At 69.4% G+C, this 55,953-nt stretch carries 52 protein-coding genes (1 of these 52 only partly in view); 22 read left to right on the top strand and 30 right to left on the bottom strand.

Features of this window, described 5'->3' with window-relative positions; all coding sequences use genetic code 11:
• Both WS95_RS11745 and WS95_RS11740 read right to left on the bottom strand, forming a co-directional pair.
• Positions 1-104, bottom strand: the beginning of a protein-coding gene (locus WS95_RS11745) for an MFS transporter (RefSeq protein WP_034205378.1). Its footprint begins 1,207 nt before the window's first position; the window shows 104 of its 1,311 coding nt (coding positions 1-104); it begins with the start codon at positions 102-104; its stop codon lies off the left edge, out of view.
• Positions 105-237: 133 nt separating this feature from the next.
• Positions 238-1,320: a tartrate dehydrogenase gene (locus WS95_RS11740; RefSeq protein ID WP_059823941.1), complete on the bottom strand. Its 1,083-nt coding sequence runs from the start codon at positions 1,318-1,320 to the stop codon at positions 238-240.
• Positions 1,321-1,428: 108 nt separating this feature from the next.
• Between WS95_RS11740 and WS95_RS11735 the strand changes: the two genes are divergently transcribed.
• Positions 1,429-2,349, top strand: a complete 921-nt coding sequence (locus tag WS95_RS11735; RefSeq protein ID WP_059823939.1) for a LysR substrate-binding domain-containing protein — start codon at positions 1,429-1,431, stop codon at positions 2,347-2,349.
• A 234-nt stretch (positions 2,350-2,583) separates the two neighbouring features.
• On the opposite strand, the gene WS95_RS11730 is transcribed toward WS95_RS11735, so the two are convergent.
• From WS95_RS11730 to WS95_RS11720, 3 genes are all read right to left on the bottom strand, one after another.
• Positions 2,584-3,585 carry a LysR family transcriptional regulator gene (locus WS95_RS11730; RefSeq protein ID WP_059823937.1) on the bottom strand — a complete coding sequence of 334 codons (1,002 nt, stop codon included), beginning with the start codon at positions 3,583-3,585 and terminating at the stop codon, positions 2,584-2,586.
• Between the two features lie 102 nt (positions 3,586-3,687).
• Positions 3,688-4,107, bottom strand: a complete 420-nt coding sequence (locus WS95_RS11725; RefSeq protein WP_059823998.1) for a hypothetical protein — start codon at positions 4,105-4,107, stop codon at positions 3,688-3,690.
• Positions 4,108-4,227: 120 nt separating this feature from the next.
• Entirely contained in the window at positions 4,228-5,028 is an 801-nt protein-coding gene (locus tag WS95_RS11720) for an AraC family transcriptional regulator (RefSeq protein WP_034205382.1), read from the bottom strand.
• A 165-nt stretch (positions 5,029-5,193) separates the two neighbouring features.
• Between WS95_RS11720 and WS95_RS11715 the strand changes: the two genes are divergently transcribed.
• The 3 genes from WS95_RS11715 to WS95_RS11705 all read left to right on the top strand — a co-directional run bounded on the left by WS95_RS11715 (position 5,194) and on the right by WS95_RS11705 (position 8,066).
• Entirely contained in the window at positions 5,194-5,820 is a 627-nt protein-coding gene (locus WS95_RS11715) for a LysE family translocator (RefSeq protein ID WP_059823936.1), read from the top strand.
• Between the two features lie 13 nt (positions 5,821-5,833).
• Positions 5,834-6,586 (top strand): class I SAM-dependent methyltransferase, encoded by a 753-nt coding sequence (locus WS95_RS11710; RefSeq protein ID WP_059823934.1) that lies wholly within the window; start codon positions 5,834-5,836, stop codon positions 6,584-6,586.
• Positions 6,587-6,911: 325 nt separating this feature from the next.
• Complete coding sequence (locus tag WS95_RS11705; RefSeq protein ID WP_179950189.1) at positions 6,912-8,066, top strand: DUF1176 domain-containing protein; 1,155 nt, start codon at positions 6,912-6,914, stop codon at positions 8,064-8,066.
• Between the two features lie 9 nt (positions 8,067-8,075).
• On the opposite strand, the gene WS95_RS11700 is transcribed toward WS95_RS11705, so the two are convergent.
• The gene (locus WS95_RS11700; RefSeq protein ID WP_034205386.1) at positions 8,076-8,747 is read right to left on the bottom strand and encodes an O-methyltransferase; all 672 of its coding nucleotides are present in this window, start codon (positions 8,745-8,747) and stop codon (positions 8,076-8,078) included.
• A 147-nt stretch (positions 8,748-8,894) separates the two neighbouring features.
• On the opposite strand from WS95_RS11700, the gene WS95_RS11695 reads away from it, so the two are divergent.
• Together WS95_RS11695 and WS95_RS11690 are read left to right on the top strand one after the other, a co-directional pair.
• Positions 8,895-10,190 (top strand): O-acetylhomoserine aminocarboxypropyltransferase/cysteine synthase family protein, encoded by a 1,296-nt coding sequence (locus WS95_RS11695; protein WP_059823931.1) that lies wholly within the window; start codon positions 8,895-8,897, stop codon positions 10,188-10,190.
• Positions 10,191-10,351: 161 nt separating this feature from the next.
• Positions 10,352-11,074, top strand: coding sequence for a ZIP family metal transporter (locus WS95_RS11690; RefSeq protein WP_059823929.1), 723 nt, complete (start codon positions 10,352-10,354; stop codon positions 11,072-11,074).
• A gap of 25 nt (positions 11,075-11,099) precedes the next feature.
• On the opposite strand, the gene WS95_RS11685 is transcribed toward WS95_RS11690, so the two are convergent.
• The 3 genes from WS95_RS11685 to WS95_RS11675 all read right to left on the bottom strand — a co-directional run bounded on the left by WS95_RS11685 (position 11,100) and on the right by WS95_RS11675 (position 12,597).
• Entirely contained in the window at positions 11,100-11,603 is a 504-nt protein-coding gene (locus WS95_RS11685; protein ID WP_059823927.1) for a hypothetical protein, read from the bottom strand.
• Positions 11,604-11,630: 27 nt separating this feature from the next.
• A complete protein-coding gene (locus WS95_RS11680) occupies positions 11,631-11,912 on the bottom strand; it encodes a hypothetical protein (RefSeq protein ID WP_034205390.1) in 282 nt (93 codons plus the stop codon).
• Positions 11,913-12,198: 286 nt separating this feature from the next.
• Complete coding sequence (locus WS95_RS11675; protein ID WP_257139723.1) at positions 12,199-12,597, bottom strand: hypothetical protein; 399 nt, start codon at positions 12,595-12,597, stop codon at positions 12,199-12,201.
• Positions 12,598-12,738: 141 nt separating this feature from the next.
• On the opposite strand from WS95_RS11675, the gene WS95_RS11670 reads away from it, so the two are divergent.
• Positions 12,739-13,026, top strand: a complete 288-nt coding sequence (locus WS95_RS11670; protein ID WP_059823926.1) for a DUF4148 domain-containing protein — start codon at positions 12,739-12,741, stop codon at positions 13,024-13,026.
• Positions 13,027-13,105: 79 nt separating this feature from the next.
• On the opposite strand, the gene WS95_RS11665 is transcribed toward WS95_RS11670, so the two are convergent.
• The 10 genes from WS95_RS11665 to WS95_RS11620 all read right to left on the bottom strand — a co-directional run bounded on the left by WS95_RS11665 (position 13,106) and on the right by WS95_RS11620 (position 29,253).
• Positions 13,106-14,512 carry a heavy metal sensor histidine kinase gene (locus WS95_RS11665; protein WP_059823924.1) on the bottom strand — a complete coding sequence of 469 codons (1,407 nt, stop codon included), beginning with the start codon at positions 14,510-14,512 and terminating at the stop codon, positions 13,106-13,108.
• Positions 14,509-15,192, bottom strand: coding sequence for a heavy metal response regulator transcription factor IrlR (irlR, locus tag WS95_RS11660; RefSeq protein WP_034205392.1), 684 nt, complete (start codon positions 15,190-15,192; stop codon positions 14,509-14,511). Before irlR ends, WS95_RS11665 begins: the two co-directional genes overlap by 4 nt.
• The gene (locus tag WS95_RS11655) at positions 15,192-18,404 is read right to left on the bottom strand and encodes an efflux RND transporter permease subunit (protein WP_059823921.1); all 3,213 of its coding nucleotides are present in this window, start codon (positions 18,402-18,404) and stop codon (positions 15,192-15,194) included. Before WS95_RS11655 ends, irlR begins: the two co-directional genes overlap by 1 nt.
• A gap of 128 nt (positions 18,405-18,532) precedes the next feature.
• Positions 18,533-20,002, bottom strand: coding sequence for an efflux RND transporter periplasmic adaptor subunit (locus WS95_RS11650; protein ID WP_059823919.1), 1,470 nt, complete (start codon positions 20,000-20,002; stop codon positions 18,533-18,535).
• Between the two features lie 26 nt (positions 20,003-20,028).
• The gene (locus tag WS95_RS11645; protein WP_059823917.1) at positions 20,029-21,342 is read right to left on the bottom strand and encodes a TolC family protein; all 1,314 of its coding nucleotides are present in this window, start codon (positions 21,340-21,342) and stop codon (positions 20,029-20,031) included.
• Positions 21,343-21,593: 251 nt separating this feature from the next.
• Entirely contained in the window at positions 21,594-22,784 is a 1,191-nt protein-coding gene (locus WS95_RS11640; protein ID WP_059823915.1) for a phosphotransferase enzyme family protein, read from the bottom strand.
• Positions 22,785-22,820: 36 nt separating this feature from the next.
• A complete protein-coding gene (gene pnuC, locus WS95_RS11635) occupies positions 22,821-23,465 on the bottom strand; it encodes a nicotinamide riboside transporter PnuC (RefSeq protein WP_059823914.1) in 645 nt (214 codons plus the stop codon).
• Positions 23,466-23,524: 59 nt separating this feature from the next.
• Positions 23,525-25,756 carry a TonB-dependent siderophore receptor gene (locus tag WS95_RS11630; protein WP_059823912.1) on the bottom strand — a complete coding sequence of 744 codons (2,232 nt, stop codon included), beginning with the start codon at positions 25,754-25,756 and terminating at the stop codon, positions 23,525-23,527.
• A gap of 755 nt (positions 25,757-26,511) precedes the next feature.
• Positions 26,512-28,575, bottom strand: coding sequence for a pyridoxamine 5'-phosphate oxidase family protein (locus WS95_RS11625; RefSeq protein ID WP_059823910.1), 2,064 nt, complete (start codon positions 28,573-28,575; stop codon positions 26,512-26,514).
• Between the two features lie 33 nt (positions 28,576-28,608).
• Positions 28,609-29,253 carry a glutathione S-transferase family protein gene (locus tag WS95_RS11620; protein ID WP_059823909.1) on the bottom strand — a complete coding sequence of 215 codons (645 nt, stop codon included), beginning with the start codon at positions 29,251-29,253 and terminating at the stop codon, positions 28,609-28,611.
• 126 nt (positions 29,254-29,379) lie between these two features.
• Between WS95_RS11620 and WS95_RS11615 the strand changes: the two genes are divergently transcribed.
• Positions 29,380-30,321 (top strand): LysR family transcriptional regulator, encoded by a 942-nt coding sequence (locus WS95_RS11615; protein WP_059823907.1) that lies wholly within the window; start codon positions 29,380-29,382, stop codon positions 30,319-30,321.
• 31 nt (positions 30,322-30,352) lie between these two features.
• Here the strand turns inward: WS95_RS11615 and WS95_RS11610 are convergent, their stop codons facing one another.
• The 3 genes from WS95_RS11610 to WS95_RS11600 all read right to left on the bottom strand — a co-directional run bounded on the left by WS95_RS11610 (position 30,353) and on the right by WS95_RS11600 (position 31,689).
• On the bottom strand, positions 30,353-30,682 hold the full coding sequence (locus WS95_RS11610) for a type II toxin-antitoxin system RelE/ParE family toxin (RefSeq protein ID WP_059823906.1): 330 nt from the start codon (positions 30,680-30,682) through the stop codon (positions 30,353-30,355).
• Positions 30,679-30,951, bottom strand: a complete 273-nt coding sequence (locus tag WS95_RS11605) for a type II toxin-antitoxin system Phd/YefM family antitoxin (RefSeq protein WP_059784400.1) — start codon at positions 30,949-30,951, stop codon at positions 30,679-30,681. The genes WS95_RS11610 and WS95_RS11605 overlap by 4 nt, the downstream gene beginning before the upstream one ends.
• A gap of 93 nt (positions 30,952-31,044) precedes the next feature.
• Complete coding sequence (locus WS95_RS11600; RefSeq protein WP_236872750.1) at positions 31,045-31,689, bottom strand: TetR/AcrR family transcriptional regulator; 645 nt, start codon at positions 31,687-31,689, stop codon at positions 31,045-31,047.
• 103 nt (positions 31,690-31,792) lie between these two features.
• Between WS95_RS11600 and WS95_RS11595 the strand changes: the two genes are divergently transcribed.
• From WS95_RS11595 to WS95_RS11585, 3 genes are read left to right on the top strand one after another with little or no spacing between them, the layout of a single operon-like run.
• Positions 31,793-32,701, top strand: a complete 909-nt coding sequence (locus WS95_RS11595) for an SDR family NAD(P)-dependent oxidoreductase (RefSeq protein WP_059823904.1) — start codon at positions 31,793-31,795, stop codon at positions 32,699-32,701.
• Complete coding sequence (locus tag WS95_RS11590) at positions 32,698-34,281, top strand: flavin-containing monooxygenase (RefSeq protein ID WP_059823903.1); 1,584 nt, start codon at positions 32,698-32,700, stop codon at positions 34,279-34,281. The genes WS95_RS11595 and WS95_RS11590 overlap by 4 nt, the downstream gene beginning before the upstream one ends.
• A gap of 7 nt (positions 34,282-34,288) precedes the next feature.
• The gene (locus tag WS95_RS11585) at positions 34,289-35,272 is read left to right on the top strand and encodes an alpha/beta fold hydrolase (protein ID WP_059823901.1); all 984 of its coding nucleotides are present in this window, start codon (positions 34,289-34,291) and stop codon (positions 35,270-35,272) included.
• Between the two features lie 57 nt (positions 35,273-35,329).
• On the opposite strand, the gene WS95_RS11580 is transcribed toward WS95_RS11585, so the two are convergent.
• The gene (locus WS95_RS11580; RefSeq protein ID WP_027782376.1) at positions 35,330-35,728 is read right to left on the bottom strand and encodes a carboxymuconolactone decarboxylase family protein; all 399 of its coding nucleotides are present in this window, start codon (positions 35,726-35,728) and stop codon (positions 35,330-35,332) included.
• A gap of 362 nt (positions 35,729-36,090) precedes the next feature.
• On the opposite strand from WS95_RS11580, the gene WS95_RS35725 reads away from it, so the two are divergent.
• From WS95_RS35725 to WS95_RS11560, 4 genes are all read left to right on the top strand, one after another.
• On the top strand, positions 36,091-38,310 hold the full coding sequence (locus WS95_RS35725; protein WP_156444474.1) for a collagen-like triple helix repeat-containing protein: 2,220 nt from the start codon (positions 36,091-36,093) through the stop codon (positions 38,308-38,310).
• 129 nt (positions 38,311-38,439) lie between these two features.
• On the top strand, positions 38,440-39,723 hold the full coding sequence (locus WS95_RS11565) for an isoprenylcysteine carboxylmethyltransferase family protein (protein WP_034205409.1): 1,284 nt from the start codon (positions 38,440-38,442) through the stop codon (positions 39,721-39,723).
• Positions 39,724-39,972: 249 nt separating this feature from the next.
• Positions 39,973-40,197 carry a hypothetical protein gene (locus WS95_RS34770; RefSeq protein WP_156444473.1) on the top strand — a complete coding sequence of 75 codons (225 nt, stop codon included), beginning with the start codon at positions 39,973-39,975 and terminating at the stop codon, positions 40,195-40,197.
• A 105-nt stretch (positions 40,198-40,302) separates the two neighbouring features.
• Positions 40,303-40,932: a hypothetical protein gene (locus WS95_RS11560; protein WP_059823897.1), complete on the top strand. Its 630-nt coding sequence runs from the start codon at positions 40,303-40,305 to the stop codon at positions 40,930-40,932.
• Positions 40,933-41,049: 117 nt separating this feature from the next.
• Here the strand turns inward: WS95_RS11560 and WS95_RS11555 are convergent, their stop codons facing one another.
• Positions 41,050-41,574, bottom strand: coding sequence for a hypothetical protein (locus tag WS95_RS11555; RefSeq protein WP_034205410.1), 525 nt, complete (start codon positions 41,572-41,574; stop codon positions 41,050-41,052).
• Positions 41,575-41,719: 145 nt separating this feature from the next.
• Between WS95_RS11555 and WS95_RS11550 the strand changes: the two genes are divergently transcribed.
• Positions 41,720-42,280: an NADPH-dependent FMN reductase gene (locus WS95_RS11550; protein WP_059823895.1), complete on the top strand. Its 561-nt coding sequence runs from the start codon at positions 41,720-41,722 to the stop codon at positions 42,278-42,280.
• A 33-nt stretch (positions 42,281-42,313) separates the two neighbouring features.
• Here the strand turns inward: WS95_RS11550 and WS95_RS11545 are convergent, their stop codons facing one another.
• From WS95_RS11545 to WS95_RS11525, 5 genes are all read right to left on the bottom strand, one after another.
• On the bottom strand, positions 42,314-42,940 hold the full coding sequence (locus WS95_RS11545; RefSeq protein ID WP_059823893.1) for a DUF2894 domain-containing protein: 627 nt from the start codon (positions 42,938-42,940) through the stop codon (positions 42,314-42,316).
• The gene (locus WS95_RS11540) at positions 42,937-43,581 is read right to left on the bottom strand and encodes an OmpA family protein (protein WP_059784423.1); all 645 of its coding nucleotides are present in this window, start codon (positions 43,579-43,581) and stop codon (positions 42,937-42,939) included. The genes WS95_RS11545 and WS95_RS11540 overlap by 4 nt, the downstream gene beginning before the upstream one ends.
• Before the next feature lie 3 nt (positions 43,582-43,584).
• Positions 43,585-46,632: a DUF802 domain-containing protein gene (locus WS95_RS11535; protein WP_059823892.1), complete on the bottom strand. Its 3,048-nt coding sequence runs from the start codon at positions 46,630-46,632 to the stop codon at positions 43,585-43,587.
• 10 nt (positions 46,633-46,642) lie between these two features.
• Positions 46,643-47,437 (bottom strand): DUF3348 domain-containing protein, encoded by a 795-nt coding sequence (locus WS95_RS11530; protein ID WP_059823890.1) that lies wholly within the window; start codon positions 47,435-47,437, stop codon positions 46,643-46,645.
• A 331-nt stretch (positions 47,438-47,768) separates the two neighbouring features.
• Entirely contained in the window at positions 47,769-48,407 is a 639-nt protein-coding gene (locus WS95_RS11525; RefSeq protein WP_059823889.1) for a LysE family translocator, read from the bottom strand.
• A gap of 275 nt (positions 48,408-48,682) precedes the next feature.
• Here WS95_RS11525 and WS95_RS11520 point away from each other — a divergent pair, with 275 nt between their 5' ends.
• From WS95_RS11520 to WS95_RS11500, 5 genes are all read left to right on the top strand, one after another.
• Positions 48,683-49,552 (top strand): hypothetical protein, encoded by an 870-nt coding sequence (locus tag WS95_RS11520; RefSeq protein ID WP_059784435.1) that lies wholly within the window; start codon positions 48,683-48,685, stop codon positions 49,550-49,552.
• A gap of 50 nt (positions 49,553-49,602) precedes the next feature.
• Complete coding sequence (locus tag WS95_RS11515) at positions 49,603-50,181, top strand: hypothetical protein (protein ID WP_059823887.1); 579 nt, start codon at positions 49,603-49,605, stop codon at positions 50,179-50,181.
• 182 nt (positions 50,182-50,363) lie between these two features.
• Positions 50,364-51,743, top strand: coding sequence for an FAD-containing oxidoreductase (locus WS95_RS11510; protein ID WP_059823885.1), 1,380 nt, complete (start codon positions 50,364-50,366; stop codon positions 51,741-51,743).
• 79 nt (positions 51,744-51,822) lie between these two features.
• The gene (locus tag WS95_RS11505) at positions 51,823-52,725 is read left to right on the top strand and encodes a LysR family transcriptional regulator (protein WP_034205420.1); all 903 of its coding nucleotides are present in this window, start codon (positions 51,823-51,825) and stop codon (positions 52,723-52,725) included.
• A 123-nt stretch (positions 52,726-52,848) separates the two neighbouring features.
• On the top strand, positions 52,849-53,838 hold the full coding sequence (locus WS95_RS11500; RefSeq protein WP_034205421.1) for a zinc-dependent alcohol dehydrogenase family protein: 990 nt from the start codon (positions 52,849-52,851) through the stop codon (positions 53,836-53,838).
• Positions 53,839-53,871: 33 nt separating this feature from the next.
• Here WS95_RS11500 and WS95_RS11495 read toward each other — a convergent pair whose 3' ends face one another.
• Positions 53,872-54,765, bottom strand: a complete 894-nt coding sequence (locus WS95_RS11495; protein WP_034205422.1) for an SDR family oxidoreductase — start codon at positions 54,763-54,765, stop codon at positions 53,872-53,874.
• A gap of 95 nt (positions 54,766-54,860) precedes the next feature.
• Between WS95_RS11495 and WS95_RS11490 the strand changes: the two genes are divergently transcribed.
• Complete coding sequence (locus WS95_RS11490; RefSeq protein ID WP_034205423.1) at positions 54,861-55,721, top strand: helix-turn-helix transcriptional regulator; 861 nt, start codon at positions 54,861-54,863, stop codon at positions 55,719-55,721.
• Positions 55,722-55,953: the final 232 nt, after the last annotated feature.

The raw sequence follows: 55,953 nt of genomic DNA, 5'->3' as shown, positions 1-55,953 counted from the left end.
ACGTTGACGCGATCGAGAAAGCTGACGAAGTAAAGCAGCATCACGAACGGAATGATGCGCCACATCAGTTTCCGCGCGACGCGGGTTTCCAGATCCGCTTGCATGTGTCTCCTCCTTCGAGGTCGGGCCGTGCGCCGTCGGTCGGTGGACCATCGGCGCCGGCCGCCGCCCGGCTCGCGTCGGATGCGCGAGTCGCGGACAGAAAAAATGCGCGAGTGAAGCGAACGGGCGGCGCCGTCAGGCCGCGACCGCCGCGTTGGCGACGCGCTCGCAGACGGCCGCCGTCACCTGCACAGTCGTCGCGCTGCCGCCGAGGTCGCGCGTATGCAGCGACGGGTCGGCCGTCACGGTCTCGATCGCCTGCATCACACGCGCGGCCGCTTCCGTCTCGCCGAGGTGATCGAGCAGCATCACGACCGACCAGAACGTGCCGACCGGATTCGCGAGCCCCTTGCCCATGATGTCGAACGCGGAGCCGTGGATCGGCTCGAACATCGACGGATAGCGGCGCTCGGGATCGATGTTGCCGGTCGGCGCGATGCCGAGGCTGCCCGCGAGCGCGGCGGCGAGATCGCTGAGAATGTCCGCGTGCAGGTTAGTCGCAACGATCGTGTCGAGCGACGCCGGCCGGTTGACCATGCGCGCGGTCGCCGCATCGACGAGCTCCTTGTCCCATGTCACGTCGGGAAACTCCTGCGCGATCTGCTTCGCGATCTCGTCCCACATCACCATCGCGTGCCGCTGTGCGTTGCTCTTCGTGATCACGGTCAGCAGCTTGCGCGGCCGCGACTGCGCGAGCCGGAACGCGAAACGCATGATGCGTTCGACGCCGGCGCGCGTGAGGATCGACACGTCGGTCGCAGCCTCGATCGGATGGCCTTGGTGCACGCGCCCGCCGACGCCCGCGTACTCGCCTTCCGAGTTCTCGCGGACGATCACCCAGTTCAGGTCGTCCGGCCCGCAGCGCTTCAGCGGCGCGTCGATGCCCGGCAGGATGCGTGTCGGGCGCACGTTCGCGTACTGGTCGAAGCCCTGGCAGATCTTCAGGCGCAGCCCCCAGAGCGTCACGTGGTCGGGCACGTCCGGGTCGCCTGTGGAGCCGAACAGGATCGCGTCCTTGCCGCGCAGCGCGTCGAGACCGTCGGCCGGCATCATCGCACCGTGCTGGCGGTAGTAGTCGGCGCCCCAGTCGAAATCCTCGAACTCGAACGCGAAGCGGTCGCTGCCGCGGGCGAGCGCTGCCAGCACCTGCTTGGCCGCAGGCACCACTTCCTTGCCGATGCCGTCGCCGGGAATCGTTGCGATACGGTAGGTCTTCATGCGGACATCCTCGATTGATCGTAAGCGTGAACGCACTTTACCGAACCAGTAGTGCAGAAACCGGGGCTATACTCAAAGCATCTTTAACTTCAATTCATAAATCCCGTCATGGCGGATACCGTCCAGCCGGCCGATCTCGGCTTCTTCTCGACGCTGGCCGCTTCGGGCAGCCTGAGCGCGGCCGCGCGCGAGCTCGGGCTGACCGCGGCGGCCGTCAGCAAGCGGCTCACGCAGATGGAGCGGCGTGCGGGCGTGACGCTCGTCAATCGCACGACGCGGCGGATGATGCTGACACCCGAAGGCGATGTGTACTTGGAATACGCGCGCCGGATCCTCGACCAGATGGACGAACTCGGCGAATTGCTCGGCAGCGCAAAGCAGCGGCCGAAGGGCCTGCTACGCGTGAATGCGACGCTCGGCTTCGGGCGCAGCCACGTCGGCCCGGCGATCTCGCGCTTCGTCGCGCGCTATCCGGAAGTGTCAGTGCAGCTGCAGCTGTCGGTGATGCCGCCGCCGCTCACCGACGATGCGTTCGACGTGTGCGTCCGCTTCGGCGAACCGCCCGACACGCGCGTCGTCGCGCGGCGGCTCGCGCCGAACCGCCGGCTACTGTGCGCGGCGCCCGCGTATCTCGCGCGGCACGGGACGCCCGGCACGCCGCACGACCTGACGCGGCACAACTGCATCGGCATCCGGCAGGGCGACGAAGGTTACGGCGTGTGGCGCTTGACGAGCGGGCGCGGCGCGGCCCGCCGCACGGAAGCCGTGCGGATCAACGGCAACCTGACGACGAACGACGGCGAAATCGCGGTGAAGTGGGCGCTCGACGGGCACGGGATCCTGATGCGCGCGGAATGGGATCTGCGCGACTATCTCGCCGACGGGCGGCTGGTGGTCGTGCTGCCGGATCATGAAACGCCGAGCGCCGATATCTACGCGGTATATGCGCAGCGTCACCAGATGTCGGCGCGAATTCGCGCGTTCGTCGATTTTCTGGCGGAAGAATTGGGGCGATTCAGGGTGGTGTAACGCGCAGGCTCCACACGCCGTGCGGGACGGCCTGTCGGTGCGCGATGCTGCGGGCACCCGCACGCCTCCGGCTCGCCGTGTGCGGCTGCACGGCTGACCGTGCGGCATACGAGGAAAATATTTTGGCCGATTTCGCATTGCATCGCCAAAATATTGACATTCTTCGATCCGTACCGGATGGCCCGTGCATTCCGCCTCGCAACCGCTTGACGGCTTGCCGGCCACATACCGCCGTCAGGCCGCCGCTACCAGTCCGCTATAACGGTCGCACGCAGCGACGACTTCCTGCGCCGGCCGCCACCCCGTCGCCCCCACCGGCGCCAGCCCCATGTGTTCCTTCACGGCCTGCACGAAACGCTCGGCGATCCAGTCGACGAACGCGCGCACGCCGGGCGATACATGCGGGCGCTTCACGTAGACGGCCGACACGGCGAGCGCATCGGGTTGCCAGCGCGGCAGCACCTCCCGCAATCGCCCGGCCTCGATCAGCGGCCGCGCGGCGACGCGCGTCGGCTGGATCAGCCCGAGGCCGTGCACGCCGCAGGCGAGATACGCCTGCTCGTCGTCCACGCCGACGATGCCGTCGAGCCGCACCTTGCGCACCGCGTCGTCCACCACGAACTCGAGCTCGGCCGGACGCTGGCCGGATACGTGCGACGCGCCTACCGCGCGATGCGCGCCCAGCTCGTCGGGCGTGCGCGGCACGCCGAAGCGGTCGAGATACGCGGGGCTCGCGCACGTCACGCGCTCGAGCGCGCCGAGCCGGCGCGCGACGAGCGACGAATCGGGCAGCGCACCGAGCCGGATGCTGCAGTCGATCGCGTCGCCGATACGATCGACCGAGCGCCCGGCCATGGCGAGCATCAGTTCGAGATCGGGATGCCGTGCGTTGAATTCGCCGAGCGCCGGCAACACGATCGCCCCCGCCACCGACGCCGGCAACTCGACGCGCAGCGGCCCGCTCGGATGCAGCGCGGCGCCGCGGATGCTGGCTTCGAGCTCGTCGACGTCCGCCGTGATGCTGACGCAGCGCCGGTAGTATGCGTCGCCTTCGGGCGTCGCCCGCAACGCGCGCGTCGTGCGCACCAGCAACGGCATGCCGAGCGCCGCTTCGAGCTCCTGCACGGTGCGCGTCGCGGTGGCGCGCGAAATGCCGAGCGCCTGCGCCGCGCGCGTAAAGCTGTTCATTTCGACGATGCGCGTGAAGATGCGCATCGCGCGGATCGGATTGTCCACCCCAACACCTCTGCGTGGTTGCGATATGCCGCAGCGCGCGTTCGCGCACTGCGCCTCCGTGCCGATGTCGACGCAAGCCGCGCGGCCCGCGCGGCCGTCGGATCAGGCGTTCCCCGCCGCGATGCTGCGCGCCGGTTCGGCGAGCAGCCGTTGCGCGAGCGCCAGCGCGTCGTCGCGGCTCGCGGCCGCATTCAGCGGATACCCCCAGACCTTCTCGAAGGCGCCCGAAAAGGCATCGAGCGCCATGCGCCGCGCGGCATCGGGCTCGATCGCGATCATCCCCGGGATCCATTCGCGCGACAGCGCGCGGTTGGCCTTGCTCCATTTCGCGAGCTGCTTGCGTATCTCGTGATCGTTGTCGGCGCGATCGTCGCCGGACGGCGCATCGTCGGTCAGCAGAACGAAACGTTCGCGGCGCGCGAGCAACGCATCGAGTTCGGCGATCAGGCGGGCGGGATCGGTGGGGGGCGAGCCGCTGTAACGCAGCCAGACAAACGGGAATTCAGTCGTGACGATTTGCATGTCGACCTCCAAACGAGAACGATTCTCATTCTATGGAGCGAGGTCTCATGCGTCATTTCTCATTCCGGCCAACTGCTTTCTCGATCCGGCCAAACGTGCGCGGATGCGGAGTCCGGCCGTTCAGCGTTGCCGGTCGGTCAGGAATTGTGTCGGCGACTTGCCGGTCGCCTTGCGGAACATCGTGACGAAGCTGCTCGCGCTCTCGTAGCCGAGATCGATCGCGATCTGATGCACGCGGCGGCCGGTCGTCAGCATCCGCAGCGACAGCGCGACGTGCAGCCGCCGACGCCAGTCGCCGAGGCTCATCCCGAGCTCCTTCGTCGCGAGCCGCGTGAGGCTGCGCTCGCTGATGCCCGCGCGCCGCGCGAGTTCGGGCAGCGGCGACTTGTCGGCCGGATCGTCGAGCAGATGGTCGATCAGCTTGCGCAGCCGGCGATCGGCCGGCATCGGCAGGTACAAGTCCTCGACCGGCGCCGCGACGAGTTCGTCGAGCAGCGTCGCCACCAGCCGCCCTTGCGGCCCGTCGACGTCGTACAGGTTCGGGAAGCTGGCCGCCTTCAGCAGCAGCTCGCGCAACAGCGGCGACACGGCCAGCGTGCAGCAGCGCGTGGGCAGGTCGAGCGCCGCGTCGGGTTCGACCAGGACCGCGTAGAAGGTCGCGCCGGCCGAGCCGCGCGCCGCATGCGGGACGTCGCCCGGAATCCAGACCGTGCATTGCGGCGGCGCGCTCCACACGCCGCCGTCGATCTCGCAATAGACGACGCCGCTCAGCGTGTAGAGCAGTTGCGCCTGACGGTGGCTGTGCCGCTCCAGCCGCCATTCGGGCTCGACGACCGACCCGCCGAACACCACGAGCGGACGTGGCACGCGATGGACGTCGGCGTCCGCGGCGGGATCGGTCATCGGTGGAAGGTCGCGCATGGAACGACAGGCTGTGGAAAAGGCCGGACGCCGACGCGTCCTTTCGTGCTTATACCAGAAATGCGCCGGCGCAGCCGTGCGGTTCGACGCGGCGTCTGCGGGCGCGCGACGAACCGAATACAATGCGGCGATCCCCCGTCGCTGCGCCAACCTGCCGGAGCCGCCATGTTCGACCTGACCACGCTGACCACCTTCACGGCCGTCGTCCTGGGCCTGTTCCTGATCCCCGGCCCCGCCGTGCTGCTCGTGCTGAGCCGCACCGTACAGGGCGGCCGCAAGACCGGCATCCTGACCGGCCTCGGCGTCGCGAGCGGCGACTTCGTGCACACGCTGTTCGCGGCCGTCGGGTTGTCCGCACTGCTGATGACGTCGGCGCTCGCGTTCAACGTCGTGAAGCTGGCCGGCGCCGCGTACCTGATCTATCTCGGCGTGCGCGCGCTGCTGGAGAAGACCGCCGATCCGTCGCTGCCGCAGGTGTCGCCCGTCACGCCGTTCAAGGCGTACCTGCAGGCGATTCCCGCCGAAGTGCTGAATCCGAAAACCGCGCTGTTCTTTCTCGCGTTCATGCCGCAGTTCGTGCATCCGGAGCGCGGCTCGACGTTCGTGCAGTTCGCGGTGCTCGGGCTGATCTTCGTCGTGCTCAGCTCGCTCTATACGACGTTGATCGCGTGCTCGATCCGACCGCTCGGCCGCATCGTGAAGCGGCTCACGTGGCTCACGCGCTGGCAGGGCAAGATCATCGGTTCGATCTTCATCGCGCTCGGGCTGCGCGTGGCCGTGCAGCAGCGCTGATGCGCGCGAGCGTATGACGCCCGCCGGCACGGACCTGCTCTACACCGACCCGCGCCTCGTCGCGGTATACGACCTGTTCAACGCCGGCGATCGGGACTTCGCGTTCTACGCCGCCGAGATCGGCGCCGCCCCGCAACGCATCCTCGATCTCGGCTGCGGCACCGGCACGTTCGCCCGACGGCTCGCGGCGGCCGGGCATGACGTCGTCGCGATCGATCCCGCTTCGGCGATGATCGATTACGCGCGACGCCAGCCGGGCGCCGACGCCGTGCGCTGGTTCGCGTGCGCGCTCGACGGCCTGCCGCCCGGTGCGCCGTTCGATGCGGTCGTGATGACCGGGCACGCGTTCCAGTGCCTGCTGACCGACGACGCCATCGACGCGACGCTGCGCGGCGTGCGGCGCGTGCTCGCCGACGGCGGCCGCTTCCTGTTCGACACCCGCAACCCGCGCACCGAACCGTGGCGGGCATGGGCGCCCGCGCAGTCGGCACGCAGCGTCGAATCGCGCGCATTCGGCATCGTCGATCTCCATCACGCGGTGCGGGCGATCGACGGCGCGATCGTGACGTTCGACACGCACTACCGCTTCCGCCGCGACGACACGGTGCTGACGAATACGAGCCGGCTGCGCTTCATCGCGCACGCCGAATTGCAAGCGCGCGTGGCGGCCGCCGGTTTCGCGTCGGCCGACTGGCGCGGCGACTGGGACCACGCTCCGTTCGACGAAGCGGCCAGCGCGGAGATCATCGCGATCTGCCGCGCGTGAGCGCGGGTGCGCGGGTACGTCGATTGCGCCGGCGGCGGGCAGCGTGCTCACCGCATACGCATCCCGGATCGTGCGGCGCGACCGTCCGACACGGCGCGGCCGGCAGTCGATGAAACGAACGGCGCGGTGCCTGCCGGCATCGCGCCGCTTGCGCGTCGATCGGCCACGTGCGTGCCCGCGCACCGTTTCGTCACATCGTTCCTCCGCGTTGCAGCGGTATACTGGATGCCGTTCGCGCCACTGCACTCGACCTGCACCGCTTGCTGACGATGCGCTTGCAGTCCGGCATCCTCCGCCCGCCTCCTCCCAGTCGATTCGAACCGCCATGTCGCACCGTTTTTCGCTCGCCGTCGCCGCCCTCCTCGCCGCTTCCCCGATCGTCACGCACGCCCGTCCGCTGTCGCGGCCGCCAGTCGAACGCGAGTTCAAGAGCTGGTCGGTCGTCTGCGACAACGGCAATCGCTGTATCGCGGAAAGTCACGCCGACGATATCGACGATGCACGCGCCGGCCTGATCCTGCGCGTGACGCGCGACGCCGGCCCGGACGCGCAACCGTCGCTCGACCTTTACGCATCGGCGCCGATCGACTTGCGCACGGCCCGCGTCGACGGCCGACCGTTCGATGCGATGCCGGCGCAATGGCATACGTTCGGCGACAAGACCGACGACGAAGCCCGCCCGTTCCGGCTCCGGACCGACGATCCGGCCACGGTGGCCGCATGGCTGGCCGCGGCGCGCAATGCCCAATGGCTGAGCTTCGGCGATCCGGCATCGGCGGCGCCCGCCGCGCGTACGCCGTTGTCGGGATTGAACGCCGCGTTGCTACTGATCGACGATACGCAGGGCCGCGTCGGCACGGTCACGGCGCTGTCGCGCCCCGGCGCCCGGCCTGCGTCGTCGGTGCCGGCCGCGCCCGCGTTGCCGCCCGCGATCACGCCCGCGCCGCCGGCCGACTCGACCCTGTCGAGCGCCGAACAGCGTCCGCTCGTCGATGCGGTGCTCGCGAAATTCGGCGCCGACGTGAAGCAATGCGCGGCCGAGGTCGAAGACGAAATGTCGGCGAGCGACCGCAGGAAAGCGTCGCGCGCCGTCGCGATCTCGTCCGACGAGGCGCTCGTCGCGATCCCGTGCCAGACCAGCAGCCTGTATAACCACACCGACCTGTGGTATCGCGTGCGCCGCACCGCGCCGTACATGCCGGCCGCGATGAATTTCGGCGAGAACGCGAGCGCGGGCCTCGATTCGACGTCGTTCGCGAACGAGCTGACCGACGCCAGCTACGATGCCGCCCGCGCGACGCTGTCGAGCACGGTCAGATTGCGCAGCGCCGGCGATTGCGGCTCGACCGCATCGTGGGTGTTCGATGGCCGGCGCTTCGTGCTCGACGGCCTCGCCACGCACAGCACCTGCAACGGCCTGTTCCAGGCTCGATGGCCGCGCCTGTATCGCCGGGCCGACGCGGCCGGCAGCCCGCACTGACGCGTCACGTCACGCGGCGCCGACGATCGAGATCGAGAATCCGTCCCAGCCCTTCTGCCCGACCGTCTGCACGGCGGTCGTCATGAGTGCGGGCTCGGCCGCGAGGCGCGCGAACCCGTCGCGCACGCCGACCACGTCCGGCTCGCGATTGCCCGGATCGGCGACGCGCCCGTTTCGCACGACGTTGTCGACGACGATCACCGTGCCGGGCCGCGACAGCTTCAGCGCCGCGTCGAGATAAACGGCGTTGTTGTCCTTGTCCGCATCGATGAAGACGAAATCGAACGGCGCCTCCCCGGCCTCGACGAGCCGCGCCAGGCTGTCCTTCGCACTGCCGACCACCACCGACACGACCGCCGCGAACCCGGCGCGCGCGATGTTCTGCGTCGCGACCTTCGCGTGTGCCGGGTTCAGTTCGAGCGTCACGAGCGAGCCGCCCGGCGGCAATGCGCGCGCCAGCCAGATCGTGCTGTAGCCGCCGAGCGTGCCGACTTCGAGGATGCGCCGCGCGCCGCGGATCGTCGCGAGCAGTTGCAACAGCTTGCCCTGGTTCGGCGCGACGTTGATCGCGGGCAGCCCGGCCGCGTCGCTCGCCGCCAGCGCGGCGTCGAGCACGGCGTCGGACGGCACGAGCGTCGCCGAAAAATACGCATCCACCTGGTTCCATCGATCCTGATCCATCGCGCACCTCTCGTCTGCGGAAAAAGGCATTCTATGCGCCGCGCCCGATAAGCAACACACCATTCGTTCTAAGGGCAGCCGCGCACGTGCTCCTATAATCGCCGGACGGCAGGACCCTCGACCTTCACAACAACAAACGGAGCACCCATGACCGATCAGGCCAATTCGAACTGGCGCCTCGAAACCATCGCCGTGCACGGCGGTTATCGCCCCGAGCCGACCACGCGCGCGGTCGCCGTTCCGATCTACCAGACCGTTGCGTACGCATTCGACGACACGCAGCACGGCGCCGACCTGTTCGACCTGAAGGTCCAGGGCAACATCTACACGCGGATCATGAACCCGACGACGGACGTGCTCGAGCAGCGGATCGCCGCGCTCGAGGGCGGCATCGGCGCGCTCGCGCTCGCGTCGGGGCAAGCCGCCGTCACGTACGCGGTCCAGACGATCGCCGAAGCCGGCGACAACATCGTGTCCGCGAGTTCGCTGTACGGCGGCACCTACAACCTGTTCGCGCATACGCTGCCGCAATACGGGATCGCCACGCGCTTCGCCGATCCGCGCGATCCCGCATCGTTCGCACCGCTGATCGATGCGCGCACGAAGGCGATCTTCGCGGAATCGGTCGGCAACCCGCTCGGCAACGTCACCGACATCGCCGCGCTCGCGGAGGTCGCGCATCGCCACGGCATCCCGTTGATCGTCGACAACACGGTGCCGTCTCCATACCTGCTGCGCCCGTTCGAACACGGTGCGGACATCGTCGTGCATTCGCTGACGAAATATCTCGGCGGGCACGGCACGAGCCTCGGCGGCGCGATCGTCGATTCGGGCAAGTTCCCGTGGGCCGAGCACGCGGACCGCTTCAAGCGGCTCAACGAGCCGGACGTCAGCTATCACGGCGTCGTCTATACCGATGCGTTCGGGCCGGCAGCCTATATCGGCCGCGCCCGCGTGGTGCCGCTGCGCAACCTGGGCGCGGCGATCTCGCCGTTCAATGCGTTCCAGATCCTGCAGGGAATCGAGACGCTCGCGCTGCGCGTCGAGCGGATCAGCGACAACGCGCTGAAGATCGCGCAGCACCTCGCGCGCCACGAGCACGTCGAATGGGTGAACTACGCGGGCCTGCCCGATCACCCCGACCATCCGCTCGTCGCGCGCTACCTGTCGGGCCGTGCGCCGGGCATCCTGACGTTCGGCGTAAAAGGTGGCCGCGACGGCGGCGCGAAGTTCCAGGACGCGCTGAAGCTGTTCACGCGGCTCGTCAACATCGGCGATACGAAGTCGCTCGCGACGCACCCGGCATCAACCACGCACCGTCAACTTTCGCCGGCCGAACTCGCGAAGGCCGGCGTGAAGGAAGAGACGGTGCGGCTGTCGATCGGCATCGAGCATATCGACGACCTGCTCGCCGATCTCGACCAGGCGCTCGCGCAGCTCTGACCGGAACGGGCGGGCCGGCTCGCCGGTGCGCGGGCATCGAACCGCTTGACCTTGGAGCGGCTTCAAGGTGTTCAATCTCCGGTCGATGCCGGGGCGACGCCCGGCGCGTACGATCGTGCGACGCAGCGTCCGCTGCGACACGCCCACCGCCGAGAGACCTCATGACCCCCACCGCGAAGCTCGCGCTGCTCACGTTACCGCCCGTGCTGGCGGCCTGTCTCGGCGCCCTCGCGGCCGCGTGGCGCGCGCCCGGCCCGAAAACCTCGAGCGTGATCCAGCATTTCACCGGCGGCATCGTATTCGCGGCCGCCGCGCTCGAACTGCTGCCGCAGGACCGCGCACATGCGCTGTTTCCGGTCGTCGTCGGCTTCGTGCTCGGGATTGCGCTGATGCTGGCGATTCGCGCGTTGTCTGGTGCGGTCGAGACGCGCTTCGAGGACGCGCGGTTGCCCGTGAGCCTGATCGTCGTCACCGCGATCGACCTCGTCGTCGACGGTCTGGTGCTCGGCATCGCCTTTTCCGCGAGCGACGAAAGCGGCATCATCCTGACCGTCGCGCTGACGCTCGAGGTGCTGTTCCTCGCGCTGTCGGTCAGCGCGGCGCTGGCCGCGGCCGGCATCGGCCGCTTGCTGTCGATCGTCGTGCCGGTCGCGCTCGCGGCGCTGCTGAGCGTCGCGGCCGTTGCGGGCAACGCGGCGTTCGCCGGGCTGCCGGCGAATATCTATGCGGCACTGCTGGGGCTCGGCACGGTCGCGCTGCTGTACCTCGTCACCGAGGAACTGCTGGTCGAGGCGCACGAAGTGCCCGAGACACCGTTCGCGACGGCCTCGTTCTTCATCGGCTTCATCGTGTTCTTCCTGATCGAAGGATCGGTGAAAGCCTGATGAGCCGCGTTCGACGGCGCGACGGCTACCAGGTCGTCGCGCCGGTCGGCCACGTATCGACGATGCGCGTGCCGTTGACCGGCGTGACACCCGCGTTGCGCAGCGCGGTCCACAGGTCGATCGCATGTTCGCGCGATTTTCGCGTACCGTCGTCGGTCAGCACGTTCAGCGCGATCACTTCGTCGCGTGTCGTCAGTTGCAATTGCTCCTTCAGCTTGCGCGACTGATGCGACACGGTACGGACGTCGCCGAGCACGATCCGTTTCGCCGCGACGGTCGACGCGTCGCCGGCATCGGCCGGCACGAACGTCAGCCGGCCAGCGGCGACTTCGCATTGTCCGCGCGCGAACGTCGCGGTCCACGCGCCGGCCGGCACGGCCGCCAACTCGCAGCGCATTCGCTCGTTCGCGCGGCGACCGACGTCGTGCGCCGACGCGTGCGACAGCGCACGTTCCGGCCAGTCTGCCGCCATCGCGGCCGTCGACATCAGGTACGCCGCCAGCACGATCCCTTTCGCGACATTGCGCATCGCACGCTCCTTTTCATCGATGAACGATCAAAGCCCCACGAAGCGGTCGTCGTGCGCATCGACCGGCGGCGACTCGTCGCCGCGACGAACGGTCGCGCGATGAATCGCCCGATGGCGCGCGACGGCGGCCGGGCTCGCCGGGTAGTCGTGAGTCGGGCTCGGGATCGGGATCGCGCCGTCGCGACGCGCGCGCAGCCGTTCCTGAATCACGTCCCGACGGCGCTTCGGCTGCGCGGCCACGACCTGCGAGAAGGCCGCGATCGACGGTGCGACAACGCTAACGGCGATCGCCGGGTGCGGCATGTTCATGTGAACGGCTCCTTATTGGAATGTCTTGAGGAGCCGTCACTTTGATCCCGCGGCGGTGCGGATTCGTGATCGCTTCATGACGGTTTCGTCACCGTTCCGCCATGCACTGCGTGACGAAAATTTCATGTTCCGATCAGGTTCGCGATGCGCCGCGCCGCTACGATCGGAACGGTAGCGGGCCCTGCCCGTTCCCCTCCACGCAGCGGGTCGCCGCCGTACGGCACGATCACGCATTAGGCCCGGACTCGTCGAGTGCCGGGCCGTTTTTTTTACGCGAGTCCGACGATCAGGGCGCGGCGTTGCGCTGCGGGAACAGGCATGGATGCGTTTTCACATACAGGTTCGGATTGCCGCAGCGGTGCCCGGCATAGTCGATCTGCTCGCCAGGCATCGAGGCGGCCGGCGCTGGCTTGCGCACGGCGGCAGGTGCGGTTGCCGCGGCACCGGAGCGTGTCGACGATGCGCAGCTCGAGAGCAACGGAACGATCAGGACTGCGATCAACGCGAAATGAATGGCAGGACGGTGCAATTGTCGATCCGGAATGAAGGCCTGAACAGCGCCGCACGCTATCGACACTGTCGTCGCGATCGGCACGAATGCCGCCGGCGCGGTCGGCCGACGGCAGACCTCATGTTCCGCTTCCCGCTCATCGCACCGATGACGCGAACATGACGGTTGCGTCATGTCGAGCGAGTCCGCACGGTACGCCACCGCGCCCCGCAATCTGACGCATTTTTCATCTCGCGATCACGATCGCGCACGGCCGCTTTCGCATACTGGGTCCATGGTTCGCCACCCGGCGGCCGTGATCAAGGAGAGCACTCGATGAAAACCGCAAAACTCGCAGCATGGTTCGTCACCGCCACGCTGTCGCTCGGCATGGCCGCGCAGGCCGCGCACGCCCAAACGCAAATGCAAGGCAAGTCCCGCTCGCAGGTCGTCAACGAACTGAAACAGGCGCAGCACGACGGTGTCGTGCCGACGAGCAAGACGCAGTACCCGCCGACCGGCGAGATCGTTGCACGCAACAAGGAACTGCACGGGATTTCGGTGCATGGCGGCGAGAAGAGGCCGCAGACCGACAATCACGACGACCTGACCGCGAAGCAATGACGCCCAGCCTCCCGGCCGCGGGCAACGCGCCGCGCGCGGCTGCCTTACGGCGAGCGCGCGGGCGTGTGCGCCCGCGCCGTCAGGCGCCGATGGCGGCCGGCCGTCGCGGAAAGCGCAGCCAGAAGGTCGTGCGGCGACCCGGTTCGCTGTCGACGCCGCATTCGCCGCCGTGATTGTCCATGATCGACCGGACGATCGCGAGGCCGAGCCCGGTGCCCGACGCCGAATCGTGCCGCGACGGATCGACGCGATAAAAGCGCTCGAAAATCCGCCCGACGTGCTCCGCCGCGATGCCGGGCCCCGTATCCGATACGGCGATCGTCGTCGCGCCGCCCTGCTCGACGCAATCGATCGTCACGACGCTGCCGCGCGGCGCATAGGTCAGCGCATTCGACAGCAGGTTGCTCAACGCGCGCTGGTACAGCGTCAGATCCGCATCGACCCACGCATGGCCGTCGACCTTCACCGTCACGCCCGCGTCTTCCGCAAGCGGCTCGTAGTAGCCGGCCACCCGCTCCGCCTCCTCCGCCGCATTCAGGCGCCGCACGTCGATCGACGTGCCGGCCTGCTCCGAACGCGCGAGAAACAGCATGTCCTCGATCATTCGCGACAGCCGCTGGTATTCGTCGATGCTCGACTCGATCACGCTCCGGTATTCGTCCGCGCTGCGCGGTTGCGACAGCACGACCTGCGCGGCCGCCTGCAGGTTCGTCAGCGGCGTGCGCATGTCGTGCGCAAGATTCGACGAGAACTGGCTCAGCCGCGTGAACGATTCGTTCAGCCGCGCGAGCATCCCGTTGAACGCATGCTCGAGTTCCTTCAGCTCGCCCGACGTATCGAGTTCCGGCAGCGGATGCGCGAGCCGGCTCGTCGACATCTGCTCGGCACGCGCCGCGAATCGTCGCAGCGGGCTCAGCCCGAGCGCCGCGATGCCGTATGCGATCGCGGCCGCGAGCACTACGCCGAACACCTCGATCACGACGATCGTATAAGCGTGCGTGCGCAACAGCAGCACGTCGGCGCTGCGGTCGTATTGCACGGCGACGCGCACCACGGGCGCCCCGGCGCCGGCGAGCGGCACGCTCGTCAGCAGATACCGGTGCCGCTCGCCGGGCGCGGCGATGCCGACCGGCACGCGCCCGGCGTTCATCGACAGCAGCGGCGCATACGGACGGAAGCCCGGGGTGCCGACGAGGCGCGCACCGCCGGCATCGAAGATCGCGAGATCCATGTTCGGATGCCCGTGCAACTGGTCGATCCAGATATCGGCGTTGCGCGCGACGTCGGCCGTCGTGCGCGCCTCGGCCAGGTGTGCCCCCAGTGCGGCGGAAATGCCAGCCATCTGCTCGGCCGCCGTGGCTTCGACGCGGTTGCTCAGCGCCTCGTACAGTGCGACGCCGCTCGACGCGAGGATCACCGACGTCGACAGGATGATCAGCGCGGTCAGGCGGCCGCGCAGCGTGCGCGGCAGCAGGCGCGCGATCATGCGGCCGCGCCGCCGCGCGTTTCGAGCACGTAGCCCATCCCGCGCACCGTGTGGATCAGCTTCGGTTCGTACGCGTCGTCGATCTTCGAGCGCAGCCGGCGAATCGCCGAATCGACGACGTTCGTGTCGCTGTTGAAGTTCATGTCCCACACCTGCGACGCGATGGTCGCGCGCGGCAGGATCTCGCCTTCGCGGCGCATCAGCAGCCACAGCAGCGCGAACTCCTTCGCGGTCAGCAGGATCGTGTCGCCCTGCCGCGTGGCCTTGCGGCGCGTCAGGTCGAGTTCGAGATCGGCCACGCGCAGCGTGTTCGAGTCGCGCGGCTGGCCGCGCCGCAGGATCGACTTGATGCGCGCGGTCAGCTCGACGAAATCGAACGGCTTCGCGAGATAGTCGTCCGCGCCGAGTTCGAGCCCCTTCACGCGATCGCCGACGTCGTCGCGCGCGGTGAGGAACAGCACGGGCGTCGACTTGCTGCGCCGCAGGTTCTGCAGCAACGTCCAGCCGTCCTGCCCGGGCAGCATCACGTCGAGTACGAGCAGGTCGTACTCCTCCGTTTCGGCCTGGTGCTGGCCCGTGATGCCGTCCTCGACCCAGTCGACGACGTAGCCGGCCTCGGTCAGGCCCTTGCGCAGATACGCGCCCGTCTTCGGTTCATCCTCGACAATCAGAATTCGCATCACGCATTACCCTTGAAGAAACCCAGCCGGCGCAGCACGCGCGCGCCGACGCCGCCGCGCCACGCCGTGCGCCACGACACCGCATGGCTGACACGGTACAGCACCGGCAGCACCAGCAGCGTCAACGCCGTGGACGACAGGATACCGCCGATCACGACCGTCGCAAGCGGGCGCTGCACCTCGGCGCCGGTGCCGGTCGCGAACGCCATCGGCAGGAAGCCGAGCGACGCGACCAGCGCAGTCATCAGCACGGGCCGCAGCCGCGTGAGCGCGCCGTCGCGCACGGCCGCGTCGAGCGGCATCCCTTCGTCGCGCAGGTTGCGGATGAACGAGATCATCACGAGCCCGTTGAGCACGGCCACGCCGGACAGCGCGATGAAACCGACCGCCGCCGTGATCGACAGCGGAATCCCGCGCAGCCACAGCGACACGACACCGCCGCTCAGCGCGAACGGAATGCCGGTGAACACCAGCAGCCCGTCCTTCACGTTGTTGAACATCACGAACAGCAACACGAACACCATGAACAGCGCGAGCGGCACGACGAGCTTCAGGCGCTCGCTCGCGCTCTGCAGTTGCTCGAATTGCCCGCCCCACGACACCCAGTAACCAGCCGGCACGCGCACGTCCTGCTGCAATTGATCGCGCGCATCGGCGACGAACGAGCCGACGTCGCGGCCGCGCACGTTCGCGCTGACCACCACCCGCCGCTTGCCGTCCTCGCGGCTGATCTGGTTCGGGCCGGGCGCCACGTCGATCGTCGCGAGCTCCGCGAGCGGCACGTACGGGGCTGCGGCGAGCCGCGCGGCGGCGCCCGTGGCCGGCGCGGGCAACGCGATCGGCAGCCGCTTGATCGCCTCGATGTCGGAGCGCAGTTCGTCGGGCAGCCGCACGACGATGTCGAAGCGGCGGTCGCCCTGGAACAGCGTGCCGGCCTTCCGGCCGCCGACGGCCGCGGCCACCGAATCCTGCAGGTCGGCGACGCTCACGCCGTAGCGCGCGAGCTTGTCGCGGTCGAGGTTGACGGTCAGCACCGGCAGGCCCGTGGTCTGCTCGACCTTCACCTCCGACGCGCCCGGCACCTTCTGCAAGGCAGCGGCGATCTGCTCGCCGGTCCGGTTCAGCACGGCCATGTCGTCGCCGAAGAGCTTCACGGCGACGTCGCTGCGCACCCCCGAAATCAGCTCGTTGAAGCGCAGCTGGATCGGCTGCGAGAACTCGTACGCGTTGCCCGGCAGCTCGGCGAGCGCGTCCTCGATCTCGCGCACGAGCCGATCGCGCGGTTTCTTCGGATCGGGCCACGTGTCGGCCGGCTTCAGCATGATGTAGCCGTCCGACAGGTTCGGCGGCATCGGGTCGGCGGCGATCTCGGCCGTGCCGGTGCGCGCGAACACGCGCTCGATCTCGGGGAAGCGCGCCTTCAGCGTCTTCTCGATCGACTTCTGCATCTCGACCGACTGCGACAGGCTCGTGCCGGGAATCCGCAGCGCGGATACGGCCAGATCGCCCTCGTTCAGGCTCGGGATGAACTCGCTGCCGAGGCGCGTCGCCAGCCCCAGCGTGACCAGCACGATCGCGCCCGCCCCGGTCATCACGCGCGCCGGGCGCGTCATGAATGCGGCGAGCACCGGCTCGTACGCGCGCCGCGCCCAGCCCATCAGCCGGTTTTCCGTCTCCTCGACCCGCTCGCCGATGAACAACGCGACGGCCGCCGGAATGAACGTGACGGTCAGCACCATCGCGGCGGCGAGCGCCATCACGACGGTCGTCGCCATCGGGTGGAACATCTTGCCTTCGACGCCGGTCAGCGCGAAGATCGGCAGGTACACCACCATGATGATCAGCTGTCCGAATATCAATGCACGGCGCGCCTCCTGCGATGCGCCGAACACTTCGGCAAAACGCTCCGCGCGCGTGAGCGGCCGCCCGGCCGCCGCCTGCGCATGCGCGAGCCGCCGCACGCAGTTCTCGACGATCACCACCGCGCCGTCCACGATGATCCCGAAGTCGAGCGCGCCGAGACTCATCAGGTTGGCGCTCACCTTAGCGTTGACCATCCCGGTGAAGGTCATCAGCATCGACAGCGGAATCACGAGCGCGGTGATCAGCGCCGCGCGGATGTTGCCGAGGAACAGGAACAGCACGGCAATCACGAGCACCGCGCCTTCGAGCAGGTTCTTCTTCACCGTCGCGACGGCCTTCTCGACGAGCACCGTTCGGTCGTACACCGGAATCGCCTTCACGCCGGCCGGCAGCGTGCGGTTCACGTCCTCCATCTTCGCGGCGACGGCCTTCGACACCGTGCGGCTGTTCTCGCCCATCAGCATGAACACCGTGCCGAGCACGACTTCCTCGCCGTTCGACGTCGCGGCGCCGGTGCGCAGTTCGCGGCCGATGTCGACCGCGCCGATGTCCTTCATCCGCACCGGCACGCCGCCGACGTTGGTCAGCACGATGTTCGCGATGTCGTCGACGGTGCGCGCCTGGCCCGGCACGCGCACCAGATACTGCTCGCCGCGCTTTTCGATGTAGCCGGCGCCGACGTTGTCGTTGTTGCGCTCCAGCGCGCGCACGACGTCGGCGAGCGTCAGCCCGTACGACATCAGCTTTGCCGGGTTCGGCGCGACGCGGTACTCCTTCACGTAGCCGCCGATCGAGTTGACCTCGGTCACACCGCGCACGTTGCGCAACTGCGGCCGCACGACCCAGTCCTGCAGTTCCCGCAGGTCGGCCGCCGTATAGCGCGTGCCGTCGGGCTTGCGCGCGCCGGCGTCGGCCTCGACGGTCCACAGGTAGATCTCGCCGAGGCCCGTCGACGTCGGCCCCATCGCGGGCGCGATGCCGGCCGGCAGCTTGTCCTTCGCTTCCTGAATGCGCTCGTTGACGAGCTGCCGCGCGAAGTAGATGTCGGTGCCGTCCTTGAAGATCACGGTGACCTGCGACAGCCCGTAACGCGAGATCGAGCGCGTCTGCTCCAGCCCCGGCAGCCCGGCCATCGCGGTCTCGACCGGATAGGTGATGCGCTGCTCGGCTTCGAGCGGCGAGTAGCCGGGCGCGGACGTGTTGATCTGCACCTGCACGTTGGTGATGTCGGGCACCGCGTCGATCGGCAGCCGCTGGTAGCTGAACACGCCCAGCGCGGCCACGGCCGCGATCGCCAGCATCACGAGCCAGCGGTGCGCAATCGCGAAGCGGATCAGGCGCTCAAACATGTCGGGATTCCTTGAAGCGGAGCACGGACGTCCTCACCGGACGGGCCGCGCGGCCGGTCGACCGGCCGCTCGGAAAGCAGGCCGCATGAAGGGCCGCCAGTCGCGCCACGGCGCTCGCGTATTGCCGCTCATTCATGTTCCGCGCTCCCCTTGCCAAGTTCCGCCTTCAGCACGAAGCTGTTCGACGCCGCGTATTCCTGGCCGGGCTGGAGCCCCTTCAGCACTTCGATCGCGCGTTCGTCGCGCCGCCCCGTCTCGACCGGCTGCGCGACGAACCCCTTCGGCGAGCGCACGAACACCGACGGCGCGCCGTCGACGTCCTGCAGCGCGTCGCTCGCGACCGCGAGCGGCACATCCTGCCTGCCCGCATCGACCGACACGTTCACGAACATCCCCGGGCGCCACACGCGGTCCGGGTTCGGCAGCACGACGCGCGCCGGCGCGGTGCGCGTCTGTTCGCCGAGCAGCGACCCCACGTAGGCGATCGGGCCGCTCGAACGCGATTCGAACGCGGTCGCGATCACCGTCGCGTCACGGCCGACGCGCACGTCGTCGAGCCGCTGCGCGGGCACCGCCATCTCGGCCCACACGGTGGACAGGTCGGAAATCACGAACAGGCTCGCGTCGGCGGCGATCGCCTCGCCGGGCGTCGCATGCTTCTCGACGATCGTGCCCGCGAACGGCGCGCGCAGTTCATAACGGTTCAGCGCGCCCGCGCCGACCGGCGCGTTCAGCGCGGCGAGCTTCTGCCGCGCGTTCTGCACGGCGATCTCGGCCTCGCGCAACTGCACCTGGGCCTGCTGATAATCCTGCTCGGCCGAAATACGCTCCTTCCACAGCGTACGTTCGCGCTCGTAGGTCGCGCGCGCCCCCGTCAGCCGGCGCTCGGCCGTCAGCAACTCGCTGCGGCGGTCGGCCAGGTCGGTGCTCGCGATCACGGCGAGCACCTGCCCCTTCGCGACGTTCTGCCCGAGCGACACCGACACCTGCTCGACGATGCCGGCCACGCGCGGCACCACGTGCGCGGTGCGGTCCTCGTTGAACTTGATCTCGCCCGGCAACTGGAACGGCGTCGCGATCCGCGCGGGGCCGGCCTTCGCAAGCGCGATCCTCGACGTCGCGAGTTGCGCGTCGCTCAGCGCGATCGCACCGTCGGCGCGCGCGAACGGGAACGACGCGACATCGTTGCCGGCTTTCACGTCGATCGTCGCATCGAACACGTGCGGCTTCGCGATCGACTGCGCCGACACGAACTTCGAGCCGGCTGCGTCGAACCGCAACGGTTCGTGCGTGCGGTCGTACCGCACCAGCGTGCCGGACACGGTCACGCCATCGACCGCCGGCCTGCCGTCGACGAACGGATAGACGACGAGCCGCGCGTCGCCGGGCTTTTCCGTCATCACGATCTCGACCGACAGCTTGCCGCGCTCGAGCACGACGCCGCCGCGCGCGCCGGCGCCCTCGGCCGGCTGTGCGACTTCGGCGGCCGTCGGCGCCGATGCGCTGCCGCCGCCCCACGCGACGGCGAGCGCGCCGATCACGATCCCTGCGCCGCCGAGCACGGCGGCCGCCATGACGAAGATTCTGCTGCGTGACATGATGATCCTTCAGGTGAGAGCGGCGCTCAGCGCGCGACGGCCGCGAGCGGCGTGCCGACGAGCCGGCCGATATCGGCGCGGGCCGCATGGGCGCCGGCGAGCGCACGGACGTATTGCGACTGGCCCTGGAACAGCGTGCGCTGCGCGTCGAGCACGTCGAGGAAGCTGAACTTGCCGAGTTCGTAGCCGCGCGACATCGCATCGAGTGCGAGACGCGCGGCCGGCAGGATGTCGGATTTCAGCCGCTGCGCTTCCTGCTCGGCGGCCTCGAAATTCGCGTACGCCTGCGTGAGTTCCAGCCTCAGGCGCGTGCGTTCGCGATCGAGATCGGCGTTCGCGCGCTCGGCCTTGTGCGTCGCCTCGAGCAACGCACCCCGGTTCGTGTTGAACAGCGGAATCGGAATCGATACGCCGACCACGGCCTGATTGTCGGGCACGCCGCCCGTGGTCACGCGCTTCACGCCCGCGCTGACCGTCACGTCCGGAACGCGCCGCGCGCGTTCGAGCGACACGGCCGCATTCGAGCGCAGCAGCTCGGCGCGCGCGATGCGCGCGAGCGGCGCGTCGTCGAGCTGCGCGGTCAATGTGGACAGCGGCTCGACCGGCGGCACGTCTTCCAGGTCGCCGCGCACCGCGAGCCGGTCGTCGCGCGCTTCGCCCATCACGGCGTTCAGCTTCTCGCGCGCGACCTCGACACGGCCGCGCGCGGTCGCCACTTCGATCTGCACGCCGGCCGCCGCGACCTGCGCCTTCGTCGCCTCGACCGGCGACACCTTGCCGGCCTGCGCGCGGCGCCCCGCGAGATCCGCGGAGCGCGCGGCGATCGCGGCCGATTCCTCGGTCACCTGAAGCTGGCGCTGCGCGGCGAGCAGCCCGTAGAACGCGGCGATCACGTCGGCGCGCACCGCGGCGCCCTGCTCGTCGAGCGAGGCGTTCGCCGCCTCGCGGCCGTACGACGCGACGTCGAGCCGCGCGCGACGCTTGCCGCCCAGTTCGATGGCCTGGCTGATCGTCGCGGTGGACGTGCGTTCGGCGCGGCTGAAGCCTTCCTGCAGAAACGACACTTCGGGATTCGGGCGCGCGCCGGCCTGCATCAGCGCGCCGATCGACGCGTCGACGTCCGCGCGCGCGCCGCGCAACGCCGGATTGTTCCGCGCCGCGACCGCGAGCGCATCGGACAGCGTCAACGACGGCGCAGGCAGCGCGCCGGACGGCGGTGCGCCGATCGGCGTCGCGCTGGCGGCCGAGGTCGCGGCCGGCCCTGGCGTCGGCGATGGCTGTGCATGAGCCGCCGCGGCCATCGCGAAGACGATGGCCGCGACGAGGTTTAGCTTGAGCATGTTCGGTTCTGCGGTAACGGTTTGCGACCGATGCTACGGACCGGCCGCAGTGCGAACATGAGGCGAAGATGATATTTCCGTCATGTCGGGCGCGGCGGCACGCCGGCGTGCGTCGCGCCGCGAGAACGGCATGCCGCGTCGAGGATCGGAAGGACGGGTTGAACGTACGGCGCGACGCGCGGCACGGAAGATTGCAGGTCGTCGGGGAATCGAAGCGTGTGCGGTGTACGCGGCAGGCCCGCGCACCCGGATCAGGCGAGCCCTTGCTTCGCGCGCCGCCGCTGCACGAGCCAGTCGAGCAGTTGTCGCCCGTCGCGTTCGCCGAACCAGCGCGCGTGCCCGATCAGGTAGCCGTCGTACGCGATGTCGACGATCGCCGGCGCATCGATGATGCAGCCGAAATACGCGACTTCCGACAGCGCGAACTCCGTATGCACGATCGGCAGCAGCGCGACCAGCGCCGCATACGCGTCGTCGCTCAACGGTTCGAGCGATTCGTAGCCGTCGAGCAGCGCGTCGATCTGGTCGTATTCGACGCGCCGCGCATCGGCCGGCGCCATCCAGTCGACCGTATTGCGCTCGATCGCGAGCGCGAGGTCCATGACCGCGCAGGTGCGGTCCGACAAGCCGAAATCGAGCACGGTCCGGACCTGCGCGCCGGGCCCCGCGTCGGTCCACAGCAGGTTCGACGCGTGCCAGTCGCCGTGCGTCCACAGCGGCGGCAGCGCCGGCAGCAGCGGCACGAGGCGCGCGTGATACGGGCCGATCGCGTGGGCCACGTCGCCACGCCAGTCGCGCGAGCCGAGCGCGCGCACGAGCAGCGGCTGCGCGGCGACCCAGCGCTCAAGCGCGCCCGCCAGATCGGCGCACGACAGCACGCGAAAGCTCGACAGCAGCGTGCGCACGGGCCGCGCGGGCGCATCGTAGCCGGCCGACGCGCGATGCAGCTCGGCCAGCGCGCGGCCGGCCGCATACGCATGCGATGGATGCGTGAACGGCTGCCACGACATCACGCCGCGATACGGATCGACGCCGGGTGCGAGCACGTGCACCTCGTACGTCCATTCGCCGGACGCGAACGCGGTCGCACCGTTGCGATCGGCCAGCACGTCCACCACCGGCATCCCGCGTGCGCGCAAATGCGCGATGAAGCGATGCTCTTCCTCGAGCCCGGCGACATCGCGCAGGCTCGCGTGATGACGCTTGACGAACAACCCGCGCCCGTCGGCCATCCGCACCAGCACGGCGGCCGCGAACTGCCGCGGGCTGTGCCACGTCAGCCGCACCGGTTCGCCCGCGCCGTCGATCCGCGCGAGCACGGCCGCCACTTCGTCGTGCGTGATCAGCGGCCAGTCGCGTTCGGCCTGCTCGCCGTCCACGCCGAATTGCGGCGGCGCGACGTCGCGCGACAGGGGGCCGTCCGGCTCGAGGGGGAATGACATGAACGGCGTTGCTCCGTAGTTGAATCCGTGCGCGGATCAGCGCGCGCCGCCGCCCGATGCGAGCGGGCCGCCGGCGGCCGCGCGCAATGCGGCGGCCGTCCGGCTCCAGTCGCGCCAGCCAACGACGGCCAGGCCGATGAACAGCGCATAGAGTCCGGCCGTCAGATACAGTTCCTTGAACACGAACATCCCGACGTACACGACGTTCACGACGATCCACAGCCCCCACGACGCGATGTAGCGCCGTGCGGTCCAGTATTGCGCGACGAGGCTGAACGCGGTCAGCGACGCATCGACGAACGGCAGCGCCGCGTCGGTCCAGCGCGCCATCATCCCGCCGAGCAGCGCGCTGCCGACGACGGCCGCGATCAGGTCGGGCAGCATCTGCCGGGGCCGCACGCCGGTCACGGGTGCGACGTCGCCGGCCGGCGCCGCCTGGCCGTCGGCACCGCCGGCGGCCTCGCTCGCGCGCTGCGCGAGCCAGCGCTGCCAGCCATACACCTGCAGCACCGCGAACGCGCCCTGCAGCAGCATGTCGGAATACAGCTTCGCGTCGAAGAAGATCCAGCCGTACAGCGCGACCGACGCAAGGCCGACCGGCCAGCACAGCATGCGCCGTTTCGCGGTCAGCCAGATCGCGAGCGCGCTGACGATCACGCCGGCGATTTCGAGTGTGGACATCGTCTGTGCTCTCCTGGTGGGCTGCCGGGGCCGCGCATCACGCGGCCGATTCCGGTCGGTCAGAAATCATAGGTCAACGACACGCGCGCGGTGCGCGGCGCACCCGGGAACAGGTACGCATCGCCCTGCTGCTCGCCTGCGTCGCGCCAGTAGAACTTGTCGAACAGATTGTCCACCGATACGCGCAACACCGTGCGATGGCCGCCGATCTTCGTCGTATAACGCGCGCCGAGATTGAACACGAACCACGACGGCACCCGCGCGGTGCCTTCCTCGTTCGCGTTGCGCGCCGCGCTGTATTCCACGCCACCGAGCACGTTCAGGCCCGCGACGCCCGGCACCGCGTAGTCCGCATACAGCGACGCGCGCAGCGCGGGCACGTTGATGATCTGGTGCCCTTCGTACGCCGGCGACCCCGAATCGACCGCGCGGGCGCGAATCGCCGCGACGCTGGCCGTCAGCCCCAGCCGCTCGGTCACGCGCCCGGCCGCGCCGAGCTCGATGCCCTGGTGCCGCTGCGTGCCGCGCTGCACGAACGTGTAGGTCGTGCCCGATGCGTCCGGGTCGGCGAACTGGAACGGCTTGCTGATCGAGAACACGGCGGCCGTGAGGCTCAGCCGGTCGAGCCAGTCGTACTTCGCGCCGACCTCGAACTGGTGCGATTCGACGGGCGGCAGGAACGCATACGCGTTGGTCGCGCGTACGGGGGCCTGATCGCCGAGCGACAGCGCCTTGCTGTACGACGCATACAGCGACAGCACGTCCACCGGCTTGTAGACGAGCGCGACCTGCGGCAGGAACACCGAGCGGTCGGTGTGCGTCGTATCGCCGTCGAGGCTGCTCCAGCTGCGCTGGCGCAGCAGCACTTCCTTGCCGCCCGCGAGCACCTGCCAGTGTTCGCCGATGCCGATGCGGTCGAGTCCGAACACGCCGTACTGCCACGCATCGAGGCGCGGATACGACGGCCCGGGCGAATTCGGCGACGGCGAGAAGGTCAGGTCCGGCCCGTAGACGTTCTCGCTGCCCACGTAGTCGTACACGGCGTCGGCCATGTGCACGACGCGGCGCTGCACGCTCACGCCGAGCGTCAGCTCGTGCCGCAGCGGCCCCGTCGCGAACTTGCCCGTCGTGACCGCGCGCAGCTCGTCGTTGCGCCGGTATTCGCCGGGACTGCGGAAGTCGTACACGTCGTAGTCGCCGTTCGCGCCGAAGAAGAACGGCGACGTCGCGCCGGCCGCGCAGCTTGCCGCGTAATAGCAGCCGTACGCGAACGCGCTGTTGTCGTCGATCATCGTGCGGCTACGGCCGGCGGCGACGTAGGCCTTCCAGTCGTCGTTGAACCGGTAGTCGAAGCGTGCGTTCAGGTTCAGCGCATCGGTCGTCACCGGTTTCGCCCACGGCTGCGTGCCGAGCGCCTTCGACGTCGTCTTGACCGACGGCACGACGGTGCCGCCGAGCAACTGGTAGCCGGGCGCGGAACGCTGGATCCACTGCTGGAATTCGGCGTTGAACTGCAGGCTCGCGCGCGGGCCGATGTCCCAGTCGGCGGCGATCGAGCCGAACGTGCGCCGCCCGTTCGTGCCGTCGATGTAGGAGTGCATGTTCTCCTTCGCCGCATTGATCCGGAACCCGAACTGATGGTCGGGGCCGAAGCGGCGGCCGAGATCGACGGCCGCCGACGTCGAGCCGCGGCTGTCGACGCCGCCCGTCACGCTCGCGACGTTCGCGGAGCGCTTGGTCACGAAGTTGATCACGCCGCCCGGCGCGACGACGCCGCCGTCGATGCCCGCGAGTCCTTTCAGGATCTCGACGCGCTCCTTGTTCTCGAGCGGCACGTTCTGCTCGCCGGACACCGTCAGCCCGTCGATCCGGATCGCGCTCGCGAGATCGACCGGAAAGCCGCGGATCGCGAAGCCTTCGAAATAGCCGACCGGCGCATAGTCGTTGACGATCGACGCATCGTTGCGCACGACGTCGCTCAAGCGCTTCGCCTGCTGATCGTCGATCAGCGCGCGCGTGACGACGTTCACCGACGCCGGCGTGTCGCGCAGCGGCGCGTCGTCGAGCCCCGCGACCGACGCTTCGCGCGCCCGCAGCGAGCGGCCGCGCTCGCCGCTCACCGCGATCGCGGGCAGCGTCGTGCTGCCGCTCGCGTCGGCGCCCGGCGCGGGCGTGTCGCCCGGTGCGGCGGCAGCCTGCGCCGCGAAAAGCGTGACGCCGAGACCGACACCGAGCCCGACCTTCGTGCGCCTCCGCCGTGCGGGCGCCGCTGTTGTTCTATTCACCGTCATTGTTCTGGATGGAAAACTCGCCACTCGACCCTGTCGAAACCCGTTGGAAGCTGCGAAGCGTGCACCCGCCGCCGCGCCCGTCGCCGGACGCGTGCGTCGACGCGATATTCATCGGACGAACCGGACCATGCGGCGCGCAAGCGGGCCGGCCGGTCGGAACAGCGCAGGATGGGGCATCGGATTCGATGACGCGCCGGCAACGACGCAGCGGCCGACGGGTCCGTCGGGTGCCTGTCGGCCGGCCGGCTGCCTCGCGCGATCGTGTCACGCGGGGGACGCTTCGAACGCCCCGGTGCGAGCGGCGGGCACTCGCGCCGGCCGTTCGTCGGAACGGCGGCCTGCCCGGCGCGCGACATCGCGGCGTGGCGCGCATTTTACCCCGGGCGGGGCACAGGGCCGAGGAATCGGGCGGAACGGGAAACCGAGAAGCCGGCGACCGGAATCGCGGTTCGGGCGGCGCGACGGCGGCGACGATGCGGGCGCGATTCGCGCCGCGCGCGCCGGCCCCCGACACCGGCGTCATCGTGCGCCGGGCGGATGTCTGGAACCGGCGCGGGAAGGGCGGCCCGCTACCGGTTCGCCGGCCGTTCGCTTTAGCCCCCCGCATCGTCACCGTCCATGCCGAGCAGTTTCTCGACGGGCTGGTTCATCGAATCGGTCGACGCTATCGTCGACCCGGACGGCATCCGAAAAAAGCAGCAGTTGCGCGCGCTTTTCGCGCGGCAGGCTGCCCGCGGTCGCCTGTCGCAAGCGCGTCAGCAATCGAGCACGAGCGGCTCCGTGGCCCCTTGTACGGGCCGCGCGACGCACGGCAGCGCGCAGCCGGGTGCGACCGGCGCATCGGGCGTCTGCGCGTAGTCGACCGCGCCCGACAGCACGCGCGTCGCGCACGTGCCGCACGAACCGGCGCGGCATTCGGACGGCACGGCCACGCGCTGCCCTTCCGCGAATTCGAGCAGCGTGCCGTCGGCGGGTGTCCATGCGGCTTCGCGCCCCGTGCGCCGGAACACGACGGGCACGCTTGCCGCCGCAGGCGCGGCGGCCGCGCGAGTCGCACTGCGCGAGACGCTCGATGGCCCGAACGCCTCGAAACGGATGCGCTCGTCCGGCACGTTCAGCGCGCGCAGCCCGTCGTACAGGTCGCGCATGAACGCCGACGGCCCGCACAGGTAGAAGTCGTAGTCGTCGAACCACAGGATCCGCTTCAGTTGCCCGACGTCGATGCGACCTGCCCGCGCGGCCGCCCCTTCTTGAGGATGACTATCGAACCAGTGAAGCGACGCGCGCGCATCGGCGGCCGCGATGCGCGCCAGTTCCGCGGCAAACGGCCGGTCGGCCGCTTCGCGTGCGCCGTGCACGAACACGACGCGGCGCGACGGCGCGTCGTCGGCCAGTGCCCGGCGCAGCATCGCGACCATCGGCGTGATGCCGATGCCGGCCGACACGAGCACAGCCGGGCGCGGGCTCGCGAGATCGAACGCGAAGCGGCCGCGCGGCATCTGCGCGTCGAGCGTGATGCCCACCCGCGCATGATCGTGCAGCCATGCCGATACGCGCCCCTCGCGCTTCACGGTGATCCGGTAATGCGTGCCGCCGGGTGCGTCGGACAGCGTGTAGCTGCGCATCGACGGCGCGTCGCTGCCCGGCAATGCGATGCGCAGCGTCAGGTGTTGACCGGCTTCGTACGCAGGCAATGCGCCACCATCCGCCGGCTCGAAATGGAACGACCGGATCGCGCGCGCCTCGTCGACGATCTTCGCGATGCGCAGCGGCCGCCATGCGGGCGCCGATGCCGGCGCGACCGCGGCCTGCACGGGCCCGGCCGTTGCCGCGGCGCCGCCCGACGACGACGCCATCGCCGCGAACTGCGGCGCGCGCTCGACCGCCGACCACCGGAACGGCAGCACCGCCCGCATGCGCCGCACTTCCCGCACATGGAAGCGCACGACGCGTTGCGCACCGTCGAACGACGCGACGACCGGCCCATCCCACACGATCTCCGCGTGCGCGGCGACATACAGCACATCGCCGCCGTCGAAATCGACGAACAGCAGCCCCGCGCGCGGATCGTGCTGCAGGTTGCCGAGCGTGTTGAAGAACCGGTTGCCGCTGAAATCGGGCGTCGTCAGCGTGCGTGCATCGTCGACGCGCACGAAGCCCGGCATCCCGCCGCGATGCGACACGTCCGCGCCGTGCGCCGCGCCCGCGTCGGGCGACGTGTTCGCGCTCGCGACGAAGAACGTGTCGGCCTGCGCGAGCAGCGCGCGGTCCGCGTCGCTCAGCGCGTCCGACACGTCGGGCGCGACGGATGCGTCGACGTCCCGCGCAATGAAGGTCGGCTTGCGGCCCTGGATGTACTTCGCGCAATTACCGAAGCTCTGCTCGACCGCGATCGTCAGCGCCTCGCCGTCCACCGTGCGCACGACGCCGTTCACGCGATTGCGCCGCCGCGTATCGAATTCGATCCCGAGCCCGCCGAGCGGCGCGCCCGCCCGCCACGCGCCGGCCAGCGGGTCGCCCGGCAGCGCGCGCGCCGCGATGCGCAGCGTGCGGGCGTCCGGCGACGTGACGAAACCCGGCGCGCCGACCCGCAGCGTCGCCCATGGCTGCCCATGCGCATCGACGCCGCCGAGCACGAAGAACGGCAGTTGCGCGAAAAAAGTCCGGTGCTGGTCCGGCATGAAACGCCGGATGCCGCGCCGACCGGCCGCGCCCGCCGCGTCCGTCACGCCTGCGCGCTGCTGCACGGCGAGCTCGCCCGCGTGAAACGGCGGGGTCTCGAGGTCCCAGCCCGGTACGACGGCGCTCGGCGCATTCATTGCGTTCTCCTGAACAGGTGCGGTGGCCGCGCGTCAAGCGGCGAGCAGGCCCGCGCGCGTCGTCGGCATCGCGACGAAGCCCGGCAACGCCTCGATACGCGCCAGCCACGCGCGCACGTGCGGATACGGTTCGAGCGACACGCCGCCTTCCGGTGCGTGCGCGATGTACGTGTACGCGGCGACGTCCGCGATCGTCGGCTGCGCGCCAGCCGCGAACGGCTTGCCGGCCAGCTCGCGATCGATCACGTCGAGCACCTTCGCGGCCGTGCGCTTGGCCGCTTCCGGGTCGAGCTGCGCGCCGAACACGGTCACGAGCCGCGCGGCGGCCGGGCCCGACGCGATCGGGCCGGCCGCGTACGACAACCAGCGCTGCACGACGGCCGCGCCGACCGGATCGTCGGGCAGCCAGTGCGCGTCGCCGTAGCGCTTCGCGAGGTACACGAGGATCGCGTTCGAATCGGCGATCACGGTGCCGCCGTCGTCGATCACCGGCACCTGCCCGAGCGGATTGAGCGCGAGAAACGCCGGTTCGCGCTGCGCGCCGGCCGCGAGATCGACGTCGACGGTCGTGGACGGCAGCCCGAGCAGCGACAGGAACAACCGGACACGGTGCGCGTGCCCGGACAACAGGAACGAATAGACGCGGATCGGCGAAGCAGGCTTGCTGGCGGCAGACATGAAAACACTCCGGAATCTCGCGCCGCCGGGGATCGGCGACGAACGGCCCCAGCGTAGCGCTCGCGGTTCGTCGCCAGAAGACGGATAATCGCTGAAACATTATCCGCTTCCATAGGACAATCGACGATGGCCGATCTGCGCGACGTGAACCTGAACCGGCTGGCGATCTTCGTCGCGGTGGTCGAGGCCGGCTCGCTGACGGCCGCGGCCGAGCGGCTCGGCCTCGCGAAGACGGTCGTCAGCACGCACATGCAGCGCCTCGAATCCGAGGTCGGCGCGAACCTGCTGGTGCGCACGACGCGGCGGCTGAGCGTGACCGATGCCGGGCGCGTGTTCTACGACGCGTGCCGCGACATCGTGCGCGCCGCCGAAGCCGCGCTCGACGCGGTGTCGTCCGACGCCGGGCCGCTGCGCGGCACGCTGCGCGTGAGCGTGCCGATCGACTATGGCGCGCTGGTCGTCGCGCCGGCCGTCGTCGCGCTGCGCGACCGGCATCCGGCGCTCGCCGTCGAACTCGTCGCGAACGACCGCGTCGTCGATCTCGTCGCGGACAACCTCGACGTCGCGATCCGCATCGGCCGCCTCGCCGATTCGAACCATCGCGCGGTGCAGCTCGGCACCTACGAGAAATGGCTGGTCGCGAGCCCGGCGTTCGTTGCACGCCACGGGTTACCGCGCGATCCGGATGCGCTCGCCGCGCTGCCGTTCGTGATGTTGTCGTCGCTGCCGCGCCCGCATACGCTCGACCTCGACGACGCGCGCGGCGGCCACGCGTCGGTGCGCTGCGTCGCGCCGGTGGTGTCGAACACCGCGACCGCGTGCCGCGCGATCGTGCTCGCGGGCGGCGGTTTCGGGCTGCTGACGGATTTCTCGACCGCGGACGACGTCGCGGCCGGCCGGCTCGTGCGGCTGCTGCCGGGTTGGCGCACGGCGCCGGCCGGGATTCATGCGGTGTATCCGTCCACGCGGCTGCCGTCGCCGAAGGTGCGGGCGTTCATCGATGCGATGAAGGCGCGGCTCGGGCAGACGCCGATCGCGCCCACGACGAGGCGCTCACGTTCGAACTAGCGGGAAAGTGAAGAAACGCGACGGTCGGCGCTCAATACGCCTGCATGAGCCGTCTCATCAGCAATGACTTCAGATCCCTGCGCGTATCGCACACGATATGCACAGGGACCGTGTCGCCGCGCACGTCGTAGATGATGCGATTCATTCCCGCGATGACTTCGCGATACTGACTGAGGTCGATATGCGCCAGCTCATCGGGAATCCTGCCTTGAGCCGGAAAAGCACGAATCGACGCGATGGCGTCCTTGATCTGTCGATAGCGGACTTGCCAGGTTTCCGGGCCGGCGTTCGACAGAAGATAACGCCTCAACGCCTTCAAATCTTTTTCCGCCGAGCGAAGAACGACAACGCGCAACGTCATTGATCGTCGTCCTTGTCGAGGTCGGCGAAGACATCCTCGACAGGACGGAAGTGACCCTGATCGATCTCGCGATTGCCCAGCGCAAGCAACTTCAACAGCGCGAGCGTCTCTTCGTGCTCCTCATACGACTTGACGTCAAGGACAACGAGCTTCGCCTCGCCGTTCTGGGTGATGAGCATCGGCTCGCGGCTCTCCGAGATGTCCTTGACGATCTCGGCCGCGTGGCTCTTGAGATAGCTGATCGGCTTGACTTGAGTCGAGAATTTCATGGAACGCGTCCTTGGCCGGGCACCGGATGAGACCGATTATAGTCCAAATTCAGTCTCCCTCGAGGTGGCGATAGTCGCCCCTTGGCGACGCGCCTACCCGCCCGCTTCCCCCAACGTTCCCAACAGCACCTTCCTGCAACTCGCGATCATCTGCGCCTCCGGATCGCGATAGCCGGTGAGCAGCCATGCGGCGCCGACGTTCGTCATCGCGCCCACCAGCGCGAGCCCGATCAGCCGCTGCTCGGTGCGCTCCGCCGGCGTCACGGCTTCGCGCGGCACGCCGATCGCCATGATCAGCTTGCCGAAGTCGAGCAGCATGCGCTGATACGTCATGTCGGTATCCGCACTCACGCCCATCACTTCGAGCAGCAGCACGCGCGCCGCGCACGGGTCGCGCAGAAACGCGAAGAACGCGGCGAGCCCCGCGTCGACGCGCTCGCGCAGATCGCCGCCGCGCGCGGCGACCGCCTGGGCGACCGCGTCGTGCAGCTGCTGCGCGTGATGCAGATAGGTGCAGCGCAACAGATCCTCGGTGCTGTCGAATGCCGCATAGAAATAGCGATCGTTCAGCTTCGCTTCCTGGCAGATCGACCGCACGGTCGCCTTGCGAAACCCCACCGTGCCGAATACGCGCGTCGCCGCGCGGATCAACGCGTCGCGCCGCTCGGCGGCCCGTACCTCGGGCGCCACGCCGCCATACGACCGGCCTCTTTTTTCCGTTTCGAGTGCTTTCTCCATTCCGCTATTTGACATCAGGACACCCGAAAACTAAAGTGGTGACGAACAACACCACAATAGACGCGCCGCCGATGCAGCGCAAGCGGAACGGGAGGAACGACGGATGAAGGGATTTTCCGGCAAGGTCGCCGCGATCACGGGCGCCGGTTCGGGCATGGGCCGCAGCCTCGCGATCGAGCTCGCGCGGCGCGGCTGCGAGGTCGCGCTCGCCGACATCGGCGAAGCCGGGCTCGCCGGCACGGCGGCCGCGTGCGCGTGGCACGGCGTGCGCGTGAGCACGCGCCGGGTCGACGTCGCCGACCGCGACGCGGTGTTCGCGTGGGCCGATTTCGTTCGCGCCGAGCACGGCAAGGTCAATCTGATCTTCAACAACGCGGGCGTATCGCTGGCCGCCAGCGCCGAAACCGCCCGCCTCGCCGATCTCGAATGGATCGTCGGCATCAATTTCTGGGGTGTCGTGCACGGCACGCAAGCGTTCCTGCCGCATCTGCGCGCATCCGGCGACGGGCACGTCGTCAACACCTCGAGCCTGTTCGGGCTCGTCGCGATGCCGACGCAAAGCGCGTACAACGCGACCAAATTCGCGGTGCGCGGCTTCACCGAGGCGCTGCGGATGGAACTCGAACTCGACGGCGCGCCGGTGAGCGCGACTTGCGTGCATCCGGGCGGCGTCGCGACGAGCATCGTCGACGCGGGCCGCGTCGACGCCAGCATCCACGCGCTGACGGGGCAGGACGAAGCGACCCATCGCCGCCAGGCCAACCGCCTGATCAACGCGACGACGGCCGACGAGGCCGCGCGACAGATCCTCGCGGGCGTCGAGCGCAATGCGCGCCGCGTGCTGGTCGGCGCCGACGCGCGCCGGCTCGACAGGATCGCGCGGCTGCTCGGCGCCGGTTATCAGTGGCTGATGCTGCGCCACGTGCGCCGCGCCCGCGCACGCAACCTCCGCCCGAAGGAAGCCTACGCGCCGCCCGCGCGCCCCACCACACCGACGAAGGACCCCGCATGAGCTCGACGACGACCGACCGGCGCGCCGCGCCGCCCGCCCCCGACGCCCGCCGCGACCGGCGTGACGGCAACGACCTCGACGTGCTGATCGTCGGCGCCGGCCTGTCCGGCATCGGCGCGGCCTATCACCTGAAGCAGCGCTGCCCGCATGCGAGCGTGGCGATCGTCGAGGCGCGCGACGCGATCGGCGGCACCTGGGACCTGTTCCGCTATCCGGGCGTTCGTTCGGATTCCGACATGTTCACGCTCGGCTACAGCTTCCGCCCGTGGCACAGCGACAAGGCGATCTCCGACGGGCAGACGATCCTCGACTACATTCGCGACACCGCGCACGCGTACGGCATCGACAAGACGATCCGGTACGGGCAGAAAGTGATCGCGGCCGACTGGGATTCGCACCGCGCGCGCTGGACGGTGCGCGTCGAACGCACGCGCGACGGCGCGCTCGACACGCTCGTCTACACGTGCCGCTTCCTGTACATGTGCAGCGGCTACTACGACTACGACGCCGGCTACCTGCCCGACTGGGCAGGCATGGACACGTTCGAGGGCCAGCTCGTGCATCCGCAGCACTGGCCGAAGGATCTGTCGTACGCGAACCGGCGCGTGGTCGTGATCGGCAGCGGCGCGACGGCCGTCACGCTCGTGCCGTCGATGGCGGCCGATGCGCGGCACGTGACGATGCTGCAGCGCTCGCCGACCTACATCGTGTCGCTGCCCGCGCGCGACAAGATCGCGAACGCGCTGCGCCGCGTGCTGCCGTCGCGGCTCGCGCACCGGCTCGTGCGCGTGAAGAACGTCCTGCTGACGATATACCTGTACAACGTGTCGCGCCGCAAGCCCGACCGGACGAAGCGGTTCATCATCCGCGCGGCGAGCAAGCAGCTCGGCCCCGACTTCGACGTCGCGAAGCACCTGACGCCGCGCTACATGCCGTGGGACCAGCGCGTGTGTCTCGTGCCGAACGGCGACCTGTTCAAGGCGATTCGCGCGGGCCGTGCATCGATCGTCACCGACGAGATCGAGCGCTTCACGCCGACCGGCCTCCAGCTGAAGAGCGGCCAGCAGCTCGACGCGGACGTGATCGTCACCGCGACCGGGCTGAAGATAAAGATGCTCGGCGGCGCGCGGGTCACGGTCGACGGCCGCGCGGTCGATTTGTCGGAGACGGTGTCGTACAAGGGGATGATGTACAGCGACGTGCCGAACCTCGCATCGTCGTTCGGCTACACGAATGCGTCGTGGACGCTGAAGGCCGAGCTGATTGCGCGCTACGTGTGCCGGCTGCTCAATCACATGCGCGCGAACGGGTACGACACGTGCGTGCCGCGGCTCGGCGCAGGCGATCTCGGCGACGTGCCGGCCGTCAACCTGAGTTCGGGTTACATCCAGCGCGCGGCCGGCATCCTGCCGAAGCAGGGACACCGCAAGCCGTGGAAATTCCACCAGAACTACGTGCTCGATCTCGCGTCGCTGAAGTTCAGCCCGCTCGCCGATTCCGCGATGCATTTCGAACGCCGCGCCCAACCCGGCCAAGCAGCCGCCGCGCCGGTTGCCGAACCCGCACTCGACACCCGCTGAGGCCGACATGACTCCTACGCTCCATCTGATCCAGAACGTGCTGCTCGGCGTCGTCGCGGTGCTCGCCGCGCTCGCGCTGTTTACCGGTTACGTGGCCCGTCGCGTGACGCGCGCGTTTCCGCCCGAAGGCCGTTTCGTCGACATCGGCGGCGACCGCATCCACTACGTCGAATACGGCAACGGCCCGCCGATCGTGTTCGTCCACGGGCTGGCGGGGCAATGGCGCAATTTCGCGTACCTGCCGCTCACGCGGCTCGCGCAGCGGCATCGCGTGATCCTGATCGACCGGCCGGGCGCCGGCCGCTCGCTGCGCGGCGCGGCGTCGCAAGCGAACGTGTTCGCGCAGGCCCGCACGGTCGCCGCGTTCATCGACGCGCTGAAGCTCGACAAGCCGGTGCTGGTCGGCCACTCGCTCGGCGGCGCGATCGCGCTCGCAGTGGGCCTCAACCACGCGGACCGCGTGAGCCGGCTCGCGCTGATCGCGCCGCTGTCGCACGAGCAGACCGAGCCGCCTGCGCCGTTCAAGCCGCTGATGCTGCCGTCACCGCTCGTGCGCCGTTTCGTGTCGTGGACCTTCGCGATCCCGCTGACGATCCTGACGGGCCGCAATGCCGTGCGTCAGGTGTTCGCGCCGGAGGACGTGCCGCGCGACTTCCCGGTCAAGGGCGGCGGCCTGCTCGGGATGCGCCCGCACGTGTTCTACGCGACGGCGACGGACCTGCTGTCGGCGCCCGTCGACCTGCCCGCGATGGAGCGTCGCTATGCGGAACTCGCGCTGCCGGTCGACGTGCTGTACGGCCACGCCGATCCGATCCTGAACTGGCGCGCGCACGGCGAAGCGCTCGCGCGGAAATCGGCGCGCGTGCGGCTGAAGGTCGTGGAGGGCGGGCATATGCTGCCGGTCACGCTTCCCGAAGCGACAGCCGACTGGCTGCTCGAAGTCGCCGCCGCGCCGGTCGATGCCACCGCGCAGCCGGTACGCATCGCGTAGATCGCGGCAACGAAGCGGGGCCGGGTTACGTGCCCGGCAGCCGGCGCCGCGATCGAATCAGGCTTCGTCGTCGGGTATCGACAACCCGAGATCCGAGAGCACCTCGCGCGCGCTGCGGAACGCCTCGACCGCGGCCGGCGCGCCGGCGTACAGCGCGCTGTGCAGCAATACCTCGCGGATCTCGACGAGGCTCGCGCCGTTGTTGAGCGCGCCGCGAATATGGCCCTTCAGCTCCGTGCCGCGGCCGAGCGCCGCCAGCATCGCGCACGTGCACAGGCTGCGCGTCTTCAGGTCGATCCCGCCCCGCTGCCAGGTGCTGCCCCATGCATGTTCGTTCAGCCAGTCCTGCAGCGGACGCGAAAATCCGTCGAGGTCGCGCATCGCGCGCTCGACGAACGCCTCGCCCATCACGTCGATCCGCCGCGCCTTGCCGTATTCCCTGTCCTGTTCGCTCATGTCGGTGTCCTGGTTGGAGTCGGGGCCGCCTCGGCGTCGCCGGCAGCCGGGAGATGTCCTGCCATGTTCATGCGCGCGGCGCGGTTTCGTCAAAGACGCGGCGCTCGGTTCGCGGCGCGTCCGCGGCACGGACGGCCGAACGCTACGTAACATCCGGCCGGGCGTTACGGCGCCTGACGGGAACATCGCAGCCGCGACGTTCGCGCACTGCGCGTGCCCGTCGCGCGAAACCGCCATTCCTCCGTTTAAATCGCATCGATATTCCCGATTCCCGCAACAAATCGCGATACCGTTTCGCGAAACCTGTCATGGCGCGGAATTTGCAGTGAAGACCTCGACACACTTCCAATGTCGAGGCCAACATGCACACTCTTTTCAAGAAGACGACGGTAACGATGGCCGTCTCGTCACTGCTCGCGCTGTACGGCTGCGGCTCGGTCGATGGACCGACGACCCCGCCGACGATCAAGCCGAGCACGTCCGGGACGAGCGGCACGTCGGGGACTTCCGGCACGTCGGGCAGCGGTTCGTCGGGGACGTCGGGTGGCGGTAGCTCGGGGACTTCTGGTACGTCAGGCACGTCCGGTACCTCGGGCACTTCTGGTACCTCCGGCACCTCGGGCACCTCGGGCACCTCCGGCACTTCCGGCACTTCCGGCACTTCCGGCACCTCCGGCACTTCCGGCACCTCCGGCACCTCCGGCACTTCCGGCACTTCCGGCACTTCCGGCACTTCCGGCACTTCCGGCACTTCCGGCACTTCCGGTACTTCCGGTACTTCCGGTACCTCGGGCACCTCCGGTACCTCGGGTACTTCCGGCACCTCGGGTACTTCCGGCACCTCGGGTACTTCCGGCACCTCGGGCACTTCCGGCACTTCGGGCACTTCCGGTACCTCGGGCACCTCCGGTACCTCGGGTACTTCCGGCACCTCGGGTACTTCCGGCACCTCGGGCACTTCCGGCACCTCGGGCACTTCCGGCACCTCGGGCACTTCCGGTACCTCGGGCACCTCCGGTACGTCGGGCACTTCCGGTACCTCGGGCACCTCCGGTACGTCGGGCACTTCCGGTACCTCGGGCACTTCCGGCACTTCCGGCACTTCCGGCACTTCCGGCACTTCCGGCACTTCCGGCACTTCCGGCACCTCGGGCACTTCCGGTACGTCGGGCACCTCCGGTACGTCAGGCACATCCGGCACCTCGGGCACCTCCGGCACCGGCGTCACCCCTCTCGGCAACGTCCTGCAGAAATCCGGCAATCTCGTGACGGCGCTCGGCACGACGGTCGTGAACGGCGGCGGTCAGATCGGCGGCGTGCAGATTCCCGGCACGAACCCGGCGACGGCCACCAGCATCGGCAACGCGGTCGGCAGCCTCGGCAACGGCGTGCAATCGCTCGGCAACGGCGTCGCGGCCGGCCTCGGTTCGATCGGCGTGTCGGCGAACCCGCTCGGGCCGACGCTGACGTCGACCACCGGCCTGCTGACCGGCGCCGGCGGTGCGGTCAACAACCTCGGCAATGCAGTGACGAGCCTCGGCACCGGTCCGCTGTCGCCGCTCGCGCCGGCGACGACCCTGGTCGGCAGTCTCGTCAACACGGTCGGCACCGCGGTCAATTCGACCGCATCGGCGCTGAACACGGCGCTGAACAGCTCGCCGGTCCAGCAGCTCGAAACACAGCTCGGCAAGGTCATCAACCCGATCACGAATACGCTGACCGGCGGCGCCACGACGCCGGGCGTCACGCAGACGCTCGGCGGCGTCACGCTGCTCGGCGCGCCGCTCAACGGCCTGTTGAGCACGCTCGGCAACGGCATCGCGCTCGCGGGCACGAAGGTCGGCGGCGCGACCGACAACCCGGTCGGCACGAGCCTCGGCGGCGTCCTGGGGCAACTCGGCAATACGGTGACGTCGACGGGCGGCCTCGTCAACGCCAACAACGCGGGCAGTTCCAGCAGCGGCACGGGCGGCAGCAATCCGCTCGCCCCGATCACGGGCCTGCTCGGCACGTTGACGGGCGGCCTCGGCGGCGGCAGCTCGAGCGGTTCGGGCGGCACCAGCGGAACGAGCGGCACCGGCGGCGGCCCGCTCGCGCCGATCACCGGCCTGCTCGGGACGGTGACGGGCGCACTCGGCGGCATCGGTTCGAGCGGCACCAGCGGCACGGGCGGAACGAGCGGGACCGGCGGCACCAGCGGCACCGGTGGCGCAGGCCTCGGCGGCCTGCTGGCGCCGGTCACCAACCTCGTCAACGCACTGACGCCGCTCGGCGCGAGCCTCACCGGCACCGTCACGACGCCGGGCGGCAACGTGTCCGGCACGCTCGGCGGGGTGCTGACGAGCGGCCCGGTCGGCACGCTCACGGGTGCGCTGGGAACGCCGGCCGGTTCGGCCGGCGCCACCGGCACGGTCGGCTCCGGCGGCGCAACCGGCACCGTGACGACGCCGGGCGGCAGCGGCTCCGTGGTGACCGGCCTGACCGGCAGCACGGGCGGCGCCGCCGCGGGCGGCACCGGCAACCTGCTGTCGCCGGTGACCAACCTGCTCGGCGGTCTGCTGGGCGGCGGCACCAAGAAGTAAGCAACGCATCACGCATCGCATCAGAACGACAGGCCAATGGCCGGGCGCGCATCCATAAACAGCCCGGCCGACGGCCGGCGTCACCCGCCCAGCGGGGGCGCCGGCCCTCACACCCACGAGGATCCGATCATGAACTCCACGCTCGACGGCGTCGTCGCTGCCCCGGACCACCCACCCCGCTCCGCCACGCCGTTACGCGCCGGCCTGCTCGGCATCACGGCCGGACTCTTCGCGCTGTGGGTGACGCGCGACCACCCGGCCCTCGACGCGGCCACCCGCGCGGTCATCGCGAGCCTCGCGATCATCGGCACGATCGCGCTGCACGAACTCTTCGTCTCGCGCGTCTACCTGCGTCCGAGCGCGGGGCTGTCGCGGCAGGCCGTCCGGCCGCTCGGCATCGCGCGCGTGGCGACGCGGCTCGGCGCGCTCGCGTCGGTCTATGCGGGCATCGGCGCGATCTACTGGCTGCTGCCCGAATACCACGGCGCGTTCTACCTGCCGTTCTGGTCGCTGCTGCGCTCGCTCGCGCCGTACGTGATCGTCGCCGCGCCGTTCTACTTCGCGTGGATGGACCGCCACCAGCGCGAGACCGACGACGCGTATCTGCTGTGGGGCCGCTTCCTGTTCCGCCGCGAGCAGCCCGCGAGCTGGAAGCCGGTGCGCGAGATGCTGGCCGGCTGGGGCGTGAAGGCGTTCTTCCTGCCGCTGATGACCGTCTACCTGTCGAAGGACGCCGATCACCTGAGCGCGTCGCTCGCGAACGCGATGCATGCGCCGATGACGATCGCGACCTTCGTGTTCATGTACGACCTGTCGTTCACGATGGACCTGATGTTCGGCACCGTCGGCTATCTGTGCACGTTCCGCATCCTCGACAGTCACGTGCGCACCGTCGAGCCGACGACGCTCGGCTGGGTGGCCGCGCTGATCTGCTATCAGCCGTTCTGGTCGCTGATCTCGAACAACTACATCCGCTACGAAGGCTCGATGTTCTGGGACAACTGGCTGCTGTCGGCGCCGACGCTGCGCGTGATCTGGGGCGCGACGATCATCCTGCTGCTGCTGACCTACGCGCTGTGCACGATCTCGTTCGGCCTGCGGTTCTCGAACCTCACCAACCGCGGGATCATCACGTCGGGCCCGTACCGCTTCACGAAGCATCCGGCGTACATCACGAAGAACCTGTCGTACTGGATGGTGTCGGTGCCGTTCGTCGAGCCGCTCGGCTGGCAGGTCGGGCTCATGCACTGCGCGGGGCTCGTCGCGGTCAACCTGATCTACTACGTGCGGGCGAAGACGGAAGAGCGTCATCTGATGCGCGATCCCGACTATCGCGCGTATGCCGAATGGATCGCTCAGCACGGGCTGTTCGCGCGGATCAGGCAGGCATTCGGCGCGCGGCAGGCGGTGTGACGGCGCGACCGGGGGCGGCCTCCGTGCCGCTCCCGTCCCTCGCGCGGGTGTCGACCTGCCCGTCGCGGACTTCCCACCCGCCACGACGCGTTCCGCGCATGCCCTCCAGCGCCTGGCGATGCACTTTCGCGTGCATCTGCCGAACGCTTCAGCGCGCCCCATGCGGCCAATTGTCGCGAAACGCCGCGATTCTCCGCTTTTCGTCGCCTTTCTCCGTCAGTCCGATTGCCCGACTCCGATGCGTCGCGTATGGTGCTGGCCGTCCGCGTACGATCCGTCGCCGGACACCCGACCGTCGCCCCGCGCGACGGCCGTGCGGGCCGTGCCCGCCGCTCACCGTCTCCGCGACGCCGCCTGCCGGCGCCGCGCGTTCATGAGGAAAGAGGCGTGATCCACAAAGTCCTGATCCTGTTCGCACTCTGCATCGCGGGCCTCGCCGCGATCGCCGCCGGTTTCCAGCACATCCCCAGCTGATTCGCGGCCCCGGCTCGCTTCGCCGAGCCCGGGGGCCGCACCCGCTTCCGTTCCCTTTTGCGATGAACCTCTTTCCCGAACCGCCCGGGACGGGCGGCTTTTGCCATGCGTATCGACGTACAGCATTCCCAGCACGACATCGACGACGAACTCGACACCCTTCATGAACGCCTGCACCAGCCGGGCCATCGCCTGCACGGACTGCCGGCCGTCGCGCTCGGCCGCTCGGGCCTGATCGTCCGCCACCGCGAAGCGGACGGCGAATACTTCCTGTATGTCGAGGATCCGGCCGCGCGCCAGCTCGCCGGCTATACGGTGTTCAACCGCCTGCCCGAACTCCCGCGCCGCGCCGACCGCTACCTGCGCGCGCCGCATACGCGGCTGCGCGGCTCGGCGCAACGCCGGGGCCTCGCGACGGCGCTGTACCGCTGGGGGCTCGACGCGGGCCTGTGCCTGATCAGCGGCGCGCGCCAGTCGGTCGGCGCCGCGCAGTTGTGGACGGCGCTCGCGCAAGATTACCGGCATGGCTTCGTCGATGTCGAAGGCCGCGCGCTGCGCTATCTCGGCGAAACCGTTGCCGACGACGTGCACGGCGCGCTGCATACGCGGCGGCTGTTGCTCGGGCGCGGGTGGGGCATCGGCGAATTCGCGCAGGCGGCCGGGATGGCCGGCGTGGCATCCGGCACGATGCGATGGCCGGTATCGTCGGACCCACGCGGCCATGCAGGCGCCTGATCGGGACGATGGTCGTCACGATTTGCCAGGGACACGGGCCGCACGTACCGGAAGACGATCGATCCGACGACCGTGCAGCCGTCGCGGCCAGCCATCGCGCATGGTCGCGCGAGTGCGTTACTGACTTGCGCGCTGAAGCGCCTGGCGACCGCGTTCGAGAATCTGCCAATCCTGCTCGGCCGCCGATCGTTCGCCGGGGAACCTGCGCGCGTATTGCAAAAGCAGGTCGGCCCAGCGCGCATCCCGCTCGATCGCATCGAGATTTCGCTGCTGCTCCGGCATTCTCGATTGCAACAGGACAGCAAAAGCAAGTTGGCTGCCGACAAATTCAGCCGTCGTGGCCATTCCCCAGTTTCTTTTCGGCCCGCAAAATGCGAACGACGCGGCAAGACGCTCGGATTTGACGAACGCATCCTGGTTTGCCTGTTGCTGAATCATCCGGGTCGCTTCTGCGATCTCCATTTTCAAATGCGCCGGATCGCAGACCGGTTGGTTCGCGGAAGCCGCGATCCTGTCGAGCGCAGTCTGCACGTTTCGATCGTCGGATGGGCGCGCGACATCGTCACGCGTGGACGAACGACCGGCACAAGCGCTGGCCAGCACGGTGGCGGCAACGAGAATCAGAGCATTCCAGCGCTTCATGAGCGAATCATTCCGCAAAAAAAGATTTCCGGGCCGACGAAAAGCAGACCGTGATTGTAGTGCCTGCGATCGGATCGGCCGGCGATCGCGCGCACGGTGCGATAATGCGTCCGCCCCCACGTATCGCATTCCCGGACCCTCGCCGATGGCCATCGCTCCCCGCCGCCGCATCGACATCGTCGCGCTGTGCGGCAGCCTGCGCGCGCAGTCGTACAACGCGGCGCTGCTCGACGCAGCCGCGCGCGTCGCCCCGCCCGGCATGCGCATCGCACGCTTCGATCGTCTCGGCGAGTTCCCGCTGTTCAATCCCGATGCCGAATACCCGACGCCCGCCGCGGTGCGCGATCTGATCGACCGCCTGAACGCGGCCGACGGCGTGCTGATCGCCAGCCCGGAATACGCGCACGGCGTCACCGGCGTGATGAAGAACGCGCTGGACTGGGTCGTGGGATGCGAGGCCGTCGTGTACAAGCCCGTGGCCGTGTTGAACGCGTCGCCGCGCGCGACGCATGCGGATGCGGCGCTGCGCGAAACGCTGTCGGTGATGTCGGCGCGCATCGTCGAGCCTGCATCGATCGCGCTGCCGATCCTCGGGAGCCGGCTCGATGCGGCGGGCATCGCCGCGCATCCGCCGTTCGCGTCGGCGCTCGTCGACGCATTGCACGCGCTGCGCGCGGCGATCGACGACACGAGCGCCGGCCGGTAGGCGATCCACGCGCCGAACGCATGCGGCGTAGCGTTATCGCGCCTTCGCGCGCGTCGTCTTTCTCGCCGGTTTGGCCGCTTTCGCGCGCGGCGCTTCCTTCTCGGGCTGCGCGCCGCCGCCGACGAGATCCTCGAGCCATGCGAGCGCATCGACGTACGACAGGAACTGCTGCAGGTAGTCCGGCGACAGCTCGCGCATCGTCGCGAGCGAGCGGTGCACGAGGCTGTTCGAATTGAGCGGCCCCGCGTTGCGCGGCACCTGGTCGAGCGACTGCCGGTATTGCTGTTCCGTGCGGACTTTCGACCACGTCGCGCGGAAGTAGTCGACGAGTTCTGGATCGAGCCCGCGCCGGTCGGCCTGCGCATCGCGCGCGAGCCCTTCGACGAGCGCGGCAAGCGCGCCGCGCGCGGGCGCCTCCGCAGCGGCTTTCCCCGTCTCGCGCGGGGTGTCGGCGTCATTGCCGCGCGCGACGAGCGCCGCGAACCCTTCGAGCAGCGTCGCCAGCCGCGCATCGACCAGCGCGCGTGCGGCGCCGTCGAGCACGGCCGCGCGCCGTTCGAGCGCGTCGATCCGGTGAAAGCGCACGGGATCGAGCCGATCGGCGCCCTGCTCGCGCCATGCGTCGAGCGTCGCGCGGACGTGCATCGCATCGCCCGTCACTTTGCCTTTCCTCCGTTCGACGCCGACTTGCGCGGCACCGGCGCGATTTCCACGCGGCGGTTCTTCGCGCGGCCTTCGTCGTCCGCATTCGAGCTGACCGGCTGTTCGGAACCGAACGCGGCCGCGAACACCGACGAGGCCGGCACGCCGGCATCGATCAGCGCGCGCGTGACCGTCAACGCGCGCTTGGCCGACAGTTCCCAGTTGTCCGCGAACAGGCGGTTACCGGCGTGCACCTGCTGGTCGTCGGCGAAGCCGCTGACCATCAGGATCTCGTCGCGCGTCTTCAGATACGTGGCCAGCGGGCTGGCCAACGTCTTCAGCAGGTCGCGGCCCGCGGGCTGCAACTGGTCGGAGTTCAGCGCGAACAGCACGTTGCCGCTGATGCCGATGCGTCCGTTCACGAGCGTCACGCGGCCGGCCGCGAGCGGCCCGGCGAGGGCCTGTTCGAGCGACTTGCGCTGCTGCGCCTCGAGCTGGCGTGCACGCACCGCTTCCTCGAGCTTCGACGTGAGCTGAAGCTGCATGCCGATCACGCCGACGAGGATCAGCACGAACGCGCCGAGCAGCACCGACATCAGGTCGGCGAACGCGGGCCACACCGGCGCCGATTGCGCGCCGCCGTCGATTTCGTCGTGCATGCGTTACGCTCCGACGGGCGCCCGCCGGCCGGCGAGCTGCTGCAGGTCTTCGACGATCTGCTTCTGCGACATCACGCTCAGGTCGATCACCTCGCGCGCCTGCGCGACGTAGTACTCGAGCTGTTCGTCGCTGCGTGCGAGCGATTTCTCGAGCGCGGCTTCGATACGCTGCAGATGGGTCAGCAACTTGTCGTTCGATTCGCCGAACACCTGCACGGCCATCCCGAACGCGTCGCCGAGGCTCGCCACTTCGACGGCGCCGGCCGTGACCTGCGCGGCCACCGAATCGAGCTTGCGCGTCTCGGCGTCGACGGTGTCGTTGAAGCGCGCGCCGACGCGATCGAGCAGGTCGGCCGACGTGCTGACGAGCGCGTCGATCGCGGCGCGCTGTTCGGTCGACGCGTGGTTGACCGCGCCGAGCAGCGTCTCCAGCGTCGCGAGCAGGCGGCTGCGCTCCTCGAGCGTCGCGGTGTCGCGCACCATGCTGTCGGACAGGCGCTGGCGCAGCTCGGCGACGACGTCGGCCGCGGCCTTCGGCGCCTCCGACGCGGCCTGCACGAGGCGCGAGATTTCGTTGATCGTGTCGCTCGCGTGAACCTGCGCCTGCGCGGTGATGTCGTTCGCGGTGCGGGCCAGCGTGTCGCAAATGTCCTGCTGGCGCGCCGCGGCCTGCGCACTCGTCTGCGCCCATTCGTCGCGCAGCGCGGCCGCCATCGCCGCGAGCGAATCGCTCCAGGCAGCGAGGCGCTCTTCGTCGCGTGCGGCCAGTTGCGATTGCAGGCCGGTATGCGATTCGCGGATCGTCGACAGCAGATCGTTCGAGCGTTGTTCGAACGTCGACGCCTGTGCTGTCAAGTCACGCGTCGTTTGCGCGAGTGCGTCGCAGATTTCCTGCTGACGGCCGGCGCTGTGCACGCCTGCGCGCTGCCACTCTTCGCCGAGCTTCGCGGCCATCGCGGCGAGCGAATCGTTCCACGCCGACAGACGCTCTTCATCGCGTGCGGCCAGTTGCGATTGCAGGCCGGTGTGCGATTCGCGGATCGTCGTCAGCAGGTCGTTCGAGCGTTGTTCGAACGTCGACGCCTGTGCGGCCAGGTCGCGCGTCGTTTGCGCGAGGGCGTCACAGATTTCCTGCTGACGACCGGCACTGTGCACGCCTGCGCGCTGCCACTCTTCGCCGAGCTTCGCGGCCATCGCGGCCAGCGAATCGTTCCACGCCGACAGACGCTCCTCATCGCGCGCCGCCAGTTGCGATTGCAGGCCGGTATGCGACTCGCGGACCGTCGACAGCAGATCGTTCGAGCGTTGTTCGAACGTCGACGCCTGCGCGGCGAGATCGCGCGTCGTTTGCGCGAGTGCGTCGCAGATTTCCTGCTGACGGCCCGCGCTGTGCGCGCCCGCACGCTGCCATTCTTCGCCGAGCTTCGCGGCCATTGCGGCGAGCGAATCGTTCCAGGCAGCGAGGCGCTCTTCATCGCGCGCCGCCAGTTGCGATTGCAGGCCGGTGTGCGATTCGCGAATCGTCGTCAGCAGATCGTTCGAGCGTTGCTCGAACGTCGACGCCTGCGCGGCGAGATCGCGTGTCGTTTGCGCGAGGGCGTCGCAAATTTCCTGCTGACGGCCCGCACTGTGCGCGCCCGCACGCTGCCATTCGTCGCCGAGCTTCGCGGCCATCGCCGCGAGCGAATCGTTCCAGGCCGACAGACGTGCTTCGTCGCGCGCCGCCAGTTGCGTCTGCAAACCCGCGTGCGACTCGCGCATCGCGGCGAGCGTCGCGGCCGAATGGCGTTCGAACGTCGCGGCGGCTTCGCCCAGCGCGCGCGCATGCTGGCCGGCCAGCGTCTCGCCGGCCTGCTCCTGGCGCGACAGCGCGTCGCGCCATACGTCCGACAGGCGGCCTTCGGTCGATTCGAGGCGCGTCGCGACGCCGTCGAGCAGATCCGACGAACGCTGCGCGAACGTGTCGGCGAACTGGCCGAGCGTCGTCTGCAACTGCTGCGCGACGGCATCGCTCGCGCGGCGCTGTTCGTCGAGCGCGCGGTTCCACACGGCCGTCACGTTGCCGGCGGTCTTCTCGAAGCCGTCCGTCAGCCCGTCGAGCTGCCGCTGCACCGCGCCCGTCACGGTGTCGCGCAGCGCGGCCATCTCCTGCGCGAGCCCCGTCATCGTCGCGGCGACGACCGGCTGCAGCGCCGCACCGGCCACGCGCGCGCTTTCGGCGGCGCTTTCCTTCAGCGCGTCGCCGACGTTCGACGCAAGGCCCGCGTACGCGCGCTCGGTCCGCTCGAAAAACGCCTGCTGACTTTCGAGCTGGCGGTCGTGCAGCGCGACGCTGCGCGCCTCGAGCGTCGTCATCATCGTCTGCAGCCGGTCGACCAGCGCCGGCATCACGTCGGCCTGGCGCTGCAGCAGCCGGAACGATTCGTCGCGCTGATGCGCGGACGAATGCACGCGCAACGTCGTCGCGATCTTCGCATCGAGCTGCTGGGCTGCATCGATCCGCTCGCGGCGCACGAGCGCGGACAACAGCCCAAGCATCGCGGACGTGGCCACCCCGGCGATCGACGTGCCGAACGCGAACCCGAGCCCCTTCACCGGCGCGATCAGCGACGCGCGGATCGCATCGAGATCGGTCGCGCTCTCGAGCGCGGCGCCCGTGCCCTTCAGCGTGACGACCATCCCGAGCAGCGTGCCGAGCATGCCGAGCAGCACCAGCAGGCCGACGAGATAAGGCGTGAGCGCCGGGCCCGGCAGCGCGACGCGCGCGCCTTCGACCCGTGCGCGCACCGCGCCGCGCAGGCCCGGATGCAACGTATCGAGCCACGTGTCGAGTTTCGCGGGCGGGGCGTTCAGGCCGGCGACCGCGTGCGACAGCGTGGCGGTCGCCTGCCGGTAGCGCAGCAGCTCCCATGCGCCGGCGACGTAGCACGCGCCGATCAGCAGCGTGACAGCCGACGCCAGCGGGTTCGACGCGACATAGCCGGCGCCGATCCAGCCCACTGCGAGCAGACCGGCGACGAAGACAACGAGATCAAGACGAATTCTGGACATAGCGTGTTGATTAGCAGGTGCGAAGGGCCGCGAGCAGCCCGTCTACCGTTTGAAATCGGACTTCGAGTTCGGCTAGCAGGATGCTTTGCATCTCGTCGCGAAACGTATCGAGCCATGCGCCGGGCACGATCGCCGCGACGGTCGCGGTGTCGGCCGCCGTGCCATCGGCGGCAGGCGCGAATGCGTCGGGCGCATCGCGACCGGCGGCCGTCGCGGCCGCGGATTCGGCCTCGGCCAGTGCCTGCCGCTCCGCGTCGCGCAACCGCGCGAAGCGCGTGCCGAGCAGCGCGGGCACGGCCGACAGCAGGCTGCGCTCGCGCGCGCCGAGCACGCGCTCCATGATCGTGTCGAGCGTCGCGAGCCGCGCCATCCCGGACGAGCGCGCGGCGAGCGCGACCCGCAGGCGGCCGCGCAATTGGCCGATCGCCGTTTCCATGTCCTGCTGCAGGGTCAGATAACGCTGGCGGAAGTCCGCGAAATCGGCCGTGTCGGCGGCCGGCGGCGGCGGGTCGCCCGGCCGCCGACGCGCGCGCGGCCGGTGGCTGGCCGCGATCGCCTGCGCGAGGTCGTGGCGCACGCGCGCGCAGTCGCGCTCGGCGTCGTAGCCGCGCACGCCGGCCGCAATGCCCGGCGGGCTCGCGTTCAGCGCGGACGACAGCGTGATCGCGTCGGTCCAGCCGAGCCACTGGCTCAGCCGGTCGGACAGCGTCTGCCGGGATTCCGCGACGTCGGCATCGGCCAGGCGCGCGAGCAGCCGGACGAGCGTCGGACCGCTCAACGCCGGGCGCGGAGATGCTTGCACCATGCTGCAAACCGTCAAAAAAGGCAGCAGTTTACACGTCGTCGGGCAGTCGACCGCCGGAATCGGGGAAGCGGTGCGGTTCGGCGCGTCGTGCGCCCCGCGCGGACGCCCGTCGCGCAAGGCTCGGCGGGCAGCGGCAACGGGCGGAAAACAGGCTCGGCGGCGGCCGGTGGGCGGCCGCGCCATCGGGACGCGATGCGTTCGCGACACACCGACGCGCGTTCGGGCGTTCGGGCGTTCGGGCGAGCGAGCGGGCCCGAGCGGCCCGGCCGGTTCCCGCCGCTAACCGGCGACGGCCATGGCCGGCCGCTGCCACGCGCTGATAACGAAGCGCTCAGATCCCCGCTTTCGGTGCATTCAGGATCAGCCGCAGCCCGAGCAGCGCGATCGCACCGGCCGCGATGCGGTCGACCCATTTCTTCGCGCGCAGGTAAAGTTCGCGCGGCCGACGCGTCGAGAAGCACAGCGCGACGAGCGTGTACCAGCCGAATTCGACCGCGAACACGAGCGGCGGCAGCACGAGGTAACACCACAGCGGCGGATGCTGCGGAAGCAGCGCCGCGAAGATGCTGCCGTACCAGATCGCCGTCTTCGGGTTGCTGAGCTGGGTCGTGAGGCCGGTCCAGAACGACTTGCGCGCGTTGCCGCCGGCCATCGCCCGCGGATCGTCCATCGCGATCGGCCGATCGGCGCCGCGCCAGATCTTCGACGCCATGTAGATCAGGTAAACGCCGCCCGCCAGCTTGAGGCCCACGTACAGCCATTCGACCGCCTGCAGCAGCGTATAGAGCCCGGCCAGCGCGACGCCGCCGAACACGATGCCGCCGATGCCCATGCCGAGCGCGGTGGCGAGCCCGTCGCGACGCGACAGCCCGATCGAATTGCGGGCCACCAGCACGAAGCTCGGGCCCGGAATCATCGCGCCGAGAAACAGCGCAGCCAGGATGGCGAGTACGGCAGCCGATGCGGTCATCGACGTCTCCTTGGTCAGCGACGCCGCTGCGCCGGCGCCTGCGTGTCGTTTCCGACGGGTGGGGCCGTCGATTCTGGCACGCTTCGCGCGTGACCGAAAGCGGCTGTGCGCTGCTATGCTGGCCCTCTTTCCCGTCATTCCGCGCCGCCCGTCGTGTTCAATCCGGTGCCCGGCACGGAGTTTCTCGCGCGATCTGTAACAACCACATCTCGCACGACTGGCCGCTCGCCCTCCCCGGTGCCCGACGGCCTACTTTTGACGAACCGGAGACTCTCGTGACCGACCCGACGATGACGCGCGAACAGTTCGAGCGCGACGATTTCAACGACCGCTGCCTGTTCACGGGCGTGCCAATCGAAGGTAAGAAGAAAGGCGAACATGTCATCCCGCGCTGGCTCATCGAGGACTACGGGCTGCAGGCCCAGCGAATCGAGATGGGCGATACGACGCGCCAGGCGGCCATGAAGGAGTTCCGCTCGCCAGCCGATCCGGTCGCCAACGGGAAGTTCGGTGCACTGGAAGACAAGGTCAAACGCGGCCTCGCGAGCATCGACGAACTGCATCTGTGGCAAAAGAAAATTTCAGCCGGCATGGTGCTGAATCACTGGAGGATGGCCCGCAACGTTTGCCATCCCGGTGCACCCATCCAGTTCGACACGCGCTATCTCGCGTTTGCACTCCAGGACTTCCGGAAAGAATTCAGCGAGTATCTGGCGGCTCCTTACGCGCGCACGGGTTCGACACTGTGTCTGCCTACCCGCGTTCCGTCCGGTTGGATCGCTCATTCGTTCGGCGCGGTCATCAAGGAGCACGATGCGGGCCACGACGCGATCTTGCCGTTCTGTATGGTAGCGGTCAGCCACGGCGGGCAGTTGATCGTGTCCGTGCTGTTCGACCCCGAGCAAACCTTCGAATCCCACCGGTTGGCGCAGGAATGGGCGGCAAGGAAACTCGACGTCAGCGTATCCCCACTGCCCGTCCAGGCCGCGCTGGCAGTCAGCTTCGCGGAGCACATCACGGCAGCCGGTGAGGCGGCATTCGGCGAGCCTCAAGCATTCGATCCGCTGCTTGAGTTGGTCGCCTACCAGCTCGGCATCGAAATCGATCTCGCAACCTGGCACTATCGCCCGCGCGCAGCCGGCTGACATCGGGCGCGCCGGCACATCCGTCACCCTCCCGATATTCTGCCCCAATCATGCCGACACTCCGCCTGCTACTCTCGCTGCTCCCGCTCCTCGCCGCATTCCCGCTCGGCGCCCGCGCCGACGGCCTGCCGGCGTCGATCGCCGCGCAACTGCCGCCCGGCTACCAGCCGCTGCTCGCGCAAGCCGGCCCCGGTCTCGACGATGGGCGGCGCAGCTTTCTCGTCGTCGTGCATCGCGCGGTCGATACGCGCGACCAGCCGTCGCCGCGCCCGCTGCTGATCTACGAGGAACAGGCCGACCACACCTACCGGCTCGCCACGCGCAACGACCAGGTCGTGCTGCGCGCGAACGAAGGCGGCCAGTGCGATCCGTTCGATCCTGAAGATGCGGCCGACAACGGCCTTTCGGTGAAGGGCCGCTATTTCACCGTGCAGAATGTCGTCGCGTGCGGGCAGCACTGGACCGACTACGTCACGTTCCGCTACGACCCGCGCACGCACGGCTGGCTGTTTTCGAGCCAAATCGTCACCGAATCGTTTCCGCTCGACGACAAGCCCGACCACGTCACCGTCACGCGCGCCGACGCGCACCGTCCGGTGTCGTTCGGGCAATGGAAGCGCAAGGACTAGCCTCCCGGTACGCACCCGCGCCGCGGCGGCGCCGTTTTTCAATCCGGCGCGTCGAGCGCGCGCCGCTCGCGACACCCGGCCAACGGGTCTACCATAGGCGCTCGTTGCCCGTGGGCGACCGCCGGCACGGCATGCGGCTTGCGCCTGCCCCTTTCCTCGTTGCCCCCGCACAGGAGGACGTCATGACGCAACACTTCGATGCGATCGTCATCGGCACCGGCCAGGCCGGGCCGCCGCTCGCCGCGCGGCTCGCCGGCGCCGGCATGAAAGTCGCGATCGTCGAGCGCGGCCGCTTCGGCGGCACCTGCGTGAACACCGGCTGCATCCCGACCAAGACGCTGATCGCGAGTGCGTACGCCGCACAGCTCGCACGACGCGCCGGCGAATACGGCGTGTCGATCGGCGGCCCCGTCACCGTCGACATGAAAGCGGTGAAGGCCCGCAAGGACCAGATCTCCGGCCGCTCGAACCGCGGCGTCGAGCAATGGGTGCGCGGCCTCGACAACACGACCGTCTTTCAGGGTCATGCCCGATTCGAGCGCGCGAACGCGGTGCGCGTGGGCGATGAACTGCTCGAGGCCGAACGCATCTTCATCAACGTCGGCGGACGCGCGCAGGTGCCCGCGATGCCGGGCCTCGACTCGGTGCCGTACCTGACCAACTCGACGATGATGGACGTCGACTTCCTGCCCGACCATCTCGTAATCGTCGGCGGCAGCTACGTCGGCCTCGAATTCGGCCAGATGTACCGCCGCTTCGGCTCGCGGGTCACGATCGTCGAGAAAGGCGCGCGCCTCGTCCAACGCGAGGACGAAGACGTGTCGCAGGCCGTGCGCGAGATCCTCGAAAACGAAGGGATCGACGTGCAGCTCGACGCGAACTGCCTGAGCGCGCGGCGCGACGGCGACGGCATCGTGGTCGGCCTCGACTGCGCGGGCGGCGGCCGCGACGTCGCGGGCTCGCACCTGCTGCTCGCGGTCGGGCGCGTGCCGAACACCGACGATCTGGGGCTCGACCGCGCGGGCGTCGACACCGACGCGCGCGGCTACATCACCGTCGACGACCAGTTGCGCACCAACGTGCCCGGCATCTGGGCGCTCGGCGACTGCAACGGGCGCGGCGCGTTCACGCACACCGCGTACAACGACTACGAGATCGTCGCGGCCAACCTGCTCGACGACGACCCGCGCAGGGTGTCCGACCGCATCGCGGCCTACGCGATGTACATCGATCCGCCGCTCGGCCGCGTCGGCATGACGCTCGCGCAAGCGAAGCAGACGGGCCGCCGGCTGCTGGTCGGCACGCGTCCGATGACGCGCGTCGGCCGGGCGGTCGAGAAAGGCGAAAGCCAGGGCTTCATGAAGGTGATCGTCGACGCGGACAGCCACGCGATCCTCGGCGCGTCGATCCTCGGCGTGACCGGCGACGAAGTGGTGCACGGCATGCTCGACGTGATGACCGCCGGCGCGCCGTACACGACGATCAGCCGGGCGATGCATATCCACCCGACCGTGTCGGAGCTCGTGCCGACGCTGCTGCAGGACCTGCATCCGGTCGACTGACGCACGGCAGGCGGGCGGCCGCGCACCGCGCGCCGGCGGTATGCGAAGATGGCCGCTCGCCACGCCATCCGGGAACGCCATGGACCGCCTGCAAGCGATGCAGATCTACGTACAGATCGTCGAACGCGGCAACTTCACGCAGGCCGCCGATGCGCTGCAACTGCATCGGCCGGCCGTCACGAAAGCGGTGCAGCAGCTCGAACAGGCGCTCGGCGTCCGGCTGCTGAACCGCAGCACGCGCCGCGTCAGCGTGACGGCCGAGGGCGAGGCGTTCCATGCGCGCTGCGTGCAGTTGCTCGGCAGCATCGACGAGGCATTCGCGTCGTTCCCCAGGCAACGCGCGGTGCCGAAGGGTCGGCTGCGGATCGACATCGCGCTCGCGCTCGCGAAGACGGTCGTGATTCCGGCGCTGCCCGATTTCCAGCAACGCTATCCGCAGATCGAACTCGTGCTCGGCACGAGCGACCAGCCGGCCGATTTGATCGGCGAAGGCATCGACTGCGTGGTGCGGGTCGGGACGCTGAAGGATTCGAGCATGGTCGCGCGCACCGTGGGCGCGGTGCACATGGCCACGTGCGCGTCGCCGGCCTATATCGCACGCCATGGCTTGCCGCGCACGCTCGACGAGCTGCGTACGCATCGCGCGGTCAACTTCTTCACCGGCCGCAATCGCCGCGTGCTCGAATGGACGTTCCGCCCGCACGGCGAAACCGTCGCGGTGAAACTCGCGAGCAGCCTGCTCACCGACAACTCGGAAGCGCTGCTGTCGTGCGGGCTCGCCGGCCTCGGCATCGTGCATGCGTTGCGGCCCGCGCTGCAGCCGAGCATCGACGCGGGCCGGTTGATCGAGCTGCTGCCCGGCGTGCCGGCCGTGCCGAAGCCGGTGTCGGTGCTGTACCCGAACCGCGCGCATCTGCCCGACAAGGTACGCGCGTTCATCGACTGGCTGACCGAGCTGTTCGCGCGGCGTTATCCGGCGTAGCGCGGGTTCGCGTCGATTGTTATTTGTCCAATAACAATCAATGATCGGGCCGCGCGTTTATCCGGCGCGGGCGCCCGCCTACGATGCTGCTTCATCGACACCCGTTCACCGAAGGAGCGCTCCATGGCCCGCATCGTTCGTTTCCACCGCGTCGGCGGCCCCGACGTACTGCAGATCGACACCGTCGACGTGCCCGCGCCGGGCCCCGACGACATCCAGCTACGCGTGAAGGCGATCGGCCTCAATCGCGCGGAAATCATGTTCCGTCGCGGCGAATACACGTTCATGCCGAGTTTCCCGGCGTCGCTCGGCTACGAGGCGTCGGGCGTGGTCGCGGCGGTCGGCCGCAACGTGACGGCGTTCGCCGAAGGCGACGCGGTAAGCGTCGTGCCAGCATTCTCGTTCGCCGACTACGGAATGTACGGCGACGTGGTCAACGTGCCCGCGCATGCGGTGGTCAGGCATCCGGACAGCCTGTCGTTCGAGGAAGCGGCCGCGACGTGGATGATGTTCGTGACGGCCTACGGCGCGTTGATCGAACTCGGCGGGCTCCAGCGCGGCGATGCGGTGCTGGTCGGCGCCGCGTCGAGCAGCGTCGGGCAGGCCGCGATCCAGGTCGCGAACCAGATCGGCGCGGTGCCGATCGCGCTGACGCGCGGCGAATCGAAGCGTCGGGCGCTGCTCGATGCAGGCGCGAAGCACGTGATCGTCGGCAGCCCCGCCGACCTGCCGCAACAGGTGGCCGAAATCACGGGCGGCATCGGCGCGCGTCTCGTGTTCGACCCGGTCGGCGGCCCCGACGCGGCGAACCTGCTGCGCGCGCTGGCCACCGGCGGCACGTTCTTCCAGTACGGCGCGCTCGACCCGCGCGACATCCCGGTGCCGGTGATGGACCTGCTCGCGCGCCACCTGACGCTGCGCGGCTACGAGCTGTTCGAGATCACCGGCAGCGCGCAACGGCTCGAACGCGCGAAGCGCTTCATCGTCGACGGGCTCGCGGCCGGCACGCTGAAGCCGCGAATCGATCGCACGTTCGCGTTCGACGACATCGCGGACGCGCACCGCTACATGGAAGCCGGCGCGCAGGTCGGCAAGATCGTCGTCACGGTCTGAGCCGCGCCCATGGCGAGCGGCGCGCGCCGCTCGTCAGCTTTCGAAATACCGCGGCCGGTCGATATCGGCCAGCAACCGCGGCTGCGTCGGCGCCCAGCCGAGCGATGCCCGTGTGCGCTCGCTGGTTGCGGGCGCATCCATCCCCGCAAACATCGCGAACCAGCCGAAGTGCTCGCCGGCTTCCGCCGCCGACTTCGCGACGACCGGCACGTTCAGCCGCCGGCCGATCACCTCGGCGATCTCGCGGAACGGCACGCCCGTATCGTCGACCGCGTGATAGCGCGCGCCGGCCGCGCCGCGTTCGATCGCGAGCCGGTACACACGCGCCGCGTCGAGCCGGTGCACGGCCGGCCAGCGGTTCGCGCCGTCGCCGACGAACGCCGATACGCCCTTCTCCCGCGCGAACGCGATCAGGCGCGGCACGAACGCGTGATCGCCGTCGCCATGCACGGACGGCGGCAGGCGGACGACCGACGCATGCACGCCGCGCGCTTCCAGCGCGACCGCGGTCGCTTCGGACGCACGCGGATAGCTCGCCGACACCGGCACGTGCGGATCGTCCTCCGTCGCCGCGCGGCCGGGCGCGACGAGCGCGAGGCCCGACGTGACGACCAGCGGCCGCGCCGAGCCGGCGAGCGCCGCGCCGATCGTCTCGATCGCGCGGCGATCGAGTTCGCAGTTCTGCGCGAAACGCGAGAAGTCGTGATTGAATCCCGTGTGGATCACCGCATCGGCGGCCTCGGCGCCGCGCGTCAGGCTGTCGAGATCCTCCAGCGACCCGCGATGGACGTCGGCGCCGGCCGCGGCGACCGACGCCGCGGCCGCATCGGACCGCGCGAGCCCGAGCACCGAGTGCCCGGCCGCCACGAGTTCGGCCACGACGGCCGAGCCGACGAATCCCGATGCTCCCGTAACAAAGACACGCATGTTCAGCACCTCCGGATGAAATGGAGGCTTACTATGTGCGGATCGCCGCTCGCGGTGAAGTCGTGACGGTTTACCGGTAAACGAACTAACAGGATATGGCTGACGCCCCCGACAACCTGCTCGGCGCGTACCTGCGGGACCGCCGCGAGAAACTCGACCCGGCCGCGCTCGGACTGCCGGCCACGCGCCGGCGCACACCGGGCCTGCGGCGCGAGGAAGTCGCGCAGCGCGCGCACGTGAGCGCCGCGTGGTACACGTGGCTCGAACAGGGGCGCGGCGGCGCGCCGTCGGCCGACGTGCTCGACCGGCTCGCCCGCGCGCTGATGCTCAACGACGCCGAACGCGAGCACCTGTTCCTGCTCGGCGTCGGCCACCCGCCCGAGGTGCGCTATCACGCGCCGGCCAGCGTGACGCCGCGCCTGCAGCACGTGCTCGATTCGCTCGACGCGAGCCCGGCGATCATCCGCACGGCGACGTGGGACGTCGTCGCGTGGAACGACGCGGCGGCCGCGACGCTGACCGACTACGCGACCCTGCCGCCGGCCGCGCGCAACATCCTGCGGCTGATCTTCGTCGACGCACGCGTGCGCGCCGTGCAGCCGAACTGGGAGCGCATCGCGCGGTTCGCGGTCGGGGCATTTCGTGCGGACGTCGCGCGCAGCGGCGCGACGCAGGCCGTGCAGGCGTTCGTCGACGAGATGCGCGCGACGAGCGCCGAATTCGACGCGATGTGGCGCGACCACGCAATCCATTCGCAGCACGAAGGCACGAAAGAGATCCGCCATCCGCAGGCCGGCCGGATCGCGTTCGAATATTCGGCGTTCACGGTCACCGGCCGCCCGGACCTGAGCCTCGTGATCTTCACGCCGGCGACGCCGGCCGACCGCGAGCGGATCCGGGCGCTCGTCGCGGCCCGCGAACAGGCACGCAGCACGGCGCAAGCGCCGGCCGTGTGACCGCGCACGGCTTTCCCGGGAGCGTGATTCCGCACGACACGGATCGACGAATCGCGAAGCAGTATGTGCCCCGTTCGATATCGACCACTGATGAACGTACGCGGAAATCGGCATAGGGGACGGCCATGAGGCCGTCCCCCTGCCACACCACCCGGCATGCGGGTCCGCACCGGGCGGTTCGGGAAGTTGAGGTTATGAGAGTCGGGGCACACCCAGCCGATCGAAGTACGCG

The organism is Burkholderia sp. MSMB1826 (assembly GCF_001526325.1).
GTDB lineage: Bacteria > Pseudomonadota > Gammaproteobacteria > Burkholderiales > Burkholderiaceae > Burkholderia.
This window is presented reverse-complemented; position numbering and strand designations above follow the sequence as displayed.

Excerpts from the sequence above, each read along its gene's own strand:
- WS95_RS11740 (WP_059823941.1), bottom strand. The coding sequence starts at position 1,320 with ATGAAGACCTACCGTATCGCAACGATTCCCGGCGACGGCATCGGCAAG.
- WS95_RS11735 (WP_059823939.1), top strand. The coding sequence starts at position 1,429 with ATGGCGGATACCGTCCAGCCGGCCGATCTCGGCTTCTTCTCGACGCTG.
- WS95_RS11725 (WP_059823998.1), bottom strand. The coding sequence starts at position 4,107 with ATGCAAATCGTCACGACTGAATTCCCGTTTGTCTGGCTGCGTTACAGC.
- WS95_RS11720 (WP_034205382.1), bottom strand. The coding sequence starts at position 5,028 with ATGCGCGACCTTCCACCGATGACCGATCCCGCCGCGGACGCCGACGTC.
- WS95_RS11715 (WP_059823936.1), top strand. The coding sequence starts at position 5,194 with ATGTTCGACCTGACCACGCTGACCACCTTCACGGCCGTCGTCCTGGGC.
- WS95_RS11710 (WP_059823934.1), top strand. The coding sequence starts at position 5,834 with ATGACGCCCGCCGGCACGGACCTGCTCTACACCGACCCGCGCCTCGTC.
- WS95_RS11705 (WP_179950189.1), top strand. The coding sequence starts at position 6,912 with ATGTCGCACCGTTTTTCGCTCGCCGTCGCCGCCCTCCTCGCCGCTTCC.
- WS95_RS11700 (WP_034205386.1), bottom strand. The coding sequence starts at position 8,747 with ATGGATCAGGATCGATGGAACCAGGTGGATGCGTATTTTTCGGCGACG.
- WS95_RS11695 (WP_059823931.1), top strand. The coding sequence starts at position 8,895 with ATGACCGATCAGGCCAATTCGAACTGGCGCCTCGAAACCATCGCCGTG.
- WS95_RS11690 (WP_059823929.1), top strand. The coding sequence starts at position 10,352 with ATGACCCCCACCGCGAAGCTCGCGCTGCTCACGTTACCGCCCGTGCTG.
- WS95_RS11685 (WP_059823927.1), bottom strand. The coding sequence starts at position 11,603 with ATGCGCAATGTCGCGAAAGGGATCGTGCTGGCGGCGTACCTGATGTCG.
- WS95_RS11680 (WP_034205390.1), bottom strand. The coding sequence starts at position 11,912 with ATGAACATGCCGCACCCGGCGATCGCCGTTAGCGTTGTCGCACCGTCG.
- WS95_RS11675 (WP_257139723.1), bottom strand. The coding sequence starts at position 12,597 with ATGACGCAACCGTCATGTTCGCGTCATCGGTGCGATGAGCGGGAAGCG.
- WS95_RS11670 (WP_059823926.1), top strand. The coding sequence starts at position 12,739 with ATGAAAACCGCAAAACTCGCAGCATGGTTCGTCACCGCCACGCTGTCG.
- WS95_RS11665 (WP_059823924.1), bottom strand. The coding sequence starts at position 14,512 with ATGATCGCGCGCCTGCTGCCGCGCACGCTGCGCGGCCGCCTGACCGCG.
- irlR (WP_034205392.1), bottom strand. The coding sequence starts at position 15,192 with ATGCGAATTCTGATTGTCGAGGATGAACCGAAGACGGGCGCGTATCTG.
- WS95_RS11655 (WP_059823921.1), bottom strand. The coding sequence starts at position 18,404 with ATGTTTGAGCGCCTGATCCGCTTCGCGATTGCGCACCGCTGGCTCGTG.
- WS95_RS11650 (WP_059823919.1), bottom strand. The coding sequence starts at position 20,002 with ATGTCACGCAGCAGAATCTTCGTCATGGCGGCCGCCGTGCTCGGCGGC.
- WS95_RS11645 (WP_059823917.1), bottom strand. The coding sequence starts at position 21,342 with ATGCTCAAGCTAAACCTCGTCGCGGCCATCGTCTTCGCGATGGCCGCG.
- WS95_RS11640 (WP_059823915.1), bottom strand. The coding sequence starts at position 22,784 with ATGTCATTCCCCCTCGAGCCGGACGGCCCCCTGTCGCGCGACGTCGCG.
- pnuC (WP_059823914.1), bottom strand. The coding sequence starts at position 23,465 with ATGTCCACACTCGAAATCGCCGGCGTGATCGTCAGCGCGCTCGCGATC.
- WS95_RS11630 (WP_059823912.1), bottom strand. The coding sequence starts at position 25,756 with ATGACGGTGAATAGAACAACAGCGGCGCCCGCACGGCGGAGGCGCACG.
- WS95_RS11625 (WP_059823910.1), bottom strand. The coding sequence starts at position 28,575 with ATGAATGCGCCGAGCGCCGTCGTACCGGGCTGGGACCTCGAGACCCCG.
- WS95_RS11620 (WP_059823909.1), bottom strand. The coding sequence starts at position 29,253 with ATGTCTGCCGCCAGCAAGCCTGCTTCGCCGATCCGCGTCTATTCGTTC.
- WS95_RS11615 (WP_059823907.1), top strand. The coding sequence starts at position 29,380 with ATGGCCGATCTGCGCGACGTGAACCTGAACCGGCTGGCGATCTTCGTC.
- WS95_RS11610 (WP_059823906.1), bottom strand. The coding sequence starts at position 30,682 with ATGACGTTGCGCGTTGTCGTTCTTCGCTCGGCGGAAAAAGATTTGAAG.
- WS95_RS11605 (WP_059784400.1), bottom strand. The coding sequence starts at position 30,951 with ATGAAATTCTCGACTCAAGTCAAGCCGATCAGCTATCTCAAGAGCCAC.
- WS95_RS11600 (WP_236872750.1), bottom strand. The coding sequence starts at position 31,689 with ATGGAGAAAGCACTCGAAACGGAAAAAAGAGGCCGGTCGTATGGCGGC.
- WS95_RS11595 (WP_059823904.1), top strand. The coding sequence starts at position 31,793 with ATGAAGGGATTTTCCGGCAAGGTCGCCGCGATCACGGGCGCCGGTTCG.
- WS95_RS11590 (WP_059823903.1), top strand. The coding sequence starts at position 32,698 with ATGAGCTCGACGACGACCGACCGGCGCGCCGCGCCGCCCGCCCCCGAC.
- WS95_RS11585 (WP_059823901.1), top strand. The coding sequence starts at position 34,289 with ATGACTCCTACGCTCCATCTGATCCAGAACGTGCTGCTCGGCGTCGTC.
- WS95_RS11580 (WP_027782376.1), bottom strand. The coding sequence starts at position 35,728 with ATGAGCGAACAGGACAGGGAATACGGCAAGGCGCGGCGGATCGACGTG.
- WS95_RS35725 (WP_156444474.1), top strand. The coding sequence starts at position 36,091 with ATGCACACTCTTTTCAAGAAGACGACGGTAACGATGGCCGTCTCGTCA.
- WS95_RS11565 (WP_034205409.1), top strand. The coding sequence starts at position 38,440 with ATGAACTCCACGCTCGACGGCGTCGTCGCTGCCCCGGACCACCCACCC.
- WS95_RS34770 (WP_156444473.1), top strand. The coding sequence starts at position 39,973 with ATGGTGCTGGCCGTCCGCGTACGATCCGTCGCCGGACACCCGACCGTC.
- WS95_RS11560 (WP_059823897.1), top strand. The coding sequence starts at position 40,303 with ATGCGTATCGACGTACAGCATTCCCAGCACGACATCGACGACGAACTC.
- WS95_RS11555 (WP_034205410.1), bottom strand. The coding sequence starts at position 41,574 with ATGAAGCGCTGGAATGCTCTGATTCTCGTTGCCGCCACCGTGCTGGCC.
- WS95_RS11550 (WP_059823895.1), top strand. The coding sequence starts at position 41,720 with ATGGCCATCGCTCCCCGCCGCCGCATCGACATCGTCGCGCTGTGCGGC.
- WS95_RS11540 (WP_059784423.1), bottom strand. The coding sequence starts at position 43,581 with ATGCACGACGAAATCGACGGCGGCGCGCAATCGGCGCCGGTGTGGCCC.
- WS95_RS11535 (WP_059823892.1), bottom strand. The coding sequence starts at position 46,632 with ATGTCCAGAATTCGTCTTGATCTCGTTGTCTTCGTCGCCGGTCTGCTC.
- WS95_RS11530 (WP_059823890.1), bottom strand. The coding sequence starts at position 47,437 with ATGGTGCAAGCATCTCCGCGCCCGGCGTTGAGCGGTCCGACGCTCGTC.
- WS95_RS11525 (WP_059823889.1), bottom strand. The coding sequence starts at position 48,407 with ATGACCGCATCGGCTGCCGTACTCGCCATCCTGGCTGCGCTGTTTCTC.
- WS95_RS11515 (WP_059823887.1), top strand. The coding sequence starts at position 49,603 with ATGCCGACACTCCGCCTGCTACTCTCGCTGCTCCCGCTCCTCGCCGCA.
- WS95_RS11510 (WP_059823885.1), top strand. The coding sequence starts at position 50,364 with ATGACGCAACACTTCGATGCGATCGTCATCGGCACCGGCCAGGCCGGG.
- WS95_RS11505 (WP_034205420.1), top strand. The coding sequence starts at position 51,823 with ATGGACCGCCTGCAAGCGATGCAGATCTACGTACAGATCGTCGAACGC.
- WS95_RS11500 (WP_034205421.1), top strand. The coding sequence starts at position 52,849 with ATGGCCCGCATCGTTCGTTTCCACCGCGTCGGCGGCCCCGACGTACTG.
- WS95_RS11495 (WP_034205422.1), bottom strand. The coding sequence starts at position 54,765 with ATGCGTGTCTTTGTTACGGGAGCATCGGGATTCGTCGGCTCGGCCGTC.
- WS95_RS11490 (WP_034205423.1), top strand. The coding sequence starts at position 54,861 with ATGGCTGACGCCCCCGACAACCTGCTCGGCGCGTACCTGCGGGACCGC.